Source organism: Pseudomonas lurida, from assembly GCF_013522705.1.
Taxonomy (GTDB): domain Bacteria; phylum Pseudomonadota; class Gammaproteobacteria; order Pseudomonadales; family Pseudomonadaceae; genus Aquipseudomonas; species Aquipseudomonas quebecensis.
Genome location: NZ_JAAMRE010000020.1, coordinates 57672 through 109185 on the forward strand (window position 1 = coordinate 57672; position 51514 = coordinate 109185).

The 51514-nt window shown below is 62.1% G+C and carries 48 protein-coding genes and 1 pseudogene (1 of these 49 running past the window's edge); 23 read left to right on the forward strand and 26 right to left on the reverse strand.

The features are described 5' to 3' along the window. A protein-coding gene (locus tag G7025_RS16995) for a formimidoylglutamate deiminase (RefSeq protein WP_181080299.1) crosses the window boundary here: on the reverse strand, positions 1 to 1055 show its 5' portion. It extends 310 nt beyond the left edge of the window; 1055 of the gene's 1365 nt are visible here — the first part of the coding sequence; it begins with the start codon at positions 1053 to 1055; its stop codon lies off the left edge, out of view. Positions 1056 to 1202: 147 nt separating this feature from the next. On the opposite strand from G7025_RS16995, the gene hutC reads away from it, so the two are divergent. From hutC to G7025_RS17090, 19 genes are all read left to right on the forward strand, one after another. Continuing rightward, positions 1203 to 1913, forward strand: coding sequence for a histidine utilization repressor (hutC, locus tag G7025_RS17000; RefSeq protein ID WP_370694752.1), 711 nt, complete (start codon positions 1203 to 1205; stop codon positions 1911 to 1913). Then, complete coding sequence (locus G7025_RS17005) at positions 1910 to 2470, forward strand: HutD/Ves family protein (protein WP_181080301.1); 561 nt, start codon at positions 1910 to 1912, stop codon at positions 2468 to 2470. Before hutC ends, G7025_RS17005 begins: the two co-directional genes overlap by 4 nt. Positions 2471 to 2812: 342 nt before the next feature. Beyond that, positions 2813 to 4483 (forward strand): urocanate hydratase, encoded by a 1671-nt coding sequence (gene hutU / locus G7025_RS17010; protein WP_181080302.1) that lies wholly within the window; start codon positions 2813 to 2815, stop codon positions 4481 to 4483. A gap of 80 nt (positions 4484 to 4563) precedes the next feature. After that, on the forward strand, positions 4564 to 6012 hold the full coding sequence (locus G7025_RS17015) for a purine-cytosine permease family protein (protein ID WP_181080303.1): 1449 nt from the start codon (positions 4564 to 4566) through the stop codon (positions 6010 to 6012). A 69-nt stretch (positions 6013 to 6081) separates the two neighbouring features. Continuing rightward, entirely contained in the window at positions 6082 to 7047 is a 966-nt protein-coding gene (locus G7025_RS17020) for an ABC transporter substrate-binding protein (RefSeq protein WP_181080304.1), read from the forward strand. Positions 7048 to 7118: 71 nt separating this feature from the next. Continuing rightward, positions 7119 to 7970 (forward strand): ABC transporter permease, encoded by an 852-nt coding sequence (locus tag G7025_RS17025; protein ID WP_034095466.1) that lies wholly within the window; start codon positions 7119 to 7121, stop codon positions 7968 to 7970. Then, positions 7967 to 8791: a quaternary amine ABC transporter ATP-binding protein gene (locus G7025_RS17030; RefSeq protein WP_181080305.1), complete on the forward strand. Its 825-nt coding sequence runs from the start codon at positions 7967 to 7969 to the stop codon at positions 8789 to 8791. The genes G7025_RS17025 and G7025_RS17030 overlap by 4 nt, the downstream gene beginning before the upstream one ends. A gap of 142 nt (positions 8792 to 8933) precedes the next feature. Beyond that, the gene (gene hutH, locus G7025_RS17035) at positions 8934 to 10457 is read left to right on the forward strand and encodes a histidine ammonia-lyase (protein ID WP_181080306.1); all 1524 of its coding nucleotides are present in this window, start codon (positions 8934 to 8936) and stop codon (positions 10455 to 10457) included. 25 nt (positions 10458 to 10482) lie between these two features. Then, the gene (hutH, locus tag G7025_RS17040) at positions 10483 to 12015 is read left to right on the forward strand and encodes a histidine ammonia-lyase (RefSeq protein WP_181080307.1); all 1533 of its coding nucleotides are present in this window, start codon (positions 10483 to 10485) and stop codon (positions 12013 to 12015) included. Positions 12016 to 12030: 15 nt separating this feature from the next. Next, positions 12031 to 13236, forward strand: coding sequence for an imidazolonepropionase (gene hutI / locus G7025_RS17045; protein WP_181080308.1), 1206 nt, complete (start codon positions 12031 to 12033; stop codon positions 13234 to 13236). An 11-nt stretch (positions 13237 to 13247) separates the two neighbouring features. Beyond that, a complete protein-coding gene (hutG, locus tag G7025_RS17050; protein WP_181080309.1) occupies positions 13248 to 14048 on the forward strand; it encodes an N-formylglutamate deformylase in 801 nt (266 codons plus the stop codon). 252 nt (positions 14049 to 14300) lie between these two features. After that, positions 14301 to 15272 carry a prolyl aminopeptidase gene (gene pip / locus G7025_RS17055; protein WP_181080310.1) on the forward strand — a complete coding sequence of 324 codons (972 nt, stop codon included), beginning with the start codon at positions 14301 to 14303 and terminating at the stop codon, positions 15270 to 15272. Next, positions 15269 to 15706 carry a D-aminoacyl-tRNA deacylase gene (dtd, locus tag G7025_RS17060; RefSeq protein ID WP_181080311.1) on the forward strand — a complete coding sequence of 146 codons (438 nt, stop codon included), beginning with the start codon at positions 15269 to 15271 and terminating at the stop codon, positions 15704 to 15706. Before pip ends, dtd begins: the two co-directional genes overlap by 4 nt. A 324-nt stretch (positions 15707 to 16030) precedes the next feature. Beyond that, positions 16031 to 17710, forward strand: coding sequence for a glucan biosynthesis protein G (locus G7025_RS17065; protein WP_219855356.1), 1680 nt, complete (start codon positions 16031 to 16033; stop codon positions 17708 to 17710). Continuing rightward, positions 17703 to 20273 carry a glucans biosynthesis glucosyltransferase MdoH gene (mdoH, locus tag G7025_RS17070; protein WP_181080313.1) on the forward strand — a complete coding sequence of 857 codons (2571 nt, stop codon included), beginning with the start codon at positions 17703 to 17705 and terminating at the stop codon, positions 20271 to 20273. Before G7025_RS17065 ends, mdoH begins: the two co-directional genes overlap by 8 nt. A 186-nt stretch (positions 20274 to 20459) precedes the next feature. Next, positions 20460 to 21260 (forward strand): transporter substrate-binding domain-containing protein, encoded by an 801-nt coding sequence (locus tag G7025_RS17075; RefSeq protein WP_181080314.1) that lies wholly within the window; start codon positions 20460 to 20462, stop codon positions 21258 to 21260. A 166-nt stretch (positions 21261 to 21426) separates the two neighbouring features. Next, positions 21427 to 22224: a transporter substrate-binding domain-containing protein gene (locus G7025_RS17080; RefSeq protein ID WP_181080315.1), complete on the forward strand. Its 798-nt coding sequence runs from the start codon at positions 21427 to 21429 to the stop codon at positions 22222 to 22224. Positions 22225 to 22361: 137 nt separating this feature from the next. Continuing rightward, complete coding sequence (locus G7025_RS17085) at positions 22362 to 23321, forward strand: amino acid ABC transporter permease (RefSeq protein WP_181080316.1); 960 nt, start codon at positions 22362 to 22364, stop codon at positions 23319 to 23321. Further along, the gene (locus tag G7025_RS17090) at positions 23314 to 24048 is read left to right on the forward strand and encodes an amino acid ABC transporter ATP-binding protein (protein WP_181080317.1); all 735 of its coding nucleotides are present in this window, start codon (positions 23314 to 23316) and stop codon (positions 24046 to 24048) included. Before G7025_RS17085 ends, G7025_RS17090 begins: the two co-directional genes overlap by 8 nt. A 15-nt stretch (positions 24049 to 24063) precedes the next feature. Here G7025_RS17090 and G7025_RS17095 read toward each other — a convergent pair whose 3' ends face one another. From G7025_RS17095 to ubiE, 12 genes and pseudogenes are all read right to left on the reverse strand, one after another. After that, positions 24064 to 25971: a methyl-accepting chemotaxis protein gene (locus tag G7025_RS17095; protein ID WP_181080318.1), complete on the reverse strand. Its 1908-nt coding sequence runs from the start codon at positions 25969 to 25971 to the stop codon at positions 24064 to 24066. A gap of 144 nt (positions 25972 to 26115) precedes the next feature. Continuing rightward, on the reverse strand, positions 26116 to 26988 hold the full coding sequence (locus G7025_RS27130; protein WP_370694754.1) for a methyl-accepting chemotaxis protein: 873 nt from the start codon (positions 26986 to 26988) through the stop codon (positions 26116 to 26118). A gap of 33 nt (positions 26989 to 27021) precedes the next feature. Further along, a pseudogene (locus tag G7025_RS27135) lies at positions 27022 to 28032 on the reverse strand (methyl-accepting chemotaxis protein); the annotation flags it as partial. A 347-nt stretch (positions 28033 to 28379) separates the two neighbouring features. Beyond that, positions 28380 to 29087 (reverse strand): 16S rRNA (uracil(1498)-N(3))-methyltransferase, encoded by a 708-nt coding sequence (locus G7025_RS17105; RefSeq protein ID WP_181080320.1) that lies wholly within the window; start codon positions 29085 to 29087, stop codon positions 28380 to 28382. Further along, positions 29084 to 29875 (reverse strand): twin-arginine translocase subunit TatC, encoded by a 792-nt coding sequence (gene tatC, locus G7025_RS17110; RefSeq protein WP_181080321.1) that lies wholly within the window; start codon positions 29873 to 29875, stop codon positions 29084 to 29086. The genes G7025_RS17105 and tatC overlap by 4 nt, the downstream gene beginning before the upstream one ends. Next, complete coding sequence (gene tatB, locus G7025_RS17115; protein ID WP_181080322.1) at positions 29872 to 30270, reverse strand: Sec-independent protein translocase protein TatB; 399 nt, start codon at positions 30268 to 30270, stop codon at positions 29872 to 29874. Before tatB ends, tatC begins: the two co-directional genes overlap by 4 nt. A gap of 10 nt (positions 30271 to 30280) precedes the next feature. After that, complete coding sequence (locus G7025_RS17120; RefSeq protein ID WP_017738835.1) at positions 30281 to 30559, reverse strand: twin-arginine translocase TatA/TatE family subunit; 279 nt, start codon at positions 30557 to 30559, stop codon at positions 30281 to 30283. A 26-nt stretch (positions 30560 to 30585) separates the two neighbouring features. Next, the gene (locus tag G7025_RS17125) at positions 30586 to 30918 is read right to left on the reverse strand and encodes a phosphoribosyl-ATP diphosphatase (protein WP_027605032.1); all 333 of its coding nucleotides are present in this window, start codon (positions 30916 to 30918) and stop codon (positions 30586 to 30588) included. A 2-nt stretch (positions 30919 to 30920) separates the two neighbouring features. Then, a complete protein-coding gene (gene hisI / locus G7025_RS17130) occupies positions 30921 to 31313 on the reverse strand; it encodes a phosphoribosyl-AMP cyclohydrolase (RefSeq protein WP_181080323.1) in 393 nt (130 codons plus the stop codon). Between the two features lie 41 nt (positions 31314 to 31354). Beyond that, positions 31355 to 32959, reverse strand: a complete 1605-nt coding sequence (gene ubiB, locus G7025_RS17135; protein WP_181080324.1) for a ubiquinone biosynthesis regulatory protein kinase UbiB — start codon at positions 32957 to 32959, stop codon at positions 31355 to 31357. After that, the gene (locus tag G7025_RS17140; RefSeq protein ID WP_181080325.1) at positions 32956 to 33579 is read right to left on the reverse strand and encodes a ubiquinone biosynthesis accessory factor UbiJ; all 624 of its coding nucleotides are present in this window, start codon (positions 33577 to 33579) and stop codon (positions 32956 to 32958) included. The genes ubiB and G7025_RS17140 overlap by 4 nt, the downstream gene beginning before the upstream one ends. After that, positions 33579 to 34349, reverse strand: coding sequence for a bifunctional demethylmenaquinone methyltransferase/2-methoxy-6-polyprenyl-1,4-benzoquinol methylase UbiE (ubiE, locus tag G7025_RS17145; protein ID WP_034095486.1), 771 nt, complete (start codon positions 34347 to 34349; stop codon positions 33579 to 33581). Before ubiE ends, G7025_RS17140 begins: the two co-directional genes overlap by 1 nt. 158 nt (positions 34350 to 34507) lie before the next feature. Here ubiE and G7025_RS17150 point away from each other — a divergent pair, with 158 nt between their 5' ends. The 3 genes from G7025_RS17150 (at position 34508) to G7025_RS17160 (ending at position 36207) form a co-directional block, all read left to right on the forward strand. Further along, positions 34508 to 34783, forward strand: coding sequence for a polyhydroxyalkanoic acid system family protein (locus G7025_RS17150; RefSeq protein WP_181080326.1), 276 nt, complete (start codon positions 34508 to 34510; stop codon positions 34781 to 34783). Positions 34784 to 34887: 104 nt separating this feature from the next. Beyond that, positions 34888 to 35310 (forward strand): phasin family protein, encoded by a 423-nt coding sequence (locus G7025_RS17155; RefSeq protein WP_181080327.1) that lies wholly within the window; start codon positions 34888 to 34890, stop codon positions 35308 to 35310. 12 nt (positions 35311 to 35322) lie between these two features. Further along, positions 35323 to 36207 carry a phasin family protein gene (locus G7025_RS17160; RefSeq protein WP_181080328.1) on the forward strand — a complete coding sequence of 295 codons (885 nt, stop codon included), beginning with the start codon at positions 35323 to 35325 and terminating at the stop codon, positions 36205 to 36207. A gap of 57 nt (positions 36208 to 36264) precedes the next feature. Here the strand turns inward: G7025_RS17160 and G7025_RS17165 are convergent, their stop codons facing one another. The 6 genes from G7025_RS17165 to G7025_RS17190 all read right to left on the reverse strand — a co-directional run bounded on the left by G7025_RS17165 (position 36265) and on the right by G7025_RS17190 (position 42730). Next, on the reverse strand, positions 36265 to 36759 hold the full coding sequence (locus G7025_RS17165) for a fimbrial protein (protein ID WP_219855352.1): 495 nt from the start codon (positions 36757 to 36759) through the stop codon (positions 36265 to 36267). Between the two features lie 51 nt (positions 36760 to 36810). Continuing rightward, entirely contained in the window at positions 36811 to 37758 is a 948-nt protein-coding gene (locus G7025_RS17170) for a fimbrial protein (protein WP_181080329.1), read from the reverse strand. A gap of 38 nt (positions 37759 to 37796) precedes the next feature. Next, on the reverse strand, positions 37797 to 40409 hold the full coding sequence (locus G7025_RS17175) for a fimbria/pilus outer membrane usher protein (RefSeq protein WP_181080330.1): 2613 nt from the start codon (positions 40407 to 40409) through the stop codon (positions 37797 to 37799). A gap of 144 nt (positions 40410 to 40553) precedes the next feature. Continuing rightward, positions 40554 to 41321, reverse strand: a complete 768-nt coding sequence (locus tag G7025_RS17180; RefSeq protein ID WP_181080331.1) for a fimbrial biogenesis chaperone — start codon at positions 41319 to 41321, stop codon at positions 40554 to 40556. A gap of 7 nt (positions 41322 to 41328) precedes the next feature. Continuing rightward, positions 41329 to 42090 (reverse strand): fimbrial biogenesis chaperone, encoded by a 762-nt coding sequence (locus G7025_RS17185; RefSeq protein WP_181080332.1) that lies wholly within the window; start codon positions 42088 to 42090, stop codon positions 41329 to 41331. Between the two features lie 61 nt (positions 42091 to 42151). Further along, positions 42152 to 42730, reverse strand: coding sequence for a fimbrial protein (locus G7025_RS17190; protein ID WP_181080333.1), 579 nt, complete (start codon positions 42728 to 42730; stop codon positions 42152 to 42154). A 399-nt stretch (positions 42731 to 43129) separates the two neighbouring features. Here G7025_RS17190 and G7025_RS17195 point away from each other — a divergent pair, with 399 nt between their 5' ends. After that, complete coding sequence (locus tag G7025_RS17195) at positions 43130 to 43792, forward strand: response regulator transcription factor (RefSeq protein ID WP_181080343.1); 663 nt, start codon at positions 43130 to 43132, stop codon at positions 43790 to 43792. A 12-nt stretch (positions 43793 to 43804) separates the two neighbouring features. Here the strand turns inward: G7025_RS17195 and G7025_RS17200 are convergent, their stop codons facing one another. From G7025_RS17200 to hslV, 7 genes are all read right to left on the reverse strand, one after another. Continuing rightward, on the reverse strand, positions 43805 to 44425 hold the full coding sequence (locus G7025_RS17200) for a TetR/AcrR family transcriptional regulator (protein ID WP_181080334.1): 621 nt from the start codon (positions 44423 to 44425) through the stop codon (positions 43805 to 43807). Between the two features lie 26 nt (positions 44426 to 44451). Beyond that, complete coding sequence (gene phaC, locus G7025_RS17205) at positions 44452 to 46134, reverse strand: class II poly(R)-hydroxyalkanoic acid synthase (RefSeq protein WP_181080335.1); 1683 nt, start codon at positions 46132 to 46134, stop codon at positions 44452 to 44454. Positions 46135 to 46222: 88 nt separating this feature from the next. Beyond that, on the reverse strand, positions 46223 to 47068 hold the full coding sequence (gene phaZ / locus G7025_RS17210; protein ID WP_181080336.1) for a poly(3-hydroxyalkanoate) depolymerase: 846 nt from the start codon (positions 47066 to 47068) through the stop codon (positions 46223 to 46225). An 84-nt stretch (positions 47069 to 47152) separates the two neighbouring features. Continuing rightward, entirely contained in the window at positions 47153 to 48832 is a 1680-nt protein-coding gene (gene phaC, locus G7025_RS17215; RefSeq protein WP_181080337.1) for a class II poly(R)-hydroxyalkanoic acid synthase, read from the reverse strand. 249 nt (positions 48833 to 49081) lie between these two features. Then, entirely contained in the window at positions 49082 to 49459 is a 378-nt protein-coding gene (locus tag G7025_RS17220) for a gamma-butyrobetaine hydroxylase-like domain-containing protein (RefSeq protein ID WP_181080338.1), read from the reverse strand. A 79-nt stretch (positions 49460 to 49538) separates the two neighbouring features. Beyond that, positions 49539 to 50876 carry an ATP-dependent protease ATPase subunit HslU gene (hslU, locus tag G7025_RS17225; protein ID WP_181080339.1) on the reverse strand — a complete coding sequence of 446 codons (1338 nt, stop codon included), beginning with the start codon at positions 50874 to 50876 and terminating at the stop codon, positions 49539 to 49541. A gap of 36 nt (positions 50877 to 50912) precedes the next feature. Next, positions 50913 to 51443 carry an ATP-dependent protease subunit HslV gene (hslV, locus tag G7025_RS17230; protein WP_003171209.1) on the reverse strand — a complete coding sequence of 177 codons (531 nt, stop codon included), beginning with the start codon at positions 51441 to 51443 and terminating at the stop codon, positions 50913 to 50915. Positions 51444 to 51514: the final 71 nt, after the last annotated feature.

Below are 51514 nucleotides of genomic sequence, written 5' to 3' on the forward strand. Positions count from 1 at the left end.
CTGCGATACAAGCGATTGCGGCGCTGATCGCGCAGGCGTTGGCCGTATTCCAGCCAGCGCAGTTCTTCGACCACGCTCAGGGACACATGGCTGTCGGAGCCGATGCCCAGGCGCCCCCCTTGAGCAAGAAAATCCACCGCCGGGAAAATCCCATCGCCCAAATTGGCTTCAGTGGTCAGGCACAGACCGGCAATCGCCCGGCTTCTGGCCATGCGCGCGACCTCTGCCGCGTCGGCATGCGTGGCGTGCACCAGGCACCAGCGCTCGTCGACTTCGACGTTGTCATACAGCCATTGCAGCGGACGCTTGCCGCTCCAGGCCAGGCAGTCGTCGACTTCTTTTTGTTGCTCGGCGATATGGATATGCACCGGGCACGCCTTGTCGCTGGCTGCCAGGACGTCATTGATCTGTTGGGGCGTCACAGCGCGCAAGGAGTGGAAGCACACGCCCAGATGCTGTGCCGGTTGTGCTGCCAGGATCGGTTGCAGGCGTGCTCGCAGATCCAGGTAGCTTTCCGTGCTGTTGATAAAGCGCCGCTGGCCGTCATTTGGCGCCTGGCCACCAAACCCGGAGTGGCTGTAGAGCACCGGCAGCAGGGTCAGGCCGATGCCGCTGGCACTCGCCGCCTGGCTGATCTGTCGCGACAGTTCCGCAGGGTCGGCATAAGGCTGACCATTGATGTCGTGGTGCACGTAGTGAAATTCGGCCACCGAGGTGTAGCCCGCCTTGAGCATCTCGATATACAGCTGACGCGCGATCACCTGCAGTTGGTCCGGGTTGATCTTGCCCACCATGCGGTACATCAGGTCGCGCCAGGTCCAGAAACTGTCATTCGGGTTGCCGGCCACTTCGGCCAGGCCCGCCATGGCGCGTTGGAATGCGTGGGAGTGCAGGTTCGGCATGCCCGCCAGCACCGGGCCTCTGAGCCGTTCGGCGCCATCTGCGCTCGCGTGGGCTTCAACGTGGGCCAGCAGGCCATCGGCGCTGACTTCAAAGCGTACATCGTTGGCCCATCCACTAGGCAGCAGCGCGCGTTCGGCGAAGAAAGCGGACATGATTAGAGCACCCCGGTCGTGTGTTTATTTGTATATACATATACAGACGTTTGCCTGCTCGGTAAACTCCGGCAATCTATGCATCTTTTCCTACTGCAAGGATCCCCCGTGCCGACTCCGCCCGCCAACTCTTCGCTGGCTGCCCACATGGACGAAAGTCCGGCGCCCTTGTACGCCCGCGTCAAACACATGATCAGCCAGCAGATTCTCAACGGTAACTGGCCGCCTCATTACCGCGTACCGTCGGAGAGCGAGCTGGTCAGCCAATTGGGCTTCAGTCGCATGACCATCAACCGCGCCCTTCGCGAGCTCACCGCTGAAGGTTTGCTGGTGCGCATGCAGGGCGTCGGGACCTTCGTCGCCGAGCCGAAAAGCCAGTCGGCGCTGTTCGAAGTGCACAATATCGCCGATGAAATCGCCTCCCGTGGCCACCGGCATACCTGCCAGGTCATCACCCTGGGCGAGGAAGCGGCGGGCTCCGAACGCGCCGTCGCCCTGGAGATGCGCGAAGGCGGGCGGGTATTCCACTCGTTGATCGTGCATTACGAAAACGATATTCCCGTGCAAATCGAAGACCGTTTCGTCAACGCCCTGGTCGCGCCGGAATACCTGCAGCAGGACTTCACCCTGCAAACCCCCTACGCGTATCTCAATCAAGTGGCGCCGCTGACCGAAGGCGAGCACGTGGTGGAAGCGATCCTTGCGGACGCCGCCGAATGCCAGTTGTTGCAGATAGAACCCGGCGAGCCGTGCCTGTTGATCCGTCGTCGCACCTGGTCCGGCCGTCAGCCGGTGACCGCCGCGCGTTTGATCCACCCCGGTTCCCGTCACAGTCTGGAAGGACGTTTCAGTAAATGAGTGCAGTAAAAGTCTGGCGCGCCACTGAATACGTGCGCATGCCGTGGAAGAACGGCGGCGGCAGCACCGAAGAAGTCACCCGCGATGCCGGCGAGGGCCTGGAAGGCTTCGGCTGGCGCCTGTCGATTGCCGACATCGCCGAATCGGGCGGGTTTTCCACCTTTGCCGGCTACCAGCGCGTGATCACTGTGATCAAAGGCGCAGGCATGGTGTTGACGGTGGATGGCGAGGAGCAGCGCGGGTTGTTACCGCTGCAACCGTTTGCCTTCAAAGGCGACAGCCAAGTGTCATGTCGCTTGATTACCGGGCCGATCCGCGATTTCAACCTGATCTATTCCCCTCAGCGTTACCACGCGCGGTTGCAATGGGTGGATGGTGTGCAGCGGTTCTTCAGCACTGCGCAAACCGTGCTGGTGTTCAGTGTTGCGGATGAAGTGAAGGTGATGGACCACATATTGGGTCAGCATGATTGCCTGCAGGTAGACGGTAACAACGGCTTGCTGGATATCGCTATCGCCGGTCGCAGTTGCATCATCGAACTCACTACGCGCGGTTAAAAAAAGTGGGAGGGCTTGCCCCCTCCCACATTTTTTTCTCACTGTTCTTACGATGTGTTTCCAGGTCTCGCACCAATTTGTTACCGAACGCCCCAGCGTGGCGCAAAACCGCGCTGTCGTGACAAATCTTCCTCGCTATAAAACTCCTTCGTAAGAAATTTCATCATCCCTCGAAGCCTCAATTTCCAAGGCTCGTGCGGTCTTTGCAAAAAAAATCAAACCCCCTGCACAGAAAGTTGGCCGCTTGATTGCATATGCTTGTATGTACAAGTAAAGATGTGTGTGTAAGACCCTACTTCGCACCATCCCTGTTCGCGCATCGATCGCCGAGGAGTCTGAGTTGTGACCAAGCCTACAAAATACCGTGACGTTGAAATCCGCGCCGCCCGCGGTAACAAGCTCACTGCCAAGAGCTGGCTGACCGAAGCGCCGCTGCGCATGCTGATGAACAACCTCGACCCGCAAGTGGCCGAGAATCCGAAAGAACTGGTGGTCTACGGCGGTATCGGCCGTGCCGCGCGCAACTGGGAGTGCTACGACCAGATCGTCGAGAGCCTCACCCATCTGAACGACGACGAGACCCTGCTGGTGCAATCGGGCAAACCGGTCGGTGTGTTTAAAACCCATAGCAACGCTCCGCGCGTATTGATCGCCAACTCCAACCTGGTGCCGCACTGGGCCAGTTGGGAGCACTTCAATGAGCTGGATGCCAAGGGCCTGGCCATGTACGGCCAGATGACTGCCGGCAGTTGGATCTACATCGGTAGCCAGGGCATCGTCCAGGGCACCTACGAAACCTTCGTCGAGGCTGGCCGCCAGCATTACGACAGCAATCTCAAAGGCCGCTGGGTGCTTACCGCCGGCCTCGGCGGTATGGGCGGCGCGCAGCCGCTGGCCGCGACCCTGGCCGGTGCGTGCTCGTTGAACATCGAATGCCAACAGGTCAGCATCGATTTCCGCCTGAATAGCCGCTACGTCGACGAGCAGGCCAGCGACCTCGACGACGCCCTGGCCCGCATCGCCAAATACACCCAGGAAGGCAAGGCCATCTCCATCGCGCTGCTGGGTAACGCGGCGGAAATCCTGCCGGAACTGGTCAAGCGCGGCGTGCGCCCGGACATGGTCACCGACCAGACCAGCGCTCACGACCCCCTTAACGGCTACCTGCCGGCCGGCTGGACCTGGGACGAATACCGCGCCCGCGCCAAGACCGAACCGGCCGCCGTGATCAAGGCCGCCAAGCAGTCGATGGCCGTGCACGTCAAGGCCATGCTGGAGTTCCAGAAACAAGGCATCCCGACCTTCGACTACGGCAACAACATCCGCCAGATGGCCCAGGAGGAAGGCGTCGAAAACGCATTCGACTTCCCAGGTTTCGTACCGGCCTACATCCGTCCGCTGTTCTGCCGTGGCATCGGCCCGTTCCGCTGGGCGGCGCTGTCGGGCGACCCACAGGACATCTACAAGACGGACGCCAAAGTCAAAGAGCTGATCCCCGACGATGCACACCTGCACAACTGGCTGGACATGGCGCGCGAGCGCATCAGCTTTCAGGGCCTGCCGGCGCGTATCTGCTGGGTCGGCCTGGGCCAGCGCGCCAAGCTCGGCCTGGCGTTCAATGAAATGGTGCGCAGCGGCGAGTTGTCGGCACCGGTGGTGATCGGCCGTGACCATCTGGACTCCGGCTCGGTGGCCAGCCCGAACCGCGAAACCGAATCCATGCAGGATGGCTCCGACGCCGTGTCCGATTGGCCACTGCTCAACGCCCTGCTCAACACCGCCAGCGGCGCCACCTGGGTTTCGCTGCATCACGGCGGTGGCGTGGGTATGGGCTTCTCCCAGCACTCGGGCATGGTCATTGTGTGCGACGGCACCGACGAAGCGGCCGAGCGAATTGCCCGCGTGCTGCACAACGACCCGGCCACCGGGGTGATGCGTCACGCAGACGCCGGGTACCAGATCGCCATCGATTGCGCCAAAGAACAGGGCCTCAATCTCCCGATGATCAAGTAACTCCATGTGGGAGGGGCCAGGTCCTCTCCCACCGTTGACCGGCGGCGAACCCAAGACAATCCATCAGAGGTTGAAAGTAAATGGCTGACACACGTGCAACCACCCCATTGATCGAAAGGCGTTCGATCGATTACATCCCGGAAGCGGAAAGACACGGTCGTCTCTTGAGCCAGTTCACCCTGTGGATGGGCGCCAACCTGCAGATCACCGCCATCGTCACCGGAGCCTTGGCCGTGGTGCTCGGCGGCGATGTGTTCTGGTCGTTGATCGGTCTGTTGATCGGCCAACTGCTGGGCGGCGGCGTGATGGCATTGCACGCGGCGCAAGGCCCCAAGCTGGGGCTGCCGCAGATGATCTCCAGCCGGGTGCAGTTCGGGGTCTACGGCGCGGCCATTCCGATTGTGCTGGTGTGCCTGATGTACCTGGGCTTCACCGCCACCGGCACGGTGTTGTCCGGCCAGGCGCTGGGCCAGTTGTTCGGCGTCACCGACAGCGTCGGAATCCTGATCTTCGCCAGTGTCATCGTATTGGTCACGGTGCTCGGTTATCGGGTGATCCACTTCATCGGCCGCGTGGCCAGCGTTATCGGCGTGATTGCCTTTGTCTACCTGTTCAGCCGCCTGATCAGCCAGGCCGACGTCGGCGCGCTCCTGCAGATCCGTCATTTCAGCTGGAGCAGCTTCCTGCTGGCGGTGTCGCTCGCGGCATCCTGGCAGATCGCTTTCGGGCCTTACGTGGCGGACTATTCACGCTACCTGCCGAGCGGGACGTCCTCGGTGAAAACCTTTCTCGCCGCAGGCGCAGGTTCGGTGGTTGGCGCGCAAGTGGCGATGGTCCTCGGCGTGTTTGCCGCGGCCATGTCCAACGGGCAATTTGCCGGTCACGAAGTGGCCTACATTGTGGGGCTGGGCGGCACGGGTGCCACTGCGGCGCTGCTGTATTTCAGCATCGCGTTCGGCAAGGTCACCATCTCCACGCTGAACTCCTACGGCAGCTTCATGTGCATTGCGACCATCATCAGCGGCTTTCGCGGTCGCCTGGAGGTCACGCGCATGCAGCGTCTGGTGTTCGTGCTGGGCATTGTCGGTACGGCGACCCTGATCGCCTTGCTCGGGCAGCACTCGTTCCTCGGCGCGTTCAAGTCCTTCATCCTGTTCCTGCTGGCGTTTTTTACCCCCTGGAGTGCGATCAATCTGGTCGACTACTACTGCATCACGCGCGATCGCTATGACGTGCCGGCGCTGACCGATCCGAATGGTCGCTATGGACGTTGGAACCTGCTCGGTATCAGCGTTTATGTCGTCGGTGTACTGGCGCAGTTGCCGTTCATCTCCACCAAGTTCTACACCGGCCCCCTGGTGGCCGCCCTGGGCGATGTGGATATTTCCTGGATCATCGGCCTGCTGCTTCCCGCCGCGCTTTACTACTGGGCTGCGAAAAAGTGGCCTGCCGCACACCCCGAACACCTGATCCTGCCGCCAGAGCAGGGCGCTGCACCGATGACAAACGGGCTGGTTGCACAAGCCTGAGGGGACGTGGACAGGGCAGGATGCCTACTGACTGCCGTAATCCATTTCATGATTGGGAGCGTCACAACAATGAAAATGCATAAGACCCTGTTGGCCACCGTGTTCTCTGCGGGCTTGCTGGCCACTGCCGGCGCCCAGGCGGCCGGTTGGTGCGAGTCCGGCAAACCGGTGAAATTCGCCGGCCTGAACTGGGAAAGCGGCATGTTGCTCACCGACATCCTGCAAACCGTGCTGGAAAAAGGCTACGACTGCAAAACCGACAGCCTGCCGGGCAATTCCATCACCATGGAAAACGCCCTGAGCAGCAACGACATCCAAGTGTTCGCCGAAGAGTGGGTAGGCCGCAGCGAAGTCTGGAACAAGGCCGAGAAGGCCGGCAAAGTGGTCGGCGTCGGCGCTCCAGTGGTAGGGGCGATCGAAGGTTGGTACGTGCCACGCTACGTGATCGAAGGCGACGCCAAGCGCAAGCTGGAAGCCAAAGCGCCGGGCCTGAAAAACATCGCTGACCTGGGCCAGTACGCCGCCGTGTTCAAGGACCCGGAAGAGCCGTCCAAAGGCCGTTTCTACAACTGCCCGGCGGGCTGGACCTGCGAGCTGGACAACAGCGAAATGCTTAAAAGCTACGGTCTGGAAAGTTCCTACACCAACTTCCGCCCAGGCACCGGCCCGGCGCTGGATGCCGCAGTATTGTCGAGCTACAAGCGCGGCGAGCCGATCCTGTTCTACTACTGGTCGCCGACGCCGCTGATGGGCCAGGTCGACCTGGTCAAGCTTGAAGAAAAACCCGGTGTGGATAAGAGTGTGAGCATCAAGGTCGGCCTGTCCAAGACCTTCCACGAGCAAGCGCCGGAACTGGTGGCCGTGCTGGAAAAGGTCAACCTGCCGATCGACCTGCTCAACCAGAACCTGGGTCGCATGGCCAAGGAGCGCATCGAGTCGCCGAAGCTGGCGAAAATCTTCCTCAAGGAACACCCTGAAGTCTGGCACGCCTGGGTGAGCGACGAGGCTGCCAAGAAAATCGACGCGGCCTTGTAGGTCGAGCGTGCCCGGCTACCCTGAGAGGCAGCCGGGCGCCTGGCCACACCCCACTGGATCGAGAGCACGCTATGTTTCCTGAGAGTTTTACCTTTTCCATCGCCGACTGGGTCAACGGTTGGGTGGATTCACTGGTCACCAACTATGGCGATGTGTTCAGGCACATCTCCGACACCCTGTTATGGGCCATCGTCAACCTGGAAGGCCTGCTGCGCGCCGCGCCCTGGTGGCTGATGCTGGCCATCGTCGGCGCCGTTGCCTGGCACGCCACCCGTAAAGTCCTGACCACGGCGGTGATCGTCGGGCTGTTGTTCCTGGTGGGTGCCGTCGGCCTGTGGGACAAACTGATGCAGACCCTGGCGCTGATGCTGGTCGCCACGGTGATTTCGGTGTTGATCGGCATCCCGCTGGGCATTCTGTCGGCCCGCAGCAATCGCCTGCGCTCGGTATTGATGCCGCTGCTGGACATCATGCAGACCATGCCCAGCTTCGTGTACCTGATCCCGGTGCTGATGCTGTTCGGCCTGGGCAAAGTGCCGGCGATTTTCGCCACGGTGATCTACGCCGCACCGCCGCTGATTCGCCTGACGGACCTGGGCATTCGCCAGGTCGACGGCGAGGTCATGGAAGCTATCAACGCCTTTGGCGCCAACCGCTGGCAGCAACTGTTCGGCGTGCAACTGCCGCTGGCGCTGCCGAGCATCATGGCCGGTATCAACCAGACCACCATGATGGCGTTGTCGATGGTGGTGATCGCCTCGATGATCGGCGCCCGAGGCCTGGGTGAAGATGTACTGGTCGGCATCCAGACGCTGAACGTCGGCCGTGGCCTTGAAGCCGGGCTGGCGATCGTGATTCTTGCAGTGGTCATCGACCGCATAACCCAGGCCTATGGTCGTCCACGGCATGAGGCGAGCAAATGACTACCGTCAGCAAAATCGAAGTGAAAAACGTCTTCAAGATTTTCGGCAATCGTGCCAAGGACGCGCTCTCGCTGATCGGCCAGGGCAAGACCAAGGACCAGGTGCTGGCCGAGACCGGCTGCGTGGTCGGTGTCAACGACCTGTCCCTGAGCATCGGCACCGGCGAAATTTTTGTGATCATGGGCCTGTCCGGCTCGGGCAAGTCGACCCTGGTGCGCCATTTCAACCGCCTGATCGACCCCACCAGCGGCGCGATCCTGGTGGACGGCGAAGATATCCTGCAACTGGACATGGAAGCCCTGCGTCAATTCCGTCGCCACAAGATCAGCATGGTGTTCCAGAGCTTCGGCCTGCTGCCCCACAAAAGCGTGCTCGACAACGTCGCCTACGGCCTCAAGGTGCGCGGTGAAAGCAAACAGGTGTGCGCCGAGCGCGCCCTGCACTGGATCGACACCGTGGGCCTGAAGGGCTACGAAAACAAATACCCGCATCAGCTCTCCGGCGGCATGCGCCAACGGGTGGGCCTGGCTCGTGCCCTGGCGGCCGACACCGACATCATCCTGATGGACGAAGCCTTCAGCGCCCTCGATCCGCTGATCCGCGCCGAGATGCAGGACCAGTTGCTGGAGCTGCAGAAGACCCTGCACAAGACCATCGTGTTCATCACCCACGACCTCGACGAAGCCGTGCGCATCGGCAACCGCATCGCGATCCTCAAGGACGGCAAATTGATCCAGGTCGGTACCCCGCGCGAGATCCTGCATTCGCCGGCGGATGAGTATGTAGACCGGTTTGTCCAGCGGCGGGCGGCGGTGGTCTGACCCAGGTCCTGTGGTGAGGCTGCTGGCCCTATCGGGAGCAAGCTCCCTCCCACATTTGATCGGGTTCACACTGTCCCAACGTGGGAGGGGGCTTGCCCCCGATGAGGCCGGCAAAGCTGTAGAGAATATGAAGAGATCAACAATGTCCCAGGCACCAAAAATCACCATCGCCGACACGCCATTGCGCTGGCAGGACGTGGTCGCCGTGGCCCGTCATGGCGCGGTCCTCGAACTGTCGACCCAGGCCTGGGCGCGGATCGATAACGCCCAGGCCATCGTGCAGCGCATCGTCAGCAGCGGTGAGCGCGCCTACGGCGTGAACACCGGGCTGGGGGCGCTGTGCAATGTGTCGCTGCAAGGCGAACAACTCAGCCAGCTGTCGCGCAACACCTTGCTCAGCCACGCGTGTGGCGTCGGCCCGGCGCTGAGCGATGAACAGACCCGCGCGATCATCTGCGCGGCCCTTGTCAACTACAGCCACGGCCATTCCGGCCTGCACCCGCAGGTGGTGCGGGCGCTGCTGGCGCTGCTCAACCATGGCATCACCCCGCAGGTGCCGTCCCAGGGATCGGTGGGTTACCTGACCCATATGGCCCACGTCGGCGTAGCGTTGCTGGGTGTCGGCAATGTGAGCTATCGCGGCGGCATCGTCTCGGCGCAGCAAGCCTTGCAGGCCGAAGGCTTGCAGCCCGTTGAGCTTGGCGCCAAGGACGGGCTGTGCCTGGTCAACGGCACGCCGTGCATGACCGGCCTGAGCTGCCTGGCCCTGGCCGATGCCCATCATCTGCTGCAATGGGCCGACGTGATCGGCGCCATGAGCTTCGAGGCCCAGCGCGGTCAGCTCGATGCGTTCGACGCAACCATCATCGCCCTCAAGCCCCACCCAGGCATGCAACAGGTGGGCGCCAACCTGCGCGCGTTGCTCGACGGCAGCGAGGTGATCGCCGCCAGCCAGGGCATTCGTACCCAGGACGCTTTGAGCCTGCGCTCGATCCCGCAGATCCACGGCGCGACGCGTGACCAGGTGGCGCACGCCACGCGGCAGATCGAGACCGAACTCAACAGCGTCACCGATAACCCGCTGGTGCTCGGCACGCCGGACAACTACCGGGTGGTGTCCCAGGCCAACCCCCACGGGCAGTCGGTCGCGCTGGCGGCGGATATGCTCGCCATCGCCATGGCCGAAATCGGCTCGGTGGCCGAGCGCCGCCTGGACCGCTTGATCAACCCCCATGTCAGCGGCTTGCCGGCGTTTCTGGTGAGCAACCCCGGGGTCAACTCCGGCATGATGATCGTGCAGTACGTCGCCGCGTCGTTGTGCGGGCAGAATCGCCAACTGGCGCAGCCGGCGGTGCTCGATAATTTCGTTACCTCGGGCCTGCAGGAAGACCACCTGAGCATGGGCACCAATGCCGCGCTCAAGCTGCACCAGGTATTAGCCAACGTGACCCAGATCCTCGCCATCGAGTACTTGCTGGCGGCCCAGGCCTTTGAATTTTTAAAGGCGCAGCGCTTCGGCGTCGGCACCGAGCGTGCCTGGCGTTTACTGCGTGAACATATCCCGCCCTATGAGCAGGACCGCTGGCTGGCGCCGGATATCGCGACCGCCGCCGCGTTGCTCAAGGACACCGCTTTGCTGCATCAAGCACTTCCCCATTTGCACTGAACAATAATTCCAAAGGAGCATCACTGTGACTGCGCTAAACCTGATTCCGGGCCAACTGAGCCTCGCCCAACTGCGGGCCATCTATCAGCAGCCGGTAACCCTCAGCCTGGATGACAGCGCATCGGCGCAGATCGACGCCAGCGTGGCGTGTGTCGAGCAGATCCTCGCCGAAAACCGCACCGCCTACGGCATCAACACCGGTTTTGGCCTGCTGGCCTCCACGCGTATCGCCAGCGCCGACCTGGAAAACCTCCAGCGTTCCCTGGTGTTGTCCCACGCCGCCGGTGTTGGCGAGCCGATCAGCGACGCGTTGGTGCGGCTGGTCATGGTGCTCAAGGTCAACAGCCTCAGCCGTGGCTTCTCCGGTATCCGTCGCGTGGTGATTGACGCGCTGATCGCGCTGATCAACGCAGAGGTGTACCCGCATATTCCTTTGAAAGGTTCGGTGGGCGCCTCCGGTGACTTGGCGCCCCTGGCCCACATGTCCCTCGTGCTGCTCGGCGAAGGCAAGGCGCGCTACAAAGGCGAATGGCTTGAAGCGAAAGACGCGCTCAAGATCGCCGGCCTCGCGCCGCTGACCCTGGCGGCGAAGGAAGGCCTGGCGCTGCTTAACGGTACTCAGGTGTCCACGGCGTATGCCTTGCGCGGCCTGTTCGAAGGTGAAGACCTGTTCGCCGGCGCCCTGGCGTGCGGCGGTCTTACCGTGGAAGCGGTGCTGGGTTCGCGCTCGCCCTTCGACGCACGCATTCATGCGGCTCGCGGTCAACGCGGGCAGATCGATTCGGCGGCGGCCTACCGTGATCTGCTGGGTGAAAGCAGCCAGGTCTCGCAGTCGCACCAGAACTGCGACAAGGTGCAGGATCCGTATTCCCTGCGTTGCCAGCCACAAGTCATGGGCGCCTGCCTGACCCAGTTCCGCCAGGCTGCCGAAGTGCTGGCGGTGGAGGCCAACGCCGTCTCCGATAACCCCCTGGTATTTGCCGCCGAAGGCGACGTGATTTCCGGCGGTAACTTCCACGCCGAGCCGGTGGCCATGGCCGCCGACAACATGGCACTGGCCATCGCCGAAATCGGTTCGCTCAGCGAGCGGCGTATCTCGCTGATGATGGACAAGCACATGTCCCAGTTGCCGCCGTTCCTGGTGGGCAATGGCGGGGTCAACTCCGGCTTCATGATCGCCCAGGTCACCGCCGCCGCGCTGGCCAGTGAGAACAAGGCATTGGCCCATCCCCACAGCGTCGACAGCCTGCCGACCTCCGCCAACCAGGAAGACCACGTTTCAATGGCCCCGGCTGCCGGCAAGCGCCTGTGGGAAATGGCCGAAAACACCCGTGGCATCCTCGCCGTGGAATGGCTGGCGGCGTGCCAGGGCCTGGACCTGCGCGAAGGCTTGAAAACCTCGCCGAAACTGGAAAAAGCCCGTGGCATCCTGCGCAGCAAAGTGGCGTTTTACGACAAGGACCGCTTTTTCGCCCCGGACATCATCGCCGCCAGTGAACTGCTCGCCGGCCGCTGCCTGAACGAGCTGGTCCCGGCCCGGTTGCTGCCGAGCCTGTAACCCAAGGAGTGTCGGATGAAAACCCTTTGGCAGCACTGCCACGTCGCAACCATGGCCCAGGGCAAGTACTCGATCATCGAGGATGCGGCCATGGTCACCGCCGGTTCGCTGATCGAGTGGATCGGCCCACGCAGCCAGGCGCCGAGCGCGGATTACGCCCAGGTCCACGACCTGCAAGGCGCGTGGGTAACCCCCGGGCTGATCGATTGTCACACTCATACGGTGTTCGGCGGCAACCGCAGCGGCGAATTCGAGCAACGCCTTGAAGGCGTGAGCTATGCCGAGATCGCGGCCCAGGGCGGCGGGATCGCCAGCACCGTGCGCGCCACCCGCGCCGCCAGTGAAGATGAACTGTTCGCCAGCGCTCATAAGCGCCTGCGCAGTCTGCTGCGTGACGGTGTGACCACGGTGGAAATCAAATCCGGCTACGGCCTGGACCTGGCCAACGAGCGCAAGATGCTGCGCGTGGCCCGACGCCTGGGGGAAGCGCTGCCGGTGAGCGTGCGCGCTACCTGCCTGGCCGCCCATGCCTTGCCGCCGGAGTACAAGGACCGTACCGACGACTATATCGAGCATATCTGCAGCGAAATGCTGCCGGCCCTGGCGGCCGAAGGGCTGGTGGATGCGGTGGATGCGTTCTGCGAATACCTGGCATTTTCCCCGGCACAGGTGGCCCGCGTGTTTGACGTCGCGCAGCAACTTGGCCTGCCGGTGAAGCTGCACGCCGAACAACTGTCCTCGCTGCACGGCTCCAGCCTGGCGGCGCGTTATCACGCATTGTCGGCGGACCACCTGGAGTTTATGACCGAAGAAGACGCCATCGCCATGGCCGCCGCCGGCACCGTTGCGGTGTTGCTGCCGGGGGCATTCTACTTTCTGCGTGAGACTCAGTTGCCGCCCATGGAGGCCCTGCGCAAGCACGGTGTGAAAATCGCCATCGCCAGCGACCTCAACCCCGGCACCTCGCCAGCGCTGTCTGTGCGCCTGATGCTGAACATGGCCTGCACCTTGTTCCGCATGACCCCGGAAGAAGCCCTGGCCGGCGCCACGCAACACGCGGCCACCGCCCTGGGCATGGGCCACACCCACGGTTCGCTGGAGGTGGGCAAGGTTGCGGATTTTGTCGCCTGGCAAATCGACCGTCCAGCCGACCTGGCTTACTGGCTGGGCGGCGAACTGGATAAACGCGTCGTGCGCCATGGCGTCGATGCCATCGTCTAAGGAGTACCGTTGTGGATAAGGTTCTGAACTTCAAACAAGGCCGCACACCGCTGCTGATCAGCATGCCTCACGCCGGCTTGCGCCTGACGCCTGCGGTAAAGGCCGGGCTGATCCCCGAGGCGCAAAGCTTGCCGGACACCGACTGGCATATTCCTTTGCTGTATGACTTTGCCGAGGAATTGGGTGCCAGCACCTTGTCGGCGGAGTATTCGCGGTTTGTCATCGATCTGAACCGACCGTCCGACGACACGCCGCTGTATGCCGGCGCCACCACCGGCCTGTACCCCAAAACCCTGTTCGATGGCGTGCCGTTGTTTCTGGAAGGCCAGGAACCCTCCGAGGAAGAACGGGCGACCTACCTGCAGAAAATCTGGGGCCCCTACCACCGCGCGCTGCAGGAGGAGCTGGCACGACTCAAGGCAGAGTTCGGCTATGCGCTGCTGTTCGATGCGCACTCGATTCGCTCGGTGATCCCGCACCTGTTCGAAGGCAAACTGCCGGACTTCAACCTCGGCACCTTCAACGGCGCGGCCTGCGCCCCGGAACTGGCCGGCCAATTGGAAGCCATCTGCGCCAGGCACCCGCAGTACACCCATGTGCTCAACGGGCGCTTCAAGGGCGGGCATATCACCCGGCATTACGGCGACCCGGCCGAGAATATCCACGCCGTGCAGCTGGAATTGTGCCAGAGCACCTATATGGAGGAGTTCGAACCGTTCAAGTACCGCGCCGACCTGGCCGAGCCGACGCAGGTGGTGTTGAAACAGTTGCTCGAAGGCCTGCTGGCCTGGGGGCGCAAGCGTTACGGCTAGGCAGGATCTGCAGCGCGGGCCTTGCCCTCAGCCCAAGACAGCCCCAACCGTGGGAGGGGCCCGCCCTGGATTGCACCATGCCAGGCACTTATCCCACCAATGGCTGGCTAAGCCTTCCTAAGCTGGGCGAAGGGCTGACACAGGTCTAAGCGCTCAAGGACATGCTCATTGCACAATTCGGGTTTATAGTGCCAGACGGCAGAATAATAGACGTCCCCCCAGGGATGAACCCGAACCCCTACGGAGCGCGCAATGCAGACTTGGTTCCCGCAGATCAAACCCTACGCCCGGCACGATCTGGCTGTCGATGACACGCATACCCTGTATGTCGATGAAAGTGGCTCCCCCGAAGGCTTGCCGGTTGTATTCATCCATGGTGGCCCCGGCGCCGGTTGCGATGCCCAAAGCCGTTGCTATTTCGATCCCAACCTGTATCGCATCGTTACCTTCGACCAGCGCGGTTGCGGTCGCTCTACGCCGCGCGCCAGCCTGGAGAACAACACCACCTGGGACCTGGTCGCCGATATGGAGCGCATCCGCGAGCACCTGGGCATCGATAAATGGGTGCTGTTCGGCGGTTCCTGGGGCTCGACCCTGGCGCTGGCCTATGCGCAGACCCATCCCGAGCGCGTGCATGGCCTGATCGTGCGCGGCATCTTCCTGGCCCGCCCGCAGGACATTCACTGGTTCTACCAGGAAGGCGCGAGCCGCCTGTTCCCGGATTACTGGCAGGATTACATCGCGCCGATCCCGGCCGACGAGCGTCACGACATGATCGCGGCGTATCACAAACGCCTCACCGGCAATGACCAGATCGCCCAGATGCACGCGGCCAAGGCCTGGTCCGGCTGGGAAGGGCGCATGCTCGGCCTGTGCCCGAGCCCGCAGCATGTGGAGCGGTTTTCCGAGCCGCAGCGGGCGCTGTCGATTGCGCGCATCGAGTGCCATTACTTCACCAACCACTCGTTCCTGGAGCCTGACCAGCTGATTCGCGATATGCACAAGATCGCGCACCTGCCTGGCGTAATCATCCACGGGCGCTACGATATGATCTGCCCGTTGGATAACGCCTGGGAATTACACCAGGCGTGGCCCAACAGCGAGCTGCAGGTGATCCGCGAGGCGGGCCATGCGGCGTCCGAGCCAGGCATCACGGATGCGCTGGTACGCGCGACCGGCGAAATGGCCCGGCGTTTGCTCGACCTGCCGCCTGAAGAAGCATGAAGGGCCTGCTGCAGCGGGTGCTTGGCGCCCGAGTCGAGGTGGCGGGTGAAACCGTGGGTGCCATCGACCAGGGGTTGCTGGTGCTGGTGGCGGTGGAGCCTTCAGATACGCCCGAAAGCGCCGACAAACTGCTGCACCGGCTGCTGAACTATCGGGTGTTCGGCGATGACGAAGGCAAGATGAACCTGTCGCTCAAGGACATTGACGGCGGATTGCTGCTGGTCTCGCAGTTCACCCTGGCGGCGGACACCAAGAGCGGGTTGCGGCCCAGCTTCTCCACAGCGGCCCCTCCGGCCCTGGGAGCGGCGCTTTTTGATCACTTGCTGTTACAAGCGCAACAATTGCATGGCAAGGTGGCTTCGGGCCGTTTTGGCGCGGATATGCAGGTGCATTTGGTCAATGATGGCCCTGTGACCTTCCTCCTGCAGACGTGAATGTATTGAAAACGACTTTTAATGCTTAAAAACGCAGGATTTCGCTACAAATACTTCGTTGCCCCTGATGCGTTGTCTCGCGGGCTACTAGATAATCGCGCGCTACGGGGATCAGCGTTGTTTGGTCCATTTTTGACTTAGGTAGAGACTTGTCCGACATCCACTGGGGAATCATTTTGACCCAGGGGAGTCGGAACAATGCTCGCCAACCTGGCATATAGATAGCTGGCCGTTGGTTTTTTGATCTGTTTTCGGCGAGGGTTGCTCGTGATTGTTAGTCCCTGTAATGCACCAAAATTGTCTGCCAAACGGTTACGAAACGCACTGGTGACGGGCTCTGCCCTGTTTTGCCTGTTCGGCGCGGGTCAACTGTGGGCATTCAGTCTGGATGATGTGTCGGCCAAGGCAAAAGAGCTGGCTGGGCAGAAATACGAAGCTCCGCGCAGCAATCTGCCGAACGAATTCCGCGAAATGAAGTTCGCGGACTACCAGAAGATTCGTTTCCGCAATGAAAAAGCCGAGTGGGCCGATCAGAACACCCCGTTCAAGCTGTCCTTCTATCACCAGGGTATGCACTTCGATACACCGGTGAAAATCAACGAAGTGACCGCTGACAGCGTCCAGGAAATCAAATACGACCCGTCGCGTTTTGACTTCGGCGACGTGAAATTTGACCCTAAAGCCACCGAACAGCTGGGTTATGCCGGTTTCCGTGTGCTGTACCCGATCAACAAGGGCGACAAGCAAGACGAAATCATGACCATGCTCGGCGCCAGCTACTTCCGCGTCGTGGGCAAGGATCAGGTGTATGGCCTGTCCGCCCGCGGCATGGCGATCGACACCGCGCTGCCGTCCGGCGAAGAGTTCCCACGCTTCACCGAGTTCTGGATCGAGCGTCCTAAGCCGGGTGACAAGCACCTGGTGATCTTCGCCCTGTTGGACTCGCCACGCGCGACCGGCGCCTATCGCCTGACCCTGCGTCCGGGCACCGACACGGTGGTCGACGTCAAATCCCAGATGTACCTGCGCGACAAGGTCAGCAAGCTGGGCGTTGCCCCATTGACCAGCATGTTCCTGTTCGGCGCGAACCAGCCGTCCAAGGTGCTCAACTACCGTCGCGAGCTGCATGATTCCAGCGGCCTGTCGATCCATGCCGGCAATGGCGAGTGGATCTGGCGTCCACTGAACAACCCTAAACACCTGTCGGTCAGCAACTTCAGCGTAGAAAACCCGCGTGGTTTCGGTCTGCTGCAACGTGGCCGCAACTTCAGCCACTACGAAGACCTGGACGATAACTACGACAAGCGTCCAAGCGCCTGGATCGAACCTGAAGGCGATTGGGGCAAAGGCTCCGTGGACCTGGTTGAGATCCCGACCGCCGACGAGACCAACGACAACATCGTTGCGTTCTGGAGCCCGGAAAAACTGCCGGAAGTCGGCCAGCCGCTCGACGTCGCCTACCGCCTGCACTGGACCCTCGACGACGCCGCGTTCCACTCGCCGGACAGCGCGTGGGTCAAGCAGACCCTGCGTTCGACCGGTGACGTGAAGCAATCCAACCTGATCCGTCAGCCCGATGGCAGCGTCGCGTACCTGGTGGACTTCGAAGGCCCGTCCCTGAAAAAACTGCTGCCGGATGCGCCCGTGCGCAGCCAGGTGAGCGTGGGTGACAACGCTGAACTGGTTGAAAACAGCGTGCGTTACAACGAGCACACCAAAGGCTGGCGCCTGACCCTGCGCATGAAGATCAAGGACGCGAGCAAGCCGACCGAAATGCGTGCTGCCCTGGTGCAGGACGTTGCTCCGGCCGAGCCTGAGCATGTGTCCACCCAGGTTCTCAAGGCCGACAAGGTCCTGGCCAAGCAACATGAGAAGCAGGCCAAAAAAGACGCCAAGGACAAGGAAGCCAAGCAGCCGGAAGCTGCCCCAGCCACACCGGAGCCGATCAAGACTGAAGAAGTCCTGACCGAAACCTGGAGCTATCAGTTGCCTGCCGATGAGTAATTCCCAAGCCCAGCCAGAGACTCTGTCCGAGTATCTGGCGCATCTCCCGATGACCCCAGAGCAGCGCGCCGAACTGGCGGGCTGCACCTCCTTCGCCGAACTGCACGAGCGCCTGTCGTCCGCAACCTTCGACGCGCCGGTCGACGCCGCACAGGCGTCGGTTGGCCGCCGGTTGACGCTCAACACCGCCGAAGAGCTGCAGGACGCGGAAATGCTTGCGGTCGACGCCGCCGGTCGCGTGTGCCTTAAGGCCACGCCGCCGATCCGTCGTACCCGCGTAGTGCCGGAGCCGTGGCGCACCAATATCCTGGTGCGCGGCTGGCGTCGCATCACCGGGCGCAGCAACCCGCCCAAGCCGCCGAAGGATGAACGCGTACTGCCGGCCGCGCGCTGGCGCACCGTCGGCTCGATCCGCCGCTACATCCTGCTGGTGCTGATGCTGGGCCAGACCATCGTGGCCGGCTGGTACATGAAAGGCATCATGCCGTACCAGGGCTGGTCGCTGGTCGACTTCGACGAAATCCGCAACCAGACCCTGCTGCAGACCGCGACCCAAGTTCTGCCCTACGCGCTGCAGACCAGCATCCTGATCATGTTCGGGATTTTGTTCTGCTGGGTGTCGGCCGGTTTCTGGACGGCGCTGATGGGCTTCCTCGAATTGCTCACCGGTCACGATAAATACCGGATCTCCGGTAAAAGTGCCGGTGACGAGCCGATTCCGAAAGACGCCCGTACCGCGCTGGTGATGCCGATCTGCAACGAAGACGTGCCCCGGGTATTCGCCGGTCTGCGCGCCACGTTCGAATCGGTGGCCGCCACCGGTGACCTGGACCGCTTCGACTTCTTCGTGCTCAGCGACAGTAACGACGCCGACATCTGCATCGCCGAACAGCAGGCCTGGCTCGACGTGTGCCGCGAAGCCGGTGGCTTCGGCAAGATCTTCTATCGCCGTCGCCGTCGTCGCGTCAAACGCAAGAGCGGCAACCTCGACGACTTCTGCCGTCGTTGGGGCGGTGACTACAAGTACATGGTGGTGCTCGACGCCGACAGCGTCATGAGCGGCGAATGCCTGACCAGCCTGGTACGCCTGATGGAAGCCACGCCGGATGCCGGGATTATCCAGACTGCGCCACGTGCGTCGGGCATGGACACCCTGTATGCGCGCATGCAGCAGTTCGCCACCCGCGTGTACGGCCCGCTGTTCACTGCCGGCCTGCACTTCTGGCAGCTGGGTGAATCCCACTACTGGGGTCACAACGCTATCATCCGCATGAAGCCGTTTATCGAGCACTGCGCCCTGGCGCCGTTGCCGGGTAAAGGTGCGTTCGCCGGGTCCATCCTGTCCCACGACTTCGTTGAAGCGGCGCTGATGCGCCGTGCCGGCTGGGGCGTGTGGATTGCCTACGACCTGCCGGGCAGCTATGAAGAACTGCCGCCGAACCTGCTGGACGAACTCAAGCGTGACCGTCGCTGGTGCCACGGCAACCTGATGAACTTCCGTCTGTTCCTGGTTAAAGGCATGCACCCGGTACACCGTGCGGTGTTCCTGACCGGCGTGATGTCCTACCTGTCGGCGCCGTTGTGGTTCCTGTTCCTGGTGCTGTCCACCGCGCTGCTGGCGGTAAACACCCTGATGGAGCCGCAGTACTTCATGGCGCCACGCCAGCTTTACCCGCTGTGGCCGCAATGGCATCCGGACAAGGCGGTGGCGCTGTTCTCCACCACCATCGTGCTGCTGTTCCTGCCTAAACTGCTGAGCATCATCCTGATCTGGGCCAAGGGCGCGAAAGAGTTCGGCGGCAAGTTCAAGGTCACGATGTCGATGCTGCTGGAGATGCTGTTCTCCATGCTGCTGGCGCCGGTGCGGATGATTTTCCACACCCGTTTCGTGCTCGCCGCCTTCCTCGGCTGGGCCGCGACCTGGAATTCGCCCAAGCGGGATGACGACTCCACCACGTGGGGCGAGGCGTTCAAACGCCACGGCACGCAAACCTTGCTGGGCTTCCTGTGGGCCTTGCTGGTGGTGTGGTTGAACCCAAGCTTCCTGTGGTGGCTGGTGCCGATCGTCGGTTCGCTGATGTTGTCGATTCCGGTGTCGGTGATCTCCAGCCGGGTGAACCTGGGCATCAAGTCCCGCGATGAGAGCCTGTTCCTCATTCCTGAGGAATACAATCCGCCGCAGGCGCTGTTGTCGACCGACAAGTACACCCACGAGAACCGTTGGCACGCGCTGCACGACGGCTTCGTGCGCTCGGTGGTCGACCCGCAGCAGAATGCCCTGGCCTGTGCACTGGCGACGTCGCGTCACGGCCAGGCCGAGCCGATCGAGTACCTGCGTGCCGAACGGGTTCGTCATGCCTTGAAGGTCGGTCCCGCCGGCCTCAACAATGCCGAACGCGTGGCTTTGCTCAGCGACCCGGTGGCCCTGGCTCGCCTGCACGAGCAGGTCTGGAGCGAAGGGCATCCCGAGTGGCTCGCCGCCTGGCGTGACTCGATCAAGGCCGACCCTCACGCGCCGTTGCTGCCGTTGCAACCGCAGTCGTCCCAGGCCCAACCAGCCTGATTCAGACACCCCCGAGGGCTCACCTCGGGGGTGTTACAAGCGCAGTTCCTACAGCGCTCACCGCCTGCCTCTTATCGCCGTAACCTCTTGTTATTTCGAAACAAAATACCCGGTTCCAGGGCGTATTGACGTGCCCGTGAGTAGGTTAGGATCGCCCCCAAATTCGACTCGGCCACAGGGGGATTCATGATCAAAAGGTACTGTTCGGCGTTGCTGATGGGGGCTGTCGCGTTGATTCACAACGGCGTGACGCAGGCGGGCGCCATTGACGATGCTGTGCGGCGGGGCGTGCTGAAAGTAGGCACTACGCCCACCTACATTCCTTTTGAAATGACCGATAAGCAGGGCCGCATCGTCGGTTTTGAAATCGACCTGCTCAAGGAAATGAGTCAAGCCATGGGCGTCGAGCTTGAGCTGGTCGCCGTGCCGTATACCGAGCTGTTGCCGGGGCTGCTGGCGAAAAAATTCGACATCATCGGCAGCGGCATGACCGTCACCCAGGAGCGCAACCTGAAGCTCAACTTCAGCGACTCCTTCATCGTGGTCGGCCAGACCGTGCTGCTGCACCCAAGCCTGGCCGGCAAAGTCACCAGCGTGGAAGATCTGGACGATGCCGGTTACCGCATCGCTGTCACCGAAGGCACCACCGGCGAAGTCGCGGCGAAACGCTTCCTGGCAGCGGCCCGATTGAGCAGCTTTGCTTCCCCGGAGGAGGGCGTGCGCCAAGTCGTCAACGGAAACGCCGATGCGTTTATCCACGACGCGCCCTACAACCTGATCGCCCTGAGCCGGATGCAAAACAGCCGGTTATTGCTGCTGGAGCAGCCGTTCACCTTTGAGCCCTTGGCCTTCGGCTTGAAAAAAGGCGATTTCGACAGCCTCAACTGGATCAACCACTTTCTCAATCAAGTGGCCCAGGACGGCACCTACGATCGCCTGCATGACAAGTGGTTCAAGGACACGGGCTGGCTGGTGGGCGTCGACTGACCGCTGAGGGTTTGCACATCGGTGTCTTGCAGGTATTCCGACAAGCGCCGACAACAATTGCCTGTGAAACCTTTGTGACAGGCGGCGAGTGGGTTAGGATCGCACCCCGAAATGGTGCAGCCCTTTTGCGCGCCGACCTTATAAGAATGGTTCAGGGGACTTGATGATGAAAAAGTATCTTTCGATGCTGCTGCTGGGCGTCACCGCACTGGTTGCCGCCCATGCGGCCCAGGCCGGCGCCATCGACGATGCGGTCAAGCGCGGCACGTTGAAAGTGGGCATGGACCCGACGTATATGCCGTTCGAAATGACGGACAAGCGCGGCGAGATCATTGGCTTCGAAGTCGACATCCTCAAGGCCCTGGCCAAGTCCATGGGCGTCAAGCTGGAGCTGGTCTCCACCGGCTACGACGGCATCATCCCGGCCTTCCTGACCGGCAAGTTCGACATGATCGGCAGCGGCATGACCCTGACCCAGGAGCGCAACCTGCGCCTCAACTTCAGCGAACCGTTCATCGTGGTCGGCCAGACCCTGCTGATTCGCAAGGACCTGGAAGGCACCATCAAGTCCTACAAAGACCTGAACGACGAGAAATACCGCCTGACCTCCAAGCTCGGCACCACCGGGGAAATGGTCGCCAAAAAGCTGATCGCCAAGGCCAAGTACCATGGCTACGACAACGAGCAGGAAGGCGTGCTGGACGTGGTCAACGGCAAGGCCGATGCCTTTGTGTATGACGCTCCATATAACGTGGTGGCCGAGAAGAAAGTCGGCAATGGCAAGCTGGTGTTCCTGGAAGAACCCTTCACCTTCGAGCCTCTGGCATTTGGTTTAAAGAAAGGCGACTACGACAGCATCAACTACATCAACAACTTCCTGCACCAGATCAGGAACGACGGCACCTACGATCGCATCCATGACAAGTGGTTCAAGAGCTCCGAGTGGCTCAAGGACATGGAATAAGGTCTGACTGAACACCGCGTAGCGCCCATCGCGGGCAAGCCCGCTCCCACCGTCGACAGTTGGAACTCGGTCAAGTTGTGGGAGTGGGGCTTGCCCACGATGGCGGCCTGCCAGGCAACACACATCCGGAAAGTGAAATGAAACAGAAAAAAGCCCAATGGCCCTGGCACCTGCTGACCGTGGTCGTGCTGGTCGGCCTGGCGGGCGCCCTGTACTACGCCACCTCGCTGATGTCCTACGAATGGCGCTGGAACCGCGTGCCGCAGTACTTCGCTTATCAGGCCGAGCAAGCCGAGCGTGCAGCGGACATCTCCACCGTCATCGAGCTGGTCCGCAAAGGCGACGTGGCCGAAGTGACCCTGCGCAATGACGCAGGCGCCGAGCAAAAGGTGACGGTCGCCGACAATAGCCTGCACGTGGCCCGTGGTGACGATGTCGCCGAAGGCGATGTCATTGGCGTAAACCGGCATTGGGCATTGGGCCCGCTGATGTGGGGCTTGTGGACCACGCTGTGGCTGTCGGTGGTGTCCGGCATTCTCGGGCTGGCGATTGGCCTGGCGACCGGTCTGTGCCGCTTGTCCAGCAACCCGACCCTGCGTGACCTGTCGACGCTCTACGTCGAGTTGGTGCGCGGCACGCCGCTGCTGGTACAGATTTTCATTTTCTATTTCTTTATCGGCACGGTGCTCAACCTGTCCCGCGAGTTTGCCGGGATCGCCGCACTGTCGCTGTTCACCGGGGCCTATGTGGCGGAAATCGTGCGCGCCGGCGTGCAGTCCATCACCCGTGGCCAGGACGAAGCCGCACGCTCCCTGGGCCTGAGTGCCAGCCAGTCGATGCGCCACGTTGTGTTGCCGCAGGCGTTCAAGCGCGTGCTGCCGCCGCTGGCCGGGCAATTTATCAGCCTGGTGAAGGACACCTCGCTGGTGTCGGTAATCGCCATCACCGAACTGCTCAAGAGCGGCCGCGAAGTGATCACCACCTCGTTCTCGCCGTTCGAAATCCTGTTCTGCGTCGCAGGGTTGTACCTGCTGATCAACCTGCCGCTGTCGAAAATGGCCAGCCGGCTTGAGCGGAGGCTCGCGCAAAGTGATTGAAGTCCGCGATCTGGTAAAAGTCTTCGACACCCGTGGCCAGGTGGTGCGCGCGGTGGATAACGTCACCACCCAGGTGGCCAGGGGCGAAGTGCTGGTGGTAATCGGCCCGTCCGGCTCCGGCAAATCGACGTTCCTGCGCTGCCTCAATGGCCTGGAAGAATTCGACTCGGGCTCGGTGAGCATCGACGGCCTGCAACTGGCCGATCCGAAAACCGATGTGAATGCCTACCGCCGTGAAGTCGGTATGGTGTTCCAGCATTTCAACCTGTTCCCCCACATGACAGTGCTGGAGAACCTGTGCCTGGCGCAGAAGGTCGTGCGCAAGCGCGGCAAGCAAGAGCGCGAGGCCAAGGCCCTGGCGCTGCTGGAGAAGGTTGGTATTGCGCAAAAAGCCAATGAGTTTCCGTCCCGTTTGTCCGGCGGCCAGCAGCAGCGCGTCGCCATCGCCCGTGCGCTGGCGATGGAACCCAAGGTCATGCTGTTCGACGAGCCCACGTCGGCGCTCGACCCGGAGATGGTCGGCGAAGTACTCGACGTGATGAAAACCCTGGCCCTGGAAGGCATGACCATGGTCTGCGTCACCCACGAAATGGGCTTTGCCCGCGAAGTGGCCGACCGGGTGCTGTTTTTCGACCACGGCAAGTTGCTGGAAGACGCGGCGCCGGCGGAGTTTTTCGAGGCGCCCAAAGACCCTCGCGCCCAAGCGTTCCTGCGTCAGGTTCTGTAGTGCTGTCAGGCCGGTTTAGAGCTTGAATCTGTCGATCAGCGTCTGCAGATCCAGGCTCAACCGGGTCAACTGAACGCTTGCCGCCGCGGTCTCTTCGCTGGCGGCGGCGGTTTGTTCGGATACGTCCCTCACCTTCAATACGCTGCGATTGATCTCTTCGGCTACCGCGCTTTGTTCCTCGGCGGCTGCGGCAATCTGCGGGTTCATTTCCTGGATGACCGACACCGTGCGGGCAATGGCCATCAGTGCCTCGCCGGCGTCGCGGGTCAACTGCACGCTGTGGTCGGTCAGGCTGCGACTGCTGTCCATGATGTCCGCGACTTGCTGGGTGCCGTTGTTCAATCCGAGGATCAAGCCTTCGATTTCTTCGGCCGACTCCTGGGTGCGTTGGGCCAGGCTGCGCACTTCATCGGCGACTACCGCAAAGCCTTGGCCGGCACTCCCTGCGCGGGCCGCTTCAATGGCCGCATTTAATGCCAGCAGGTTGGTCTGCTGCGACACCGACTTGATCACGTCCAGCACGCTGCCGATCTTCTGGCTTTCCCGCTGCAGCTTCAGCATCGCCTGGCCGGAAAGCTCCATTTCACTGGCCAGGTTGCCGATCTGCTCGATCGCCTGCGCGACCACTTTGTCACCGGCGCTGGCCTGCAGGTCGGCTTCATTGGCCGCCTGCGAGGCTTGCTCGGCATGCCGGGCGACTTCCTGGGCGGTGGCGAGCATTTGGTTCATGGCGGTGGCGACCTGGTCGGTTTCTTCCTTCTGATTGTTCACCCCGGTGCGTGTCTGTTCGGTGACGGTGGAGAGCTGCCCGGCCGCGCCGGCGATCTGTCGCGCACTGTCGCCAATGCCGCTGATCAGCTCGCGCAGGTTGAGGGTCATGCGCCGGATGCTGTGCTGTAATTGGCCCAGCTCATCCTGGCGCTGTGTCTCGGCATCATGGCTAAGGTTGCCCTCGGCAACGCGATTGGCGGCAGCGAGGGCCTGGCGCAACGGCAGGGTGATCAGCCGCGCAATCCACCAGGCGGCGAGGCCCCCAAGCAGCAGCGCAGCCGCCGTGACACTGACCAGCAGCGTGCGGGTGTGATCCGCTTCCAGGTCGCGCTTGGCGGTCTGGCCCTGGCTGACTTGATCGCTGTGCTCCAGTAACTGGTCCAGTTGCTGTTCGAATCGGTCCTGCACGGTTTCGGTCTTGACCTGGGCCTCCTTGAGCAGGAGCAACTGGGTGCGGTAGTTGTCCAGGTCGGTTTTGAGCAATGTTGAATTCACCGGCAGGCGGGTGACGGCCGTCAGCGCAACGTTCAGCGCCTCCAGTGTCCGGTCGACGGCCTCGGTGTAGGCTTGCAACGACGTGGCGGCCCAGGCCGGGCTCTGGGCGCGATCCTCCGCGTGCTCCATGGCCTGGCGCAATGCCTCGATGGTGTCGAGGGCGCTCTGATCCTCCTGGTCGGGCAATTCGCTGGCTAGTTGCGCGAGGGTGTCGCTGGCCTGGAGCGAGACTTTTTTGAGGGGCGGGCGAATACTTTCACGGTGCTCGATCAAGTCGGGCAACTCGCTGATCTCTTCTTTGAAAAGCGCCACCAGGCGCTCCGCTTCTCTGATGTGTTGCAGGTCGTTGGGGTCTTTGAGGGTCTGGGACAAGTAGCCCAGGTGCTCATCGATAGTCGCGATCTGCGCATTCATTTTGCCCAGGCTGGCGGCGTCACTGAGGGTTCGATAAAGGATACGGTCGGCACGCATGGCCTCGGCCGACACGGCCAATTGCCCCAGAACGGTCAGGTTGCCCGACCGAAACAACGCGGCATTCAGGGCTTGCCAGCCTGTCACCGCAATCACCAGGCTGAGCAACAGCACTTGGGCAAAGCCCAGGGCGAGTTTGATGCGGACGCTGGCATTGACCAGCAAGCGGATCAGTTGAGGAAACATGGGTTGAGCTCCTAATCTGAAAAAAGCGCTTCTCGACGCAAGAAACGCTAAATCGATTCGGAGACCCGAGGGGCTGATAACCGCGTAGGAAATTTCACAACTTGCCCTGCGCGACGACCAGGGTCGGCCGTCGCGCAGGACGGATCAGATGCGGAAGCGTCCGACCAGGGTCTGCAAGTAAACGCCCAGGCGGGCCAATTCGGCGCTGGAGGCGGCGGTTTCTTCGCTGGCGGCCGAGGTTTGCTCGGACACGTCGCGCACATTGAGCACGCTGCGGTTGATCTCTTCGGCCACCGCGCTCTGCTGCTCGGCGGCCGTGGCGATCTGCGAGTTCATCGCCTGGATTGTCGATACCGTGCGCGTGATGCTGGCCAGGGCGCTGCCGGCGCGGCGGGTCAGTTCGACGCTGCTGTCGGTAAGGCCACGGCTGTTGTCCATGATGCTCGCCACTTGCTGGGTACCGCTTTGCAGGCCGGCAATCAGTTCTTCGATCTCTTCGGTGGACTTCTGGGTGCGCTGGGCGAGGCTGCGCACTTCATCGGCCACGACCGCGAAACCGCGCCCGGCTTCACCGGCGCGTGCGGCTTCAATGGCCGCATTAAGGGCCAGCAGGTTGGTTTGCTGGGCCACGGATTTGATCACGTCGAGCACGCTGCCGATCTTGTCGCTTTCGCGCTTGAGATGGCCCATGGCTTCGGTGGAGTTGCCCACCTCGGTGGCCAGGCGCTCGATCTGCGTGATGGCTTCGTTGACGACTTTGTCGCCTTCGCGAGCCTGCTGGTCCGCCGCCACGGCGGCTTCCGAGGCTTCTTCGGCGTTGCGTGCCACTTCCTGCACCGTTGCAGCCATCTCGTTCATCGCGGTGGCCACCTGATCGGTCTCGACCTTCTGGCTGTTGACCCCGGCGCTGGTCTGTTCCGTCACGGCCGACAGTTGCTCGGCGGCACTGGCGATCTGGGTGACGCCTTCGCTGATGCCGCCGATCAACTCGCGCAGGCCCACGGTCATGCTCTGCATGGCGCGCTGCAATTGGCCCAGTTCGTCCTGGCGCAGTGAGGTCAGGTTGTGGCTCAGGTCGCCTGAAGCGACGCGTTCGGCGACCTTGAGGGTCTGCTCCAGTGGAATGATGATCTGGCGGGTGATGGCCCATGCGGCCACCAGGCCTACGATCAGCGCCAGGACGGTGGCGAGCAACAACAGGTTTTTTGCGTGGGCGGCATCTGTGTCGCGCACGACGGTCTGGGACGCGGTCAACTTGTCGCTGCGGTCCAGCAAGGTATCGCCTTGTGCGCCCATGATTTTTACCGCGGCGGCGCTGGCTACCTGGGAATCGCGGTATTGGCTGACTGCGGCGCGGTAGGCTTGCAGCGAGACGCTGGCCTGTTGCAGGTTGGTCGAAAATTGATCAGGGAGTTGGCCATTGAGGCTGGTGATTTTCTTCAAGGCGTTGTCGATGGCATCCAGCGCGGGTTGTTCGGCTTCGACTTTGCCGCTGTAGGTGTAGCCGCGCACCTGGAAGCGGGCCTGCTGAATCAGCTTGCTCAGGTCGACGATGCTGTTGAACTGGCTGACGCTATCGCCTTGCAGCAGAGCCTTTTCAACTTCAGCGACCTTGAGCACCGCATTGTCGGCGGTATCGCCCAATTTGCTGCGGGCGTTTTCGCGGTTGGCACCGGCTTGCGCCATGGCGTCGAACGCGCGCTTGTAGGCGTCGACCGCCGCCAATTGTTCGTCGATCAAGGCAATGTCGGCAGGCTGCTCGATCAGCGTGCGCGCGGTTTTCAGGCCGCCGTCCAATTTATCCAGCAGGCCGTTGACGGCGGTCGTGCCCTGTTCGCCACGGCGCATTTCGTAATCCATGCGTGCGATACGCAAGTCTTTGGTCAGGTCGTTGAGGCTGGCGATATACCCCAGCTTGTCACCGCGACTGATCACGCCCGACAGGCCGGTCCAGCCGGTGAGCGTGATCATCAAGGTCAAGAGCAGCACCAGGCCGAAGCCCACAGCCAGCTTGGTTTTAACGCTGACATTTCCCAGTTTTTCGGCTAACCAACGGTACATGCTGCAAACTCCCCTGGAACAAGGCTTGGACTTATTCAGGAGTTATCGGCCTGCCTGCGCAATTCTGTAGCGACGCTGTCCCCCTCAACCCAGGCACTTCGGCGTGTCAGGTGGAACCGCGTTGCGTGGAAGGGGGCCGCTTCGCGGCCCAGCGCAGGGCAAGCCTGCTCACCACAGGGCAAGCCTGCACACCACAGGGCAAGCCTGCACACCACAGGGCAAGCCTGCACACCACAGGGCAAGCCTGCACACCACAGGGCAAGCCTGCACACCGCAGGGTTATTGGAGCCTTTGGTTCCACTGCTTGCTCAGTGTTAACTGAAAAAGTGTGGGAGGGGCAGGTAGTGTTAGAAGAGGCGGGCGAGCAGGGCGGTGACGGCCGTTTCGACGCGCAGGATACGCGCGCCCAATTGCACCGGCTGCAAGCCGGCCTTGGTCAGCAGCTCCACCTCGTAGGGGATCCAGCCGCCTTCCGGGCCGATCGCCAGTGTGACCGGCTCATCCAGTGCGCGTGGGCACGCCGGGTAATCCCCGGGATGGCCGATCAGGCCCAGTGTGCCGTCAGTCATGGCCGGCAGGCGGTCTTCGACGAATGGCTTGAAGCGCTTCTCGATGATGATTTCAGGCAGCACTGTGTCCCGCGCCTGCTCCAGGCCCAGGACCAGTTGCTCGCGAATCGCCTCGGGCGCCAGGAACGGGGTCTGCCAGAAACTTTTCTCCACCCGGTAGCTATTGACCAGCACCACCTTGGGCACACCCATGGACGCCACGGTCTGCAGCACCCGACGCAGCATCTTGGGGCGTGGCAGGGCCAGCAGCAGGGTCAGCGGCAGTTTGTCCGGGGGCGGCAGGTCGAAGCTGACCTGCAACTCAGCCTCCGTGGCGTCAAGGCGCAGCAGTTGCGCGTTGCCCATCAGCCCACCGATGCGCCCGACGCGCAGGTTATCGCCCACCGTTGCACGATGGACATCCTGCATATGCACCAGGCGCCGATCGCGCAGGATCACCCGGTCGGCCGCGATAAAGTCGGCGTCTTCCAGCAGCAGCAGGTTCACGGTTGCGTCGCTGGCGGCTGGTCGTCGTCGGCGGGTTGGTCATCCGGGTGGTCGCTGCGCTTGCTGATCAGCCCGCTGAACAGAATGCCGATCTCGAACAGCATCCACATCGGCACGGCCAGCAGGGTCTGGGAGAAGATGTCCGGCGGGGTCAGGATCATGCCGACCACGAAGCAGCCGATGATCACGTAAGGGCGGATCTTCTTCAGGTATTTAACGTCGACCACGCCGATCCACACCAGCAGCACCACCGCCACCGGGATTTCGAAGGCCACGCCAAAGGCGAAGAACAGCGTCATCACAAAGTCGAGGTAGCTGGTGATATCGGTCATCATCTCCACGCCGGCCGGGGTGGCGGCGGCGAAGAATTTGAAGATCAGCGGGAACACCAGGAAGTAGGCGAACGCCATGCCGGTGTAGAACAGCAGAATGCTCGACACCAGCAGCGGCACCGCGATGCGCTTCTCATGCTTGTACAGGCCCGGTGCGATAAAGCCCCAGATCTGATGCAGGATCACCGGGATCGCCAGGAACAGCGAGACCATCATCGTCAGCTTCAACGGCGTGAGAAACGGCGATGACACATCGGTGGCGATCATCGTCGCGCCGGCCGGCAGGTACTGGCGCAGGGGCGTGGAGACGAACGTGTAGATCTGCTGGGTAAAGGCAAACAGCCCGGCAAAGATAATGAAGATGGCCGCTACGCAACGCAGCAGGCGGGTACGCAGCTCGGTGAGGTGCGAGACCAGCGGCATGTGCTGGTCGTTTTCCGGTTTATCAGCGCTCATGGGGCTCGCGGCGGCAATGTAGGGTCATGGGGAGCCGGCGACGCGGTCGGCGCCGGTGCTGGCTCCGGCGGGGTCGGCGCGGCCTCGATGGCGGGTGCCGGTGCAATGCTGTGTTCAATCACAGGCGCTGCCGGTTTGTCCGGCTCCTGCACGGGCGACAGGATCTTGCGCGCCTCCTGCTCCAACGACAGGATGTGTTCGTTGTGCAGTTGCCGGCGAATTTCGTCGGCGCCGATTTCCCGTTCAACTTCCTGTTTGATGGCGTTGAAACTGCGTTTCAGGCGCCCGATCCACAGGCCGGCCGTGCGTGCCGCGCCGGGCAGGCGTTCCGGCCCCAGCACCAGCAAGGCGACGAGGCCGACGAGGAGCAGTTCAGAGAAGCTGATACCAAACATTAGTCAGTGCTCACGAGTCTTTGCGGGTCGGCTCTTCGACTTTTTCGGCCTGCACGTCGAAGGTGCGACGCTCAGTGATCGGCTGGGCGGCCTGAGGGTGCACAGGCTGGGCTGGTGGCACCGGGTTGGCGGCAGGGTCGGCAGGCTTCTCATCGTCGTTCATGGCCTTGCGAAAGCCCTTGATCGACTCGCCGACGTCGGTGCCGAGGTTTTTCAGTTTCTTGGTGCCGAACACCAGCACCACCACCACCAGAATGACGATCCAGTGTTTCCAGTCAAAAATGCCCATGCTGCAAATCCTCTAATAAACGTTATTCAAGCGGACGGGCGCGAGGCCTTTTCGGCATGCCCGGACAGGCCGAAGCGACGGTCCAGTTCATCCAGCACGGCCTGCGGATGCTGCCCCAGTTGGGCGAGCATGACCAGGCTGTGGAACCACAGGTCGGCGGTCTCGTAGATCACATCGCTGCAGTCGCCACTGATCTGGGCGTCCTTGGCGGCAATGATGGTCTCGATCGATTCTTCGCCGAGCTTCTCCAGGATCTTGTTCAAGCCTTTGTGGTACAGGCTGGCGACGTAGGAGCTGTCGGCGTCCGCACCTTTGCGGTCCTCCAGCACCTGGGCCACACGGTTCAGGGTATCGCTCATGTTCAGTGTCCTGCGGAGTAAATGGCGTGCGGGTCTTTAAGCACCGGTTCGACCACTTTCCATTCGCCGTCCTCGAACACGCGATAGAAACAGCTGTGACGGCCGGTGTGGCAGGCAATGCCGCCGATCTGCTCGACTTTCAGGATAACGACATCCGCATCGCAATCCAGACGCAGCTCGTGCAGGGTCTGCACATGCCCGGACTCTTCGCCCTTGCGCCACAGTTTGCCACGCGAACGTGACCAGTAGATGGCGCGCTGCTCGGTGGCAGTAAGGCTCAGGGCCTCGCGGTTCATCCAGGCCATCATCAGCACGCGCCCGGTCTTGTAGTCCTGGGCAATGGCCGGCACCAGGCCGTCACTGTCCCATTTGATTTCGTCCAGCCAGTCTTTCATGTTCGGCTCCGGCAATTTGCGACAGTGTATAACCGGATGGGTTATCGACGCACGATCAGATAAACACCCACCGCGACCATGATGCCGGCTGGCCAGTGGCCCAATTGGCTCGGCGTGCCGCCGATCGCCAGCATCACGCCGCCCACCAGGTGGGCCGCACCCAGCAGGCGCAGGAACCAGTCGTCCCGGCGCTGGCGCCAGGGTGGCGCGGGGTCTTTGGCGTGGGGCTGGGACATGCGTTCGAGCAGGTCGCGGGTCATATTGGCCAGGTGCGGCAGTTGTTCGAACTGGCTGTGCAGGTTGCCCAGCAGGGTCTTCGGGCTGACCCGCTCGCGCATCCAGCGTTCCAGGAAGGGCTGCGCCGTCGCCCACAAATCGAGGTCCGGGTACAGCTGGCGACCCAGGCCTTCGATGTTGAGCAGGGTCTTTTGCAGCAGGACCAACTGCGGCTGCACTTCCATATTGAAGCGCCGCGCGGTCTGGAACAGGCGCATCAGTACCTGGCCAAATGAAATATCTTTTAACGGTTTTTCAAAGATCGGCTCGCACACAGTGCGGATCGCCGCTTCGAACTCGTTGAGCTTGGTCTCCGCCGGTACCCAGCCCGAATCGATGTGCAATTGCGCCACGCGGCGGTAATCGCGCTTGAAGAAGGCGAACAGGTTGCGCGCCAGGTAATCCTGGTCTTCCGGCGTGAGGCTGCCGACGATGCCGCAGTCGATCGCGATGTACTGCGGGCTCCACGGGTTGACGGTGCTGACGAAAATGTTGCCCGGATGCATGTCGGCGTGGAAAAAACTGTCGCGGAACACTTGGGTGAAGAAGATTTCCACGCCGCGCTCGGCGAGCATTTTCATGTCGGTGCGCTGGTCGGCCAGGGTGGCCAGGTCAGTGACCTGCACGCCATAGATGCGCTCCATCACCAGCACTTTCGGGCGACACCAGTCCCAGTACACCTGCGGCACGTACAGCAACTGCGAGCCTTCGAAGTTGCGGCGCAACTGGCTGGCATTGGCGGCCTCGCGCAGCAGGTCGAGCTCGTCGTAGATAGTTTTTTCGTAGTCCGCGACCACATCCACAGGGTGCAGCAGGCGTGCGTCGGCGCTGAAACGCTCGGCGGCGCGGGCGAGGATGAACAGCCATGCCAGGTCCTGGCCGATGATCGGCTTGAGGCCGGGGCGAATCACCTTGACCACCACTTCTTCGCCGGTCTTGAGCTGCGCCGCGTGTACCTGCGCCACCGAGGCCGAGGCCAGCGGCTCGACGTCGAAGCGGCTGAACACTTCGCTGATCTTGCGGCCCAGTTGCTCTTCGATCAGCTTCATCGATTGCTGGGAATCGAACGGCGGCACGCGGTCCTGCAGCAGCATCAGTTCGTCGGCGATGTCTTCGGGCAACAGGTCGCGACGAGTGGAGAGGATCTGCCCGAACTTGATAAAGATCGGCCCCAGGTCCTGCAACGCCAGGCGCAGGCGCGCGCCACGGCTGAGCGCCAGGCGTCTGCGCGGGAACCAGCGCCACGGCAGCACATAACGCACCGCCAGCAGGAACCACGGCAGCGGCAGGGCGAACAGCAGGTCATCGAGGCGGTAGCGGATTACGACGCGCTGGATACGAAACAAACGGCGGACGGCGAGCAGCTTCATGCGTTATCGCTTGGATCAAGGGAACGGCTCAGGCGCTCGAAGCGGGCCTCAAGGCGTTCCAGGTCGATTTTGGCCTTGTCGAGTTCGCGAAAGCGCGCTTGCGCTTCCCGTTGCCCGACCAGGGTGCGCGATTCTTCGCTCAGGTATTCGGCGAGATTCTGGTTAAGACTGGCGAACCCTTGCTGGTACCAACGTGCGCGGCTGCGCAGGTGGCCGCTGATCAACTGGGTGGCGACGGGGCCGATCCAGCGCGAGAGCTCGTATTCCCAATCCAGTTCCAGATCCTGCAGCACGGCGGCCAGATCCATCAGCACCGCGCTGTCGCCTTCCAGCTCCACTTCGGTGCTGTGCAGGATGGCGGTCTTGTTGCGGCTCAGCGCCAGGTGCAACAGGCTCGATGCCGGCGCGCGCAGGGTGCAGTCGGCGTCGGCGGCCCATTGGGTCGCCAGCATCAGGCCTTCGTCGCTGGGCAGGATAAACAGCTGCAGGGCAGGGCTGCTGCAGTCCACGGCGATGACCTTGCCGTTCAAGTGCGCAAGCCGCGCCAGAGCGGTGCTGTCCAGGCGCAGTACACGGTTGAGGCCGTGTTCGACGCTGGCGAGAAGGCCCTTGAGCAGCATCAGGGCTTGATACCGCGATGCAGGGCCACGATGCCCGAGGTCATGTTGTGGTAGGTCACGCGGTCGAAGCCGGCCTCTACCATCATCGACTTCAGGGTTTCCTGGTCAGGGTGCATGCGGATCGATTCGGCCAGGTAGCGGTAGCTCTCGGCGTCATTGGTGATCAGCTTGCCCATCAACGGCATGAAGGCGAAGGAGTAGGTGTCGTAGACCTTGGACATCAGCGCGTTGGTCGGCTTGGAGAACTCCAGCACCAACAGGCGGCCACCGGGCTTGAGCACGCGCAGCATCGAGCGGATCGCATCTTCCTTGTGGGTCACGTTGCGCAGGCCGAAGGCGATGGTCACGCAGTCGAAGTGGTTGTCGGGGAACGGCAGCTTTTCAGCGTCGGCCTGGACGAATTCGATATTGCCGGCCACGCCCTTGTCGAGCAGGCGGTCTCGGCCGACCTTGAGCATCGAGCCGTTGATGTCCGCCAATACCACCTGGCCGGTCGGGCCGACGAGCTTGGAAAACTTGGCGGCCAGGTCGCCGGTGCCGCCGGCGATGTCCAGCACGCGATTGCCGGGGCGTACGCCCGACAACTCGATGGTGAAGCGCTTCCACAGGCGGTGCATGCCACCGGAGAGCACATCGTTCATCAGGTCGTACTTGGCGGCTACCGAGTGGAACACCTCAGCGACTTTTTCCGCTTTCTGGCTTTCCGGGACGTTCTTGAAGCCGAAGTGAGTGGTGGGTTCGGCATCGCTGCCTTTGCGCTGATCAGTCATATCGCTGTCACCAAAATAGAATGCGGCACATGATAATCCCCAAGGCCTGCTTTGTCTTGGCAAGGCTGCAGGTAAGATAGGCGGCCACCGAGGCGTTTTGCCGCATTCACAGGGTGCAAGTCGCTGTTTTTCAAGTCTCTGCAAGAGGAATCATCGCAATGGCCCGTATCACCGTTGAGCGTGCACACTCCCTGGGTAAAGAAGGGGCGCGGGCAAAGGCCGACAAGTTGGCCAGTAAACTCAAGGAACAATATGGCGTGGACTCCTCCTGGTCCGGCGATACCCTGAACCTCAAGCGCTCCGGGGTTAAGGGCACGGTAGCCGTTGAAGACGATTCACTGCGTATCGATGTGGAACTGGGCCTGTTGATGTCGGCCATGAGCGGCACTCTCAAGGCCGAAATCGAAAAAGCCCTGGACAAGGCGTTGGCCTGACCGGTTGCCGTTAGGGTGCCGATTCTAATTTTTGCTCCTACTTTGTGCCCAAGCCCGCAACTCCTGCGGGCCGTTCCTCCACCCAATCCTGCGTGAGGTGCACCATGGCCAAAGTTATCCTGAAGAAAAAAATCGACGCCCCGTCCAGCGCCCTGAGTGAGGTCAGAAGCTATGCCCGCAAGATCTGGCTGGCCGGCCTGGGGGCCTACGCCAAGGTCGGCAGCGAGGGCGGCGAATACTTCAAGGAACTCGTTAAGAGCGGACAACATATTGAAAGCAAAGGCAAAAAAGTTGCAGTTGAACAACTTGATGCGGCCAACAGTCAGATTGATCAAGTAAAGAGTAATGTCTCGTCGGTCAAAGGTCTGGTAGAAGTTCAGCTGGATAAAGTTGAAAAGGCTTTTGATACTCGTGTTGCAAGTGCCTTGAATCGAATCGGCATTGCGTCTAAACATGACGTTGAGACACTCTCTGCTAAGCTCGAAGAGCTGACGGCATTGCTCGAACGTGTCGCGCGTAAACACTAAGGAGACAACGGGATGGCTGTTAAAAAGAATACTCAGAAAGAAGGCAGCTCGTGGATCGGGGAAGTTGAAAAATACTCCCGTAAGATCTGGCTTGCTGGTTTAGGCGTGTACTCGAAGGTCAGCAGTGATGGCGGCAAGTACTTCGAGACATTGGTCAAGGATGGCGAGAAAGCCGAGAAGTTGACCAAAACCACGGTCGGCAAGAAAGTCGACGCGGCCAAGGCAAGCGCGGGTTCAGCCAAGACAAGCATTTCCGATACCTGGGGCAAGTTGGAAGAAACATTCGACAAGCGTCTCAACAGTGCCATTTCACGCCTGGGCGTGCCCAGTAAAGCTGAACTCAAGACGCTGCACAGCAAGGTCGACACCCTGACCAAGCAGATCGAAAAACTCACCGGCGCCAAAGTGGCCCCGGTAAAAGCCGCCGCTGCCAAACCTGCGGCTAAAACGGCGGCTGCCAAGCCGGCCGCAAAAACTGCCGCCAAGCCGTTGGTGAAAGCCGCCACCAAGGCGCCGGCCAAAGCGGCAGCCAAACCGGCTGCGACTGCCAAGCCTGCGGCCAAAACCGCTGCAGCGAAACCGGCCGCCAAGGCCGCCACTAAGCCGGCAGCGGCTAAAGCAGCGGCCAAGCCCGCCGCCAAAGCCGCGGCAAAACCTGCGGCCAAGCCAGCAGCGAAGCCTGCGGCCAAAACCGCCGCCGCCAAGCCGGCCAGCGCAAAGCCTGCGGCCAAACCTGCCGCGACGAAGAAACCCGCCGCCGCCAAAAAGCCTGCGACCAGCAAGGCAGCGGCCCCGGCAGCGTCACCTTCCAGCGCCAACTCGGTGTCCGCGCCGACGCCTGCCGCGACCACCCCGACTGCAACGCCGTCCAGTGCGACGCCTTCCAGTCAGTCCTGATTTTTCCAGGACCTGAAAAATGCCCGGCCTGCAAAGGTCGGGCATTTTTTTGCGCGCTCAGTGGTAAGTGATCGACACGGTCACGGTGCTGGCCAACGTACCCTGGGTCAGTATTGCGCCGGTTTTATGGTAGGCGGCCGTCAGCGGCAGTACGGCCTTCCTGTTGCTGGTCGCCACCGTGCGGCTGCGTTGCGTCGGGGTGCCGTTGGCCGGAATGATCGAAAAGGCTGGCGCCCGATGGGCCAGCCACAGCGCCGTGCCGCCTGAGGTGCCGGTGTTGGCGAACAGCGAGGCGTCCCCGCCCGCGGGTGTACCGGTGAACAGGAACGTCACGCTGCTGATATCCGATTCGCAATCGGCGGAGAGCTCAAAATCCAACGTTCCGGCATAGGCGGCCTGGTCGAAGTCTGAAATTTTGATGGTCGGCAGGGTGATGCTGCGATTGACGTCGCCGGCATCGAGGTCGCAGGTGCCGGCGTCGACCTGGCCGCTGAAACGCAAGGTGCCGGTGGTGGCGGCCTGAGCCGCGGTTGTCGCCAGGCAGGCAGTCATTGCCAGCCGGAGCGCAAGGTTTCGGATGCTTATCAAATCGTTCTCCAGGCCTCAGTTGTACGTCAGGGTCACGGTGGCGGTGCTGGCGAGGGAGCCTTGGCTCACCGTGCCGTTCTTGTGATAGGCCGCGCCGAGCGGCAGTACGGCGCGATTGGCGGATACGGCCACTGTGCGACTGCTGTCGGTGCCATTGGCAAGGATGTCCTGGGTGCCGCCGTTAAGCCGTGAATACAGGCGCAGCGCGATTCCGCCGGCAGTCCCGGTGTTGGCAAACAGTCGGTCATTGCCTGGTGCCGGACTGCCGGTGAAGCGAAAGGTGACCTGTGCGGCATCGCTGCAATTGGCGGTTAACTCAAAGTTGCGCGCACCGGCGCTGGTGGCGCTCTGAAAGTCGCTGACTTTTACCGGCGCCAGGGCAATCGTTCGGTCCACGTCGCCGACGGACAGATCGCACGTTGCAACGGGACGGACAAAGCGCACCGAGTTGCCCAGCCGCAGCAAAAAACCGTTGGGCCCGCTGCCCCAGCGATCCAGGAAAATATCGCCGCTGGGCACGACCCCGGTGGTGACTGGCCCGATTTTGTAGAACGTCGCCTCTGCACGGGTGAGGGTGTAGTACGAGCCGGGCGGCATCACGGTGCTTTGGCTGAACAGTCCGTAGGCATTAGTCACGCCTCGGGCATCGGTAATGGTGATGCGGATGCCCACCCCTTGCACCTCGGTGTGATAGGCGCCGGTGCTCGGATCGGTAACCTGTGGATAACGCCCGATGACGGTCCGCCACGTGTGTGAGGGGCAACGAATGAGCTGGCCCGGTGCCGTGCCGCTGAAATGCGCGCGGGTTATGACGCCTCCCACCGCCAGACTGTTGGGCACGGTGATTGTTGCCGGAAGGGTGAGCGTGTGCGTGGAGTTGGGGTAGCTTACGCAATCGGCCCGGGCGCCGAGGGCCAGGCCCAGCCCCAGCAGTATCGACAAGCCAGTGAGGACGCGCTTCATCTTTGATCTCCCAAAAAACAGGGGTGAACCTTGGCCGGTCATAGGGACGCAGGCCGTGGGTGGCGGGTCGGCTTCAGTTGTACGGCAATGGCGGGGCTGCCCCGGCACGTGCCGGCGTTCACGTGGCGCAAACGCCTGGCGCTGTCGGTGTTGCCCCTGGTGCCGAGGGCATACGCCAATCGGCAGCTGGCATGGGCCTGGGTGCCCCACTTGACGCTCAACCACCCCTGGGGCTGTGCCACGCGCACAAAGGCTTTGCCACCCTGTGCGACAATCCCGACGCTGGCGCCCTGCTCATCGAACACGTCCGAGCCGAACGGCAGCGCGCTGCCGTCTTCGCGCAGGGCTGTGATCAACAGCGCCTGGCCGCTGACCGTCTCAAAGTGCAGCCTGACCACCGCGCCCGCGCGCGGCGCCACGTTTTGCGCGGCGGTCTTGAGTTCGACGTCCACCGACAAATCCTTGGGGTCCAGCTCGACGACGTTCTGTCGATAGGGCGTGAGATGGGGTACCACCGCATAGCCGTTCCCGCCGATCTGGCCACTGTGGTTGCCATTGATGCGCGCGCCTTGCGCATCCGGCGCCTGCACAATGCCAAGGGTGTCGCCCAGCTCCGGGGCGAAGGTCACGCCGCCGGCGTGGGCGACCAGGCCGCCTGTCATGCCCAGCGAGGTGGTGCGGTAGGCGTTGCTCTGGCCAAACCCGGCGGACAGCGCGCTGTAGGGCGTCTGGTACTTCACGTCCGCATGGGTGGCCTGGGTGCTGCCGCGTGCGCGGCTGGCACCCAGGCCGTAGGTCAACTCACTGCGCTCACCGAGGCTGCCGCCCAGGCTGACAAGTTCGCCGCTGCTTTGGCTGCCGTGGTACGCGGTGGTGGTCAGGGTTGGCGAGCGCGCGCCGTGGCCCAGGGGCAGGCTGAAGGTAAGGTCGATTTGTTTGTCGACCTTTTCCGTCAGCAGATCGCGGGTTCGTTGGGCGCTGAGGGTGCAGTGCAGCCCGCGCCAATTGGCGCTGTAACCGGCGGTGAAGGTCAGGTTGCCCTGGGTGCGGTTCCAGTAATTCTGCGACGACCCGGTGAAGTACACCGAGCCGTTGCCCAGGCTCTGGTTAAGGCTGAGGTCCATGCGGTCACGCAGGCGCGACACGTTATCGAGGTTGCCGGCGTCGATGGCCAGGTCACGTAGGCGCGCCGAATCGCGCACGCTCAGGAAACCCTCGGTGGAGTATCGATAGGCACCGAGCGCGAAATGGGTGCCGGTCTCGGTGAAGTTCTTGCTGTAGCGAAGCTGCACGCTTTGCCCCTGGCGAGTGCCGTGGCCGGGCAGACTGGCATCGGAGTGAGTCAGGTCCAGCGACAACGCGCCCAGGGGGGTATTGAAGGCTGCGCCCAGCAATTGCGAGCGATAGTCCTCGCCCAGCACCGCGCCGGCGTAACCGGTGAGCAGGTTGCTCAGGCCACGCTGATAGGTGGCCTGCAGCAGCTTGGGCGGATGGCGCAGGCCCACCTCATCCAGTTGGCCGACGCTCAGCGCATAGCGCTGGTGGCCGGGGCGCAGCAGGTTGGCGTTGGCGGCGAACGGCACGATGAATTCACGCTTGCGTCCGTCGGCCTCAGTCACCGTTATCGTAAGATCGCCGCCGTAGCCGGTGGGAAACAGATCGTTGAGCACAAACGGCCCGGGGGCCACCGACACTTCATCGAGCAGCACGCCGCGCTGGCGCACGCTGACCCGCGCATTGGTGAGGGCGACGCCACGCACCACCGGCGCAAAACCGGTCTGGGAGTCGGGCAGCATCCGATCATCGCTGAACAGGCTGGCACCGCGCAGGCGAACACTGTCGAACAGCTCGCCGGGGGTGTAGATCTCACCCGTCAGCAGTTGCGCGCGCAGCGGGCTCACTTCGCGTTGCACATAGGTGGCGCTGCTTTGATACCCGGAAGCGGCCTTGGAGTGGCTGTAACTGCCGTCGTGGCGCCAGTGCCAGTCGCCCAGATTGAGTCCGGTGTTCAGGCCCAGGTAGTGGGAGGCCAGGGAGCGGTCGTTGGTCCTGGTGGAAAATGTATCGGCGTTGTAGCGCACAAAGGCGGCGTCCACGCCGCTGTCCCAGTGCCGAGGGTCCACATAGCCGCGCGCCGTGCGTGGCAGGTAGATCTGCGGAATGTGCAGGTCCAGGCGGTTTTCACCCGAGTCGTACAGGCTGCGGGCGCCGGGCAGGTAGGTTGCGATGTCGGCGCAAGCGGCAAACGGTGCGATGGCGGTGGTGCCTGCTTCGATGGCGTGCTGCTGGACATTGTCCATGTCGACGCCCAATCGCAGCAGCGCCTCGCGCGAAAGGCACAGCTGGGCGTTATCGCGACCGTCGAGCGCGGCGAACACCAGGGTTTCTCGTCCCATCCATTGGCCATTCAGATGCACGTCGGCGCGGTAGCTGCCGGGCAGTACAACGTTGCCCTGGCTGAACCTGGACACATCCACCGACTGGCCCGCCGCGCTGTCGGTAAAAAACGCCGGGTTGAACTCGACGTACTCGGCACCGTGGGCCTGCAGCACGTCGGCGCCGGCAAGCAGCAACAAAGAGCGGGCGGCCAGTTTCAACCGATGGTGGTCCAGGGACCAAGTGCCGGGTCTGGCCGGCGTGTGCGAACTCATGTCTAGCGTTTCCAAAAAGCGGGGGCGGTGCGAATGCCGGCATGGGAAATCCCTGCCCGCATAAAAGGGCATCAGCCGAAGGTGTGTGATCGATCCAATAGCGTCGGCGACGACGCTACGGCGGATGGCGTGGCGCCAGGGCGGTCATGGCGCGACCTTCGCCTGGTGTGAAACCTTGACCCCGAAGTCGTCGAGCGTCTGGAACGCGACGGCCGCCGCAGCCGCGGGCGGCGGGTTGAACCCCTGCAGAGCGAAGCGGCTGCGTGCACCGGGCGCCACCATGGTGCCGGCGCCGTATGTCGCGACCGCATAGGCCGGGCGTTGGTCGGCGCCACGCAGTTCGATGTGTTCGAACGTCACGTGATACGGGCTCGGGTTATAGGCTTCCAGCACCTGGCCCTGAGCGGTCTGCACGTAGCGCCATTGCAGCTTGGCGGGCGCCGCTTCGACCGCGTACGCCAGGTTCGGTGGGCGCAGGAACAGCTTGATCCGCGAACGAAAGGCCAGTTGCAGCTGGTTGCTGCGTGGTGCGTCCGCCGGCTGCGACGGCACCTCCAGCAGGTTGAGCCAGAACAGACGCTCCTGGGCGCCGGGCTGCAGATCGCCGGTGTAGGCCAGCCGTAGCACCTGTTGCTTGCCCGGGTCCATGCGAAAGATGGGCGGGGTGGCAATGAAGGGAACGGCGGTGAGGTCCGGCGTGGCGTTTTCGTCGCCGTCGTCCAGCCAGGCCTGGATCAATACGGGGGCCTGGTTCTTGCTCTCGAGCCTTACCGTGACCTCCTTATCGTTCTGGGGGTAGACGATGCGCGTGCTGTTGATCACCACGCTCGCCCGCGCCGAAGCCACACTCGACAGCACTGACACCAGCAGTACAAGTAGGGTCGGTGCGTGGAAAATCGACGTCGCGTTCATGGCTCAGTCACCCGGCGCAGGAGAGGGCAAGGTCGGTCGAGTGCGGCACTCGCGCGCCGAAGTCGCTGACCGTGGTGAATTCGACCGTGGCTGAGCCGCAAGGACGATGGCGCAGCAGCGGCAGTGCGAACCGTTTGACGTCACCGGCCGGCAGTAACAGGCTGTCATTGGCTGCCTGGTTCGGGGCTTTTTCAAAACGTCGGCCGGCGCTGAGCAAGGTCACCTTGGCCAGGGAAACATGGTACGGCGTAGGGTTGGTGGCCTGCAGCGCGAACCCTTGGGAATGCTCGACCAGTTTCCATTGCAGCCTGGCGGCCGCAGCGGCGACGGGGTAGGGCAGGGCGTGCGGGCGCAGGAACACGCGCAAGCGGGTGCGGAAGGACAGTTCCAGCTGATTGTTTTGCCCCGCATCCGCCGAGCGCGGCGGTACTTCCAACACGTTGAGCCAGAACAGCCGCTCCCGGTCGGCCGCCAATGGCTCGCCGACGTAGCGCAGGCGCAAGGCCTGTTGTTGCTGGGGCTCGATGCGAAAGATCGGCGGCGACAGGGCGAAGGGCGTCCTGGCTGTGGCCGGGGTGGACTGACGGTCGCCCGTGTCCACCCAGGTCTGCACCAGGGCGGGTCGGTTACCGCGGTTTTCCAGGCGAACCACGACTTCCGCCCTGTCGGCAGGGTAAACCACGCGCGTGCCATGCACGATCACGCCGGCGTGGCCGGTGGAGGCCACCAGGGCACAGGCGGCAAGTGTGAAACAGACCCATGTCTTCATCGTTTGAACGCTCCCCGAATCAGGGGTGCCCCCGACACCTTGGGTGCAGCCCCCACGAGCCTCACTCGGCGTACTCGACCGTGAAGCCGACCCGCGTACTGACCGTGCCCTCGGAAGCGGCTCCGGTGGCATACAGCTGCGCGGCCAGCGGGATGACGGCCTGGTTGTCGGCAATCACCACGCCGGCGGACTTTTCGGTGTAGACATTGATCGGCGAGCCGTCGCGGTTGGTGACTTCCACTTGGACGTTCTTGGCGTGAGTGGTGTCGGAAGGGTCGTCAAAACCGTCGATGTTCAAGCGGCCGGTGGCCACATCGATGGCTGCGCTGGTAGGGTCGAAGGCCACCATCGCGGTGCGTCCGTTGGTGCAACTGCCTTCGCCGGGTGCGCCTATGCGAATCGTGAAGCCCGTGAGGTTGGCGCGGCTGCCGGCGGTGGCCAGACGCGAGGCCGAGACGCCTCCCAGGTTGACGTCCTTGACCACCGCACCCGAGCCCGGTGCCGCGCCTTCCACGGTGCAGGTCACATCGGTGACCAGGCCGCTGAAGTTGATAACACCGTCGTTGGCGTATGTGGCTTGTGACGCGGCAACGGACAAGACCAGCGCAGCGGTTGCAGTGCAGAGAGCATTAACGTTCATGGTAATTCCAAGGCTGATGGAGAGTGTTCCCGGTCGCGGGTGATGACGCTGCATCCGAGATGCGTGTCTAGTTGTTCGCGATTGGCGGGATCACTAATTTGTATCTAGAAGTTAATTGTCTCTATAGAAGAGTGACGAGTTTCAGTTCGAAAATGTTCGAAAGCGTACTGTTTTACTTGAGCTTTCTAAAATCACTGTTGGGTGTGTATGAAGTTTCGTTAAGTCTTTTCTGTCGGGAAGTTCTGTAGGGCAAGTGGGTATTAATTGTCGGCTTGTATTGAAGCGTAGATATCGCTGGGCTATACCGAGCAGGTAATAACCGATGATGGTGCGTGCAGCGTTGCATTAACTTGGGTGGGTGCCTTTATGCCTGCAGCAGATTCCACTCCTTATACGGTCATGTTGCTTGATGACCATGAAATGGTGCGGCAGGGCATCGAGTGGGGCCTGAGCCAAGCCGCCGACATCAAGGTGATCGGTTCCTTCGGGACAGGCAGGCAATTGCTCGAAGCGCTCGCCCGGCAGCCTGCGGACGTGGTGGTGATGGATTTTATCCTGGCACCCTCGGAAATCGACGGCCTGAACCTGCTCCAGGCGCTCAATCGGCGCTTCAGTCAGTGCCGGCCGTTGATTGTGTGTTCGCACTACACGCCCGCGACGGTGGCGCTGTCGTTGAAGGCCGGTTGCTGGGGGATCCTCGGTAAAACTCAGAACCTGGCTGAGTTGACCACGGCTGTACGCACCGTCGCACAGGGCCGACTTTACTTGCAGCCGTGTATGGTGCCCGAACTGCAGGGCATGCAGTCGGTGTTGGAAGTGGCGAACAAGAGAGCGAATGCGGACTTTTGCGCGTCGGGTCGTTTGAATAACGGTCTTACGCCCAAAGAGCAGGAAGTATTGCGCTGTTTTCTGGATGGCATGTCCGTCAGTTCAATTGCCGCCAAGTTCTCACGCAGTGCAAGTACCATCAGCACACAAAAACAATCGGCTTATCGAAAACTGGGGATAAGCAGCGACAGTGAGCTGTTCAAGTTTTCTCACCAGTTCGGTGAACCTGGATAGCCACCCCAACGCTTAAATCCGATCATCCAGATAACGCAGTGCCAGGCGCTCGGTGGCGTGCCGCGCCGGCGCCAGCAGATGCGGCGCCACCAGCATCATGATTTGGTACACCACCACGCGCACTTCCCCTTCGCGGTCGAGAATGCGTTGGTAGTCCAGGGAAAACAGTAACGTCAGGGTGATCTGTTCCACCAGTTGCCCGAGTGCCTGCGTATCGCTGACCAATTGCCCGCCCGCCTTCAAGCGTGCCAGCAGTGACGCCAGTGTGCGCTTGAGCGCCGTGAGCAGATTGCGAATGCCCTTGGCCAGCTTCGGCAGGCGCCCGGCCAGGTTCGACAGGTCCTGGAACAGGAACCGGTAATGGGCCATGCGTTCGATGATCAGGTGCAGGAACAGCCAGTAATCCTGAGGCTCCAGCTGCGCATCCGCCGGTGGGTCGAGCAGCGGCGCCAGTTCATTTTGAAAACGTTCGAACAACCCCAGTACCAACGGCTCCTTGCCGTGGAAGTGGTAATAGAGGTTGCCGGGACTGATCCCCATTTCATTGGCCACCTCCATGGTCGACACGTTGGGTTCACCCTTGTGGTTGAACAGTTGCAGAGCGCATTCAAGAATTCGATCGCGGGTCTTCATCCAGTCTTCTTAATCTGTCGTCGAGCTCAGCGCACCCGCACATAGGTGCCCGGCGCCGCTTCCATCGGTGGATAATTCTGGTTGCCCAGGGCGGTAAGGGTGTCGCGCTGCACGCCCGAACGTTGCTGTACCCAGTCCAGCCACTGCGGCCACCAGCTGCCTTCGACATGGTTGGCGTCGTAGTACCAGGCGCGTGGGTCGCTGCTCAGCCTGGGGTTTTCGACGTAATTGGCCTTGGGGTTGCCCGGCGGGTTAAGGATGCTCTGGATATGCCCGCTGTTGGACAGCACGAAGCGGCGATCACCGCCCAGTAATTGCGTGGAGCGATACACCGCGTCCCACGGCGTGATGTGGTCGTTGATACCGGCCACGCTGAAGCTGTCCACGGTGACCTTCTGCAGGTCGATGGGCGTGCCGCACACTTCCAGGCCGCCTGGATGGCTGAGCGGGTTGTGCTTGAAAAAGTCCAGCAGGTCGCCGTGCAGCGCGGCGGGCAGGCGTGTGTTGTCGTTGTTCCAGTACAGGATGTCGAACGCCGGCGGTTCCTTGCCCAGCAAGTAATTGTTGATCCAGTAGTTCCAGATCAGGTCGTTGGGGCGCATCCAGGCAAACACCTTGGCCATGTCGCGCCCGTCCAGCACACCTTGTTGGTAGGACCGACGCTTGGCGGCTTCCAGGGTCTGTTCATCGGCGAACAGCGTGGCGGGGCTGTCGATCTGGCTGTCCAGCAGGCTCACCAGGTAGCTGGCGCTGGAGATACGCCGCAATTGGCGCTTGGCCTGCAGATGGCCTTGTAGCGCGGCGATGGTCAGGCCGCCGGCGCAGGCGCCCATCAGGTTGACCTCGCGCGCACCGCTGATGGCCCGGCAAACATTGAGCGCTTCTTCCAGCGCCGCCACGTAGGTCGACAGGCCCCATTCGCGATGCCGCACATCCGGGTTGCGCCAGCTCACGATAAACGTCTGCAGGCCGTTCTTGAGCGCGTACTGCACAAAGCTGTTGGCCGGGCTCAGGTCGAAAATGTAGTACTTGTTGATTTGCGGCGGCACGATCAGCAGCGGCCTGGCGTACTGTTTTTCGCTCATCGGTTTGTACTGGATCAGCTCCAGCAGCTCGTTGCGAAACACCACCGAGCCGGGCGTGGTGGCAACGGTCTTGCCGACTTCGAACGCGTGCTTGCTGACTTGGCGCGGCAGTCCATTGTTGTGCAGCAAGTCGTCGAACAGGTTGCTCACCCCGCGCACCACGCTGTTGCCGCCGGAGTTGAGCAGCTCTTTGACCGCCAGCGGATTGAGCAAGGTGTTGGAGGGCGATACCGCATCGTTGAACAGCGACAGGGCAAAGTGCGCCCGCGCCCGGTCATCGTTGCCCAGGGTGCTGTCGTCGATCCAGTGCCGGGTCTGTTTCTGCCAGCTCAGGTACGCCTGCAGGCTGCGCCGATACAAGGGGTTGAGTTGCCAGGTGGGGTCGACGAAGCGGCCGTCGCGGGGGTTGGGCTCATGCACCGTCTCGCCGAGCAGGACGCGGCCCAGCTGGCCGCCCAGGGCGAGGGCGTGACGCGCAGTGTGCACCGGGTTACGCAGGCCATGAGCGGCCACGCTGCGCAGGGTCGACAGCAGGTCGCGGCCTCTCAGCCCGGTGATCGCATTTTGCGCATTGATGAACGCGGCAGGGGTGGGCGCCGGGTTCGTCACGGGTCTTTCTCGCATGAGCCAACACTCCTTCGTCAAACCATCAACAGGCAGGCCAAGTCAGAACCATAGTCGGTTCCTGGCAAGTTGCGCGGCGGTGTGGTCCTTACACCGCGGGTCGTGGGTGAATCACTGCGCGCAGGCGCTCCTCCTCCAGGAATTTCATGATGATCGGCGCCACCGCCTCTGCGCGGGTGATCAGGAACAGGTGGCCGTCATCAATGATGTGCAGCTGCGCATTGGGAATGCGCCAGGCAAGCATGCGCATATTGATCAGTGGGATCAGCGGGTCGTCGTCCCCGGCCAGTACCAGGGTGGGCTGGCGGATCTTGTGCAGCCAATGGATGCTGGTCCAGCCCAGCCCCGCGAACAGTTGCCAGTAGTAGCCGAGCTTGCCGGCCGAACGCACTTTGCTGGCATGTTCGGCCGCCAGCTTGGCGTCGCGACGGAATGAGCCGCCGTAGATCATCGGCGCGATGCGCACCACATGAGACGGCTGGATATAGCGGCGCGGGCTCGCCATCAGCCACAGCACCTTCGGCTTGCCCGGTACCATGAAGGCGCCTGCGGCGGTCGCCGCCAGGATCAGCTTCTTGCAGCGCTCCGGGTAGTCATAGGCGAACTGCTGAGCCAGCGCGCCGCCCCAGGACACCCCGACTGCGTTTACCTGGCCGTAGTCGAGGTAATCGAGCATGCGCGAGGTGAGCTTGGCCAGGCCGGGGAAGCGGTAAGGCCGGCTGGGCGTCGAGGAGCCGCCCACCCCAGGAACGTCAAAGGCAATCACCTCCAGATCCGGGTCCAGGGCCTGGACGAACGGAAACACCAGCTCCAGGTTGGCGCCGATGCCGTTGAAGATCAGCAATGGCGTCAAGTGAGGCTTGCCCGGACGTACCGCCGTGCGGATGGTCTGGCCATCCAGGTCGATGGTACGAAAGATGAACGGTTGCGGCATGGGGGAACCCTTAGGGTTAGAGGGGCAGCTTCAAGCTACAAGCCTCAAGCTGAACTCAATCGGCTCGAGGCTTGTAGCTTGAAGCTAACGTTCATGCACATAGGTACCTGGCGCCGCTTCGGCTGCGGCGTACGTCTTGTTGCCTAATACCGTTGGGGCCTTTTTCAGCTTGCCCGCCCGCTCCGCCTGCCATGCCTGCCAATGCAACCACCACGAATCGGTGTGCTTGGTGGCGTTTTCCTGCCATTCCAGCGGCTTGCCTGCCAGGCCATCGCTGGTCTGGTAGCGCGCCTTGGGGTTGCCCGGCGGGTTGAGGATGCTCTGGATATGTCCGCTGCTGGACAGCACGAACTCCACCTTGCCCCCAAACAACTGCGCCGATTTGTAGCACGACTGCCATGGGGTGATGTGGTCGTTGGTGCCGGCCAGGGAGTAGATATCGGCGGTCACTTGCTTGAGGTCGATCGGCGTGCCGCACACTTCCAGGGCGTTGGGGCGAACCAGCGGGTTGTTCTTGAACAACTCGATCAGGTCGCCGTGAAACGCCGCCGGCAGGCGCGTGGTGTCGTTGTTCCAGAACAGGATGTCGAACACCGGCGGCTCGTTACCCAGCAGGTAGTTGTTGACCCAGTAGTTCCAGATCAGGTCATTGGGGCGCATCCACGCGAACACCTTGGCCATGTCGCGGCCTTCCAGCACGCCGGCCTGATAGGAGTGACGCTTGGCCGCTTCCAGGGTCTGCTCGTCGACAAACAGCGCGACCTGGGTGTCCAGGGTGGTGTCCAGTACGCTTACCAGCAATGTCAGGGCGTTGACTTTCTTCTCGCCCAGCGCCGCGTAGTGGCCCAGCAGCGCAGTGCAGGTGATGCCGCCGGAGCAGGCGCCGAGCATGTTGATGTCCTTGCTGCCGGTGATCGCCGTGACCACATCGACGGCTTCCTTGAGCGCCTCGATATAGGTCGACAAGCCCCACTCGCGCTGGGCCTTGGTCGGGTTGCGCCAGCTGATGATGAAGGTCTGCTGGCCGTTGCGCAGGCAGAAGCGCGCCAGGCTTTTATCCGGACTCAAGTCGAATACATAGAATTTGTTGATCTGCGGCGGTACCACCAGCAGCGGGCGTTCGTGCACCTGCTCGGTGACGGGCTTGTACTGGATCAGCTCCAGCACATCGTTGCGAAACACCACCGCGCCTTCGGTGGTGCCCAGGCTCTTGCCCACTTCGAAGGCGCCCATATTGACCTGGCTCGGCATGCCACCGTTATGCACCATGTCCTTGGCCAGGTGGGACAGGCCGTCGAGCAGGCTCTTGCCGCCGGTTTCGAAGAAACGTTTGACCGCCGCCGGGTTGGCCGCGCTGTTGGTGGGCGCCATGGCTTCGGTCATCAGATTGATCACGAAGTGGCCGCGGCTGATGTCTTGTTCCGACAGGTTGCTGTCGCCGATCCAGTCGTGCAGTTCCTTGCGCCACGCCAGGTAGGTTTGCAAGTAACGTTTGTAGAGCGGGTTCTGGCTCCAGGCCGGATCGTGGAAGCGACGGTCATCGCTTTCCGGCGCCAGCGCCGATTTGCCGAACATCACGTTTTTCAGTTCCACGCCGAAATGGGCGACATGCTTGACGCTGTGCAACGGTTGCTTGATGGCTTGGGTCAGTACCATCTTCGCCGAGGCCAATAAATCCTTTTTGCGTAACGCGATGATCGGGTTCAACCCCAGGGTGTTTTCCGAGGCCTGGCGTTTCAAGTCATCGTTGTTCTTGTTACTCATCTACGACGCTCCATTGTCCGAAAGACGAGTACCGGGTACCGCTGCGCACCAAGTTTCGATACACAACACAAGCCTGGTACTGCGACTCGGGTGACCGTTGATACCGCATCGTCAAATGCAGGGAACTTGCCAGTTCCATTGGTTACCCGAGTTTAATTTTTTTCGCAAGCCGGCCAATCATTGGCCTATAGACAGGGCATTCAAGCAGATGGAATTAGAAAATGCCCTCTAAAGAGCAAGACGGCTGACTTAGAGCATCAGGCGCACGACCGATTCACTCGGGTCGCGGGTTTTGCCGGCGGCCTTGAGTTCGGCGAGATAATCGGCCCACAACGTTTCCTGACGCGCGGCCAGTTGGTAGAGGTAGTCCCAGGTGAACAGCCCGCTGTCGTGACCGTCGTCGAAGGTCAATTTCAGTGCGTACTGGCCGGCGGGCTCGACCTTGATCAGCCGCACGTTCAGCTTGCCGAATTGCAGGATGGGTTTGCCGTGGCCCTGGACCTCGGCGGAAGGCGAGTGCACCCGCAGGAACTCGGCGGGCAACTGGTAGACCTCATCGGGGCCGTAGGTGAGGCCGAGGGTGTTGGAGGTTTTGTGCAAATTAACAGCGGTGGGGAATTTCGGCATTGGGGACACCTTGGGCTGCAAGCTACAAGCCGCGAGTTGAATGTGCTCAACTCGCGGCTTGTAGCTTACAGCTTGCGGCTTACAGAATGTACCGCGACAAGTCTTCGTTCTGCGCCAATTCGCCCAAGTGGCTGTTGACGTAGTCGACGTCGATTTTGATCGCTTCGCCATTCTGCAAGCCCGCCATGTCGCCGGCGCTGAAGGACACTTCTTCAAGCAGGCGCTCAAGCAGGGTGTGCAGGCGACGGGCACCGATGTTCTCGGTCTTCTCGTTGACTTGCCAGGCGATCTCCGCCAGGCGCTTGATGCCATCGGCCTGGAACTCGATGCCCAGCCCTTCGGTTTTCAGCAACTCGCGGTATTGCTCGGTAAGCGAGGCGTGCGGCTCGCTGAGGATGCGCTCGAAGTCGCCCGGAGTCAGGGCCTTGAGCTCGACGCGAATCGGCAGGCGACCCTGCAGCTCCGGCACCAGATCGCTGGGCTTGCTCAGGTGGAACGCACCGGAAGCGATGAACAGGATGTGGTCGGTCTTGACCATGCCCAGCTTGGTATTGACGGTGCAGCCTTCGATCAGCGGCAGCAGGTCGCGCTGTACGCCTTCACGGGACACATCGACGCCGCCGGAGTTGCCACGCTTGGCCACCTTGTCGATCTCGTCGATAAACACAATGCCATGCTGCTCGACCGCTTCGAGGGCCTTGGCCTTGAGTTCTTCTTCATTCACCAGGCGCCCGGCTTCCTCGTCGCGCACCAGCTTGAGCGCTTCCTTGACCTTGAGCTTGCGGCTCTTCTTCTTGCCCTTGCCCATGTTGGCGAACAGGTTCTGCAACTGGCTGGTCATTTCTTCCATGCCAGGCGGCGCGGAGATGTCGACGCCGGACACTTCGGCTACTTCGATTTCGATCTCCTTGTCATCCAACTGACCTTCGCGCAGACGCTTGCGGAACAGCTGGCGTGTGTTGGAATCCGACGCCGGTGCGGCGTCTTCATTGAAACCCATGCGCGCCGGTGGCAGCAGGGCGTCAAGAATGCGTTCCTCGGCGGCGTCTTCGGCGCGATGGCTGACCTTGGTCATCTCCTGCTCGCGCAGCATCTTCAGCGCGGCGTCGGCCAGATCGCGAATGATCGACTCGACGTCACGGCCCACATAGCCCACTTCGGTGAACTTGGTGGCCTCGACCTTGATGAACGGGGCGTTGGCCAGTTTGGCCAGGCGCCGGGCGATTTCGGTTTTACCGACACCGGTGGGGCCGATCATCAGGATGTTCTTGGGTGTTACTTCAACGCGCAATTCTTCGGGCAATTGCATCCGGCGCCAGCGGTTACGCAGTGCGATGGCAACGGCGCGCTTGGCATCGTCCTGGCCGATGATATGGCGGTTGAGTTCATGGACGATTTCACGGGGAGTCATGGACATAGTGTTTGGCGGCCTCAAGCGGAATAAGCCTACGGCTTACTCGGCGAGGTCCTGCTCCTCAATGGTCTGGTTGTGGTTGGTGAACACGCAGATATCGCCGGCGATACCCAGGGCGGTCTCGACGATTTCCCGTGCCGACAGGTCGGTTTTCTTCAACAGCGCACTGGCCGCGGCCTGGGCATAGCCCCCGCCGGAGCCCATGGCAATCAGGCCATGCTCGGGCTCGACCACATCGCCATTGCCGGTAATGATCAGGGACGCGTCTTTGTTGGCGACGGCCAGCATGGCTTCCAGACGGCTGAGGGAGCGGTCGGTGCGCCATTCTTTGGCGAGCTCGACGGCGGCGCGCACGAGGTGGCCCTGGTGTTTTTCCAGTTGGCCCTCGAAACGTTCAAAGAGGGTGAATGCGTCGGCAGTGGCACCGGCGAAACCGGCGAGCACCTGGCCGTGGTACAGGCGGCGCACTTTTTTCGCGTTGCCTTTCATCACGGTATTACCCAGGGAAACCTGGCCGTCGCCGCCCATGACGACTTTGCCGTGGCGACGTACTGAAACGATGGTGGTCAAGGGGAGAGTCTCCACGCAGCGGGGCGAAAATGCCCTGATGGAAACTCATATGGGGGTGGCGGGGGGGATTT

Coding starts and splice junctions, on each gene's coding strand:
- G7025_RS17020 (WP_181080304.1), top strand. CDS start 6,082: ATGAAAATGCATAAGACCCTGTTGGCCACCGTGTTCTCTGCGGGCTTG.
- hisI (WP_181080323.1), bottom strand. CDS start 31,313: ATGAAAGACTGGCTGGACGAAATCAAATGGGACAGTGACGGCCTGGTG.
- G7025_RS17025 (WP_034095466.1), top strand. CDS start 7,119: ATGTTTCCTGAGAGTTTTACCTTTTCCATCGCCGACTGGGTCAACGGT.
- G7025_RS17085 (WP_181080316.1), top strand. CDS start 22,362: ATGAAACAGAAAAAAGCCCAATGGCCCTGGCACCTGCTGACCGTGGTC.
- ubiE (WP_034095486.1), bottom strand. CDS start 34,349: ATGACTGATCAGCGCAAAGGCAGCGATGCCGAACCCACCACTCACTTC.
- G7025_RS17075 (WP_181080314.1), top strand. CDS start 20,460: ATGATCAAAAGGTACTGTTCGGCGTTGCTGATGGGGGCTGTCGCGTTG.
- G7025_RS17120 (WP_017738835.1), bottom strand. CDS start 30,559: ATGGGCATTTTTGACTGGAAACACTGGATCGTCATTCTGGTGGTGGTG.
- G7025_RS17015 (WP_181080303.1), top strand. CDS start 4,564: ATGGCTGACACACGTGCAACCACCCCATTGATCGAAAGGCGTTCGATC.
- G7025_RS17195 (WP_181080343.1), top strand. CDS start 43,130: ATGTTGCTTGATGACCATGAAATGGTGCGGCAGGGCATCGAGTGGGGC.
- G7025_RS27130 (WP_370694754.1), bottom strand. CDS start 26,988: ATGCAGAGCATGACCGTGGGCCTGCGCGAGTTGATCGGCGGCATCAGC.
- G7025_RS17155 (WP_181080327.1), top strand. CDS start 34,888: ATGGCCAAAGTTATCCTGAAGAAAAAAATCGACGCCCCGTCCAGCGCC.
- G7025_RS17220 (WP_181080338.1), bottom strand. CDS start 49,459: ATGCCGAAATTCCCCACCGCTGTTAATTTGCACAAAACCTCCAACACC.
- tatC (WP_181080321.1), bottom strand. CDS start 29,875: ATGAGCGCTGATAAACCGGAAAACGACCAGCACATGCCGCTGGTCTCG.
- G7025_RS17150 (WP_181080326.1), top strand. CDS start 34,508: ATGGCCCGTATCACCGTTGAGCGTGCACACTCCCTGGGTAAAGAAGGG.
- mdoH (WP_181080313.1), top strand. CDS start 17,703: ATGAGTAATTCCCAAGCCCAGCCAGAGACTCTGTCCGAGTATCTGGCG.
- G7025_RS17125 (WP_027605032.1), bottom strand. CDS start 30,918: ATGAGCGATACCCTGAACCGTGTGGCCCAGGTGCTGGAGGACCGCAAA.
- pip (WP_181080310.1), top strand. CDS start 14,301: ATGCAGACTTGGTTCCCGCAGATCAAACCCTACGCCCGGCACGATCTG.
- hutH (WP_181080306.1), top strand. CDS start 8,934: ATGTCCCAGGCACCAAAAATCACCATCGCCGACACGCCATTGCGCTGG.
- G7025_RS17140 (WP_181080325.1), bottom strand. CDS start 33,579: ATGCTGCTCAAGGGCCTTCTCGCCAGCGTCGAACACGGCCTCAACCGT.
- hutI (WP_181080308.1), top strand. CDS start 12,031: ATGAAAACCCTTTGGCAGCACTGCCACGTCGCAACCATGGCCCAGGGC.
- ubiB (WP_181080324.1), bottom strand. CDS start 32,959: ATGAAGCTGCTCGCCGTCCGCCGTTTGTTTCGTATCCAGCGCGTCGTA.
- phaC (WP_181080337.1), bottom strand. CDS start 48,832: ATGAGTAACAAGAACAACGATGACTTGAAACGCCAGGCCTCGGAAAAC.
- G7025_RS17170 (WP_181080329.1), bottom strand. CDS start 37,758: ATGAAGCGCGTCCTCACTGGCTTGTCGATACTGCTGGGGCTGGGCCTG.
- G7025_RS17095 (WP_181080318.1), bottom strand. CDS start 25,971: ATGTTTCCTCAACTGATCCGCTTGCTGGTCAATGCCAGCGTCCGCATC.
- phaC (WP_181080335.1), bottom strand. CDS start 46,134: ATGCGAGAAAGACCCGTGACGAACCCGGCGCCCACCCCTGCCGCGTTC.
- hslU (WP_181080339.1), bottom strand. CDS start 50,876: ATGTCCATGACTCCCCGTGAAATCGTCCATGAACTCAACCGCCATATC.
- G7025_RS17180 (WP_181080331.1), bottom strand. CDS start 41,321: ATGAACGCGACGTCGATTTTCCACGCACCGACCCTACTTGTACTGCTG.
- G7025_RS17175 (WP_181080330.1), bottom strand. CDS start 40,409: ATGAGTTCGCACACGCCGGCCAGACCCGGCACTTGGTCCCTGGACCAC.
- G7025_RS17080 (WP_181080315.1), top strand. CDS start 21,427: ATGAAAAAGTATCTTTCGATGCTGCTGCTGGGCGTCACCGCACTGGTT.
- G7025_RS17200 (WP_181080334.1), bottom strand. CDS start 44,425: ATGAAGACCCGCGATCGAATTCTTGAATGCGCTCTGCAACTGTTCAAC.
- G7025_RS17185 (WP_181080332.1), bottom strand. CDS start 42,090: ATGAAGACATGGGTCTGTTTCACACTTGCCGCCTGTGCCCTGGTGGCC.
- dtd (WP_181080311.1), top strand. CDS start 15,269: ATGAAGGGCCTGCTGCAGCGGGTGCTTGGCGCCCGAGTCGAGGTGGCG.
- hutC (WP_370694752.1), top strand. CDS start 1,203: ATGGACGAAAGTCCGGCGCCCTTGTACGCCCGCGTCAAACACATGATC.
- G7025_RS17030 (WP_181080305.1), top strand. CDS start 7,967: ATGACTACCGTCAGCAAAATCGAAGTGAAAAACGTCTTCAAGATTTTC.
- tatB (WP_181080322.1), bottom strand. CDS start 30,270: ATGTTTGGTATCAGCTTCTCTGAACTGCTCCTCGTCGGCCTCGTCGCC.
- G7025_RS17190 (WP_181080333.1), bottom strand. CDS start 42,730: ATGAACGTTAATGCTCTCTGCACTGCAACCGCTGCGCTGGTCTTGTCC.
- phaZ (WP_181080336.1), bottom strand. CDS start 47,068: ATGCCGCAACCGTTCATCTTTCGTACCATCGACCTGGATGGCCAGACC.
- G7025_RS17165 (WP_219855352.1), bottom strand. CDS start 36,759: ATGACTGCCTGCCTGGCGACAACCGCGGCTCAGGCCGCCACCACCGGC.
- G7025_RS17160 (WP_181080328.1), top strand. CDS start 35,323: ATGGCTGTTAAAAAGAATACTCAGAAAGAAGGCAGCTCGTGGATCGGG.
- G7025_RS17005 (WP_181080301.1), top strand. CDS start 1,910: ATGAGTGCAGTAAAAGTCTGGCGCGCCACTGAATACGTGCGCATGCCG.